Genomic DNA, 55023 nt, shown 5'->3' with positions numbered 1-55023 from the left:
TTATGGTAGTGCGGGTCTTCGCTGGCCTTGTCGATCACGACCGAGACGTGGGCCGAGCGGATTTCGTGGCACAGGGTGGTGACCAGGTCCAGTTCGCCGCCGACCTTGAGGCCGAACTCCAGGTCATCCAGGACTGCGCAGGCGTGCCACGAGGTATCGGTGACCCGGGCCACCGCGGCAAAGCGCAAGCCGGTCATTTCACGAATCACCTGCAACATCGCCGGCACTGCGCTGATCCGGCCGATGGTGGCGATGTCGGCTGCTGTCTGCCCCATTTCATTCTCTGCACAAAAGGCGCGACACCTTATGCGCCGCCGAACCTGGGTGTGATTCTAGCGAGCTGACGCGGGTGGGTGGCAATTTCCTTGGGCCCCCGGCGGATTTGTTTCTGGCGCCGGTTTGCCAGCGGCGCGCCACAAAAAAGCCGCGCGTCCCTGAGGGCGCGCGGCCTTTATGTCGGTTGCCTTATTGGTCTTGCTTGTTGCTCAGGACCTTGCCGCTCTTGGCGTCCAGGTCGATTTCCCATTTCACGCCTTTGGCATCGCGCAGTTCCACCTGGTACACGTAGCCGGCTGCGGCGGAGTGTTCCAGTTCGGTGTCGGTGATATTGGCGGCGGTGGTGCCGGGGTGTTGGGCCAGGGCGGTCTGGTTGAGTTTTTCCAGGTCCATGATGGTGCCAGCCTTGAGCAGCCCCGGAATCAGGTCAGGGCGAACGTCAGCCTGGGCCAGGCCAGCGGTCAGGGTCAGGGCGGTAGCGGCGAACAGGGCAGTCAACGTTTTCATCTGTGTATTCCTTGAAGTGAACTGTTTAAGTGGCCTCAGGTTAGCCGCTCGAACTTAATTCACCCTTAATTTGGCGCAACCTTTGCGCCGTTTGTTCAATTCCGTGACGGCGCCGGCTTGCATGCTGCGGGCTCGATCACGGGAGAACCTTATGAAAGGCTTGATGGGCAGTATCTATGCACCGTTGTTCTGGTTTGGCTTTATCGGGGCCGGGGTGTGGCTGGTGGGAGAGGGCGGGGTTGCACCGGGTTGGCTGGCGCTGTTGTTTGTCGGTGCGCTGGGGGGGTCGTTCATAGCCGAGTGGTGGCTGCCTTATGAGCCCTGCTGGAACCGCCCGCGTCAGGACCGCCTGCGCGATGTGCTGCATGCGTTGGTCAATGAAAGCCTGAACGCCCTGGGCCTGCTGCTGGTGCCGGGGCTGGTGGCGCTGCTCGGCCATGACGGCCTGTGGCCTCAGGCCTGGCCGTTGTGGGCCCAGGTGCTGCTGGCCATTGTGGTGGCCGATTGCGGAATCACCCTGGCCCATTACGCCAGCCATCGCCTGCCGCTGCTCTGGCGCCTGCATGCGGTGCATCACAGCGTGCAGCGCTTGTATGGCTTCAATGGCTTGATGAAGCACCCGTTGCACCAGTTGGTAGAAGCAACGGCCGGGCTGTTGCCGTTGCTGGTGCTGGGCCTGCCGTTGCAGGTGGCGCAGTTGCTGGCTTTTGCCATCGCCATCCAGCTGTTGTTGCAGCACTCCAATGTCGACATGCGCCTGGGGCCATTGCGCTGGGTGTTCGCCTGGGCACCGATGCACCGCCTGCACCATATGAAGTACGGCCGCGCCGGGGATGTGAATTTCGGTTTGTTCTTCAACCTGTGGGACTGGCTGCTGGGCACGGCGTTTTATAGCCATGAATACCCGATTCGCGACGGCGACCTGGGCATCGGCAGCCGCCCGGATTTTCCGGTGGATTACTGGCCGCAGTTGCTCGACTCCTTCCAGGCGCCGACCCTGAGTCGCGAGCCGCAGGTGCCGCCGCCGTTGCGCCGTTGAGTCATTCCAGCAGGCGCAGCTCAATGCCTTGCAGGGCCTGGCGTGCGGTCACGCCGAACAGCGCCTTGAGGGTCCGCGAGAAGTGCGCCGAGTCGGCAAAACCGGCGCCATGGGCGGCGTCGGTCACCGACTTGCCAGCCAGTACCAGAGCCATGGCCAGGCGCAGCCGGCGCCACAGCACCAGGCGCCGTACCGGCAACCCGACCTGGCTGGCAAACAGCCGCTCCAGCTGACTCAGGGAAAGATGGGCATGGGCCGCCAGGGACGCCGCCGGCACCTTGCCGACCAGGGCCGCGTCAAGCGCCGCCAGCGCCCGTTCGATGCGCGGATCCTGGATCGCCTGGCGCGGGCACTGGCGCAAGGCCTGGTCCAGTCCGGGCAGCGACAGTTCGGCATTGCGCACGGCGTCTTGCAGCGCCTGGGCATCGATCAGCAAGGGTTCGGCATAGACCGTGAACACCACGCCCGGTGCCTCGATGATCGCGTGGCTGCGCATCGCCGGAACAAACAGCTGGCGCCCGGTGTGCAGGGCGTCGTCAAGGCTGATGGTGAGTGGCTGTTCCACGGCCAGGAGCAACTGATGAGCGTAATGGGCGTGGGGCGTGGTACGCCCCAGCTCACCGTGGATCAAGCCATAGTCGCGGCCGAGCCACAGTTGTCCGGTCCACTCGGCTGCCGGCAGCCGCCGCCCGCTGCCCATGCTCAGTAACCGTTGGCTTCGAGCAGTTGCGCGACGCTGGCGCCCGCCGGGCGCTTGACGTACTTGAGCAACTCGCTCGTGCGGTTGGTGAAGATGCCATCGACGCCGGCATCCAGCACCTGCTTGAAGTCCACCGGTTCATCGACGGTGTAGGCGTGCACCAGCAGGCCCTGGTCATGGGTGTACTGGTTCATCCAGGGCTGTACCAGGTCGGAGTAACTCTGGTCGCCCAGGTCACTGAGCTGGGTCGAGGGGCCGGTGCCGATGGCGCCCTGGGCCTTGGCGTAGTCGACCCAGCGCTTGAATTCAGCCTCGTCCTTGGGGTGCTGTTTGGCGTAGAAGGCAGCCTTGGTTTTTTCGCCGCTCTCGGCAAAGGTCTGCCGGGATTGCGCTTCGATGCTGCCGGCACCGACCCACAGCAACAGGATCTTCGGCACCCGTGGCATCTCTTTTTGCAGCAGCTCCAGGCTGTGTTTATCGAAGGTCTGCAACACCACCTTGCCTTTGCCCTGGCCGACCGCCAGTTCGCTTTTGGCCAGTTTCGAACCGGCCGGGCTCAGCCAGCCGCGGTCCTGGAGTTTTTCCCGGAGGTCGCGTTCGATGCCGGGAAACTGCCTGGGCTCCTTGGTCTCGATGTACAGCCCGGGTTTGTGTTGCGGATTGCCCTGGGCGATGTCGATGATTTCATCCAGGGTCAGGATCTTCAGCCCGACGTAGGCGGGGCGCGCTCGGTCCGGGTAGGCCTGGTTGAACCAGCTGCCGGCATCCAGGGTTTTCAGTTCGGCCATGGTGAACTGGTTGGCCGGGCTGTCCTTGCGTTCGGGGAATTTGCTGGCGACGTCGGTGGTGCGTTGCAGGTTGTTGTCATGCAGGGCAAACAGCACGCCGTCCTGGCTGCGCTGCAGGTCCATCTCCAGGTAGTCGGCGCCCAGGTCGCGGGCCAGCCGGTAAGACGCCGCCGTGGACTCCGGCGCATCGAACGAAGCCCCCCGGTGGGCGATCACCGCCGGGTAAGGAATGCCATTGCTGGCGGCCAGTGCGGCGGGCTCCCGCTCGCTGGCAGCCTGGGTCTGGCCGAAGCCAAGCAGCAGGCTCAATAACAGGGCGCTGTGGGTGAAGGTGACCGGCATGCTCGAAATCCTTTCGTGAGGGCATTGGCAGAGGCCTCTCTTTTAACAACTGCGGCGCGCCAGTGCTATCGCGGCAGCGACATAAAAGCGCCCCCTGCGACTAATGCCAGTCAGTTAAGGACGATCGCTGTACTCGCCACAGGTTATTTTGTGCTCGCTCTATCGCTTAACTGATCGGCATTACCCCCCTGCGACTTTTTTCCCACACGTTTGTGCAGCGCTTTGCAGTACTCTTGGGCCCTGCAGTTTCCCCGTCAGAGGGAAACCTTGAACATTCTTTTTCTTGCCCGGCGTGTAAACCATCGACCACGAGTCCTGCGGGACCCTCAGTGAGGTTTACCATGCGCATCACTTCCGAGCTTATCTGTCAGGCTGCCGACCAGCTCAAGGGATTTGTCGGCTTCAATCGCAAGACCGGCCGCTACATCGTGCGTTTCAGCGAAGACTCCTTCGGCATGGACGTTGCGGACGACGCCATCATCCCCACCTGTGAATTCGTCTGGGCCCTGGGCAGCGGCCCGGCCATGACCCTCAGCCGCGAGCTGATCCAGCTGCTGCTGGACCAGAACATCGATGACCGGATCAACATCACCGAACCCCTGCGGGTGTACATGCGCCGCGACGACATGCCGGAGATTTCAGCGGTGCGCAGCCTGGTCAAGCACGCCCACGGCTGAGCCGGACCTGCCTCAGCGTTCGAACCCATAAGCGCGCTCGACCTTGCACACCCGGGTGTCGAACGACGCGTACCAGTCGCGGCGCCCGCGCTCGCGGGTGGCGCTGTGTTCGGCATGTTGTTTCCAGGCCAGGATCGCCGCCTCGCTGGCCCAGTACGACACGGTGATGCCAAAGCCATCCTCGCCGCGGGCCGATTCCACGCCGAGAAACCCGGGCTGCTGTTGCGCCAATTCGAGCATGCGTGTGGCAGCGGTCTCGTAGTCGGCGTCGAACTCGCGGCGCTGGGAGCTGAAAATCACCGCGTAGTAGGGCGGGGCGGGTGTTTGTCCGATCATTGGCGCGGCCCCCGGCAGGCGTTGAGCAGTGCACTGACCAGAGGCGCAACGCTGCCGGCCAGGGCGGCGCGTTCCGGCTGGAACAGGGTGCCGATAAAGAACGGATGGCCTGCAAGCTCCACCGCCCGCAGATCGCCCGCCGCGTCATGGCCCACCGCATGCAGGTCCTGGCTCAGCAGCAGGGGGGCCAATTGCGGATTGAGTCCGTAGCGGCAGTGATACCCCTCCTCGATCTTCAGGGTTGAGTAGACCTGGGCGATCTGGCTGCCTTCCTGCAAATAAACGGTGCCGCGGACCTCGACCAGGGCACAGCTCAACGGCGAGAGCACGGCGCGCTCGGCCTGTGGCGCAATCTCGCCGTGCTCGGCATCGCTCCAGCCCAGGGCATGACGTGCGTACTCCAGCAAGGCATGTTGAAAGCCGGCACAGGTGCCGAGGAAGGGGCGTTGTTGTTCGCGGGCAAAGCGAATCGCCCGCATCGCACCCTCGTAGCTGCGATAGGGGCTGCCCGGTACGCACCAGAAACCATCGAAACGCTCCAGCGGCGTGCCTGCATCTATCTGTTCAGTGGCCAGCCACTGCGCCTCGACCTTCAGGTCAAGGCTGGCGGCGGACAGTTCCAGGGCCTTGGGGATGGCTTGGTGGGCGGTAATCTGCGGGTCGTAGTCGCCGATCAGGGCAATGCGGACGGGGGGCTGGGGCGTGGTGACGGGCATGCTCGAACTCCGGTGGGGCCAAGGCTTGTTGATTGCTGGACGCCACTATAGATTGGCGTCCACGCAATCGATATTGGCGTTTACCCAAGTGTTCAATGCAGCCACGCACTATCAACTGGACTACCCCGATCTCGCCCTGATCCTTGCCCTGGTCCGGGGTGGCTCGCTGGCCCGCGCCTCGGCGCTGCTCAAGGTCGATGTGTCGACCGTGTTTCGCGCCGTACGCCGCTTGGAGGCGGCCCTGGGTCAGCAGCTGTTCGACAAGAGCCGCGCCGGCTATCTGCCCACCAGCCTGGCCCAGGCCCTGGCGCAGCAAGCCGAGCGCGCCGAGCAGGCACTGGAAGCGGCGCGGGTCGGTGTCGAGCAGGGCGGTGAAGTCATCAGCGGCACGGTACGCCTGACCTGTACCGACTCGGTATTGCAGGGGTTGCTACTACCGGCCCTGGCGCGCTTCATGCCGGCCTACCCGGCGCTCGCGGTCGAGCTGTGCACCTCCAATGATTTCGCCAACCTCAGCCGTCGCGATGCCGACATCGCCTTGCGCCTGACCCGCACGCCGCCCGAGCACCTGGTGGGGCGGCGACTGGGGGCGGTGTCTTATCGGGTCTGCGCCAGCGACGCCTATCTGAAAACGCTGGCAAGTGTGGATCTGGAGCGGCTGACCTGGATCGCTCCGGACGATTTTCTCCCTGATCACCCGACGGTGGCCTGGCGCCGGCAACAGTGGCCCGGGGTGCGGCCTGCCTATCGCTGCAACAGCATGTTGTCGGTCAGCGAACTGGCTCGTGCCGGGCTGGGGGTTGCGGTGTTGCCGGACTTCCTGTTGGGCGAGGGCTCCGGTTTGCAGCCCTTGAGCGAGGCCTTGAGCGGCTGCGATACCGCCTTGTGGCTGCTGACCCGGCCGGATTGCCGCGCATTGCGCTCGGTGGTGACCTTGTTTGATGAGCTGGCGCGGGGCGTGCGCCTGCCTTGACGCCTCAGGCCTGTGGCGGTTCCTTGCGCACAAAGTGCTGGTGCATTTCCGTGGTCAGGCTTTCGATGCGTTCGGTCAACTGCTTGGTCATCTGCGTCAACTGAGTGTTCTGCTCCAGTAGCTCAAGCAACTGTGCGGTGTTTTGCGCGGCCTGGGCCTGGCGGTCGGCGTTGGCCACCGCGATGGCCTCGCGGTGCTGGGCATCGGCGTCGGCCTGGGCCTTATCGCGTGCCGCCTGGCGGGTTTGCGCCAGCAGGATCAGCGGCGCGGCATAGGCAGACTGCAGGCTGAACGCGAGGTTAAGCAGGATAAACGGGTAGACGTCGAAGGTGGTCACGCCGGCCAGGTTGAGGCCGATCCACACCAGTACGATCAGGGTCTGGGCCCCGAGAAAGGTCGGGGTGCCGAAAAAACGCGCAAAGGCCTCGGCCTTCAGGGCAAAGGTATCGTTGCCGAAGGTACTGGTGAGATGAGCGTGAGGACGGTGAAAGCGCAGGTGGTCGAGGGGGGCGGCAGGGCTGGCGGCTTCAGGTTTTTTCGGGCTCATGGGGTTCTCTGCAATGCACTGGGACGTTGGGCGACTATAGCCCTGTCAGGCATTGCCCGATGCCTTGGATGGCATCGGGCCGGAGCGAATTAGAGCGCCTTGCGCTCGCTGGCGAACATGCTCACCGCTTGCACTGCTTCGCTGGTGCCATCACGAATCTGCAGGATCACCGTGCCTGCCTGGTCGGCCAGGCCGACGCCCTTGGAGGCTCGGTCCCGGGTGCCTTGCATGCTTTTGATGGCTTGCTGGGTCTCGTTCTGGATCACGTCGATCATCGCGGAAATTTCCGCGGTCGAGCCACTGGTGCGGGCGGCCAATTGCCGGACCTCATCAGCCACCACGGCAAATCCTCGGCCTTGTTCCCCGGCGCGTGCCGCTTCGATGGCCGCGTTGAGCGCCAGCAGGTTGGTCTGGTCGGCAATCGCGCGGATGGTGTTGACGATGGCGGTGATCTGCTCGGAGCGCTCGCCGAGTTGGGCGATCAGGCTGGACGAGCCCTCGATGTTCTCGGCGATATGGCGCATTTCACTGGCGGCCTGCTGGATCACCTCGGTGCCTTGTTCGGCGACTTTCCGGGTGGCGACCGAGATGTGGTAGGCCTGGGTGGCACTTTGCGCGTCCCGTTCGTGCTGCTGCACCATGGAAGTGACGTCGGAGGCGAATTTCACCACTTTGCACAGGCGCCCGCTGGCGTCATACACCGGGTTGTAGTTGGCCTCCAGCCACAGGGTCTGTCCGCGCTTGTCGACACGTTCGAACTGACCGCTGAACAACTCGCCCAGATTGAGCCGGCGCCAGAAGTCCTGGTAGGCGCTGCTGTTGACCAGTTCTGCCGGGCAGAAAATCCGGTGGTGCTTGCCCTTGAGCTCGGCCAGGTTGTAGCCGAGGCGATTGAGGAAGTTCTGGTTGGCGCTGAGGATGTTGCCCGAGAGATCGAATTCGATCACCGCCATCGCCCGGTCGATGGCGTCCAGTTTGCCCTTGGCGTCGGTTTCCTGCTGGATCCTGGTCGTCACGTCGAGGGCGTATTTGACCACCTTCACCACTGTGCCCGAAGCGTCGCGGATCGGGTTGTAGCTGGCCTCCAGCCAGACCGAACGGCCTTTGCTGTCGAGACGTTCGAAGGTCCCGGACTCGAACTGGCCATTTTTCAGGCGGCTCCAGAGCTCGCGGTACTGATTGCTGCGGGTAAATGCCTCGGTACAGAACAGGCGATGGGGCTGGCCGATCACCTGTTGCTCGCGGTAGCCCATGGTCTGGAGAAAGTTGTCATTGGCGCGCAGCACATTGCCGTCAATGTCAAATTCCACCACCGCCATCGAGCGCTCGATGGCGTCGAGCATGCTGGCTTGTTGGGCGACGGTTTGCTGCAGGTTCTGGATGGTCTGGTTATGGCGTTTGAATAGCATGGTCGCGGGTGCTCAGTGGGAAAAACGGGGAAGTCGGTCCCTGTTCAAGTTCGCCTGCATACCGAAGCCTCGGGTGCCTCGGCATTGTCTGCTGATATCAGCGTTCCATGACTGACATAAAGCAAGGATGGATGTGATGCACGGCCGCGGTTTTTCCTCGGGTTTTCGCCATTTGTATAAGACGACGCACCTGCCAGGCAATTTAGGAGCACCAGGTGACAGTACGCGATCCATGGCGGCGACAGTTTGGGGTCTACGCGATGACATCATTATGCTGGCTAGCGCCAGGAGAAATCCAAATAAACTTGTACAAATAAATGCAAAACAGCCTTTTTGTACAAGTTTTTTGACGGGCGGCAGGGCTCAGGCCAGTTTGGCCACGGGGTAATCCTGGGTGGGTTCGGCGCTGGCGATTTTGTTGCGGCCGGTGTTTTTGGCTCGGTACAGCGCCTTGTCGGCCTCGTTGAGCCAGGTGGCGGCATCGTCGAACCGGGGATGGAACGCTGCCAGGCCAATGCTCAGGCTGACCCGCAATTGCGGCACTTCGCTGTGGCGGTAGTTGCTGAACACCTCACGCAGCCGTTCCATCACTTCAGCGGCCTGATGCAGTGAGCGGCTCGGCAGAATCACGCAGAACTCATCGCCGCCGTAGCGCCCGGCCAGATCGTTCTCTCTCAGATTGCGCCGCAGATCACTGCTCAACTGGCGCAGCACGGCGTCGCCGACGATGTGGCCATAACTGTCATTGATGCTCTTGAAGTGATCGACATCAATCAGGGCAATCGTTGCCTGAGCCTGCTGTTGTCGACATTTGTGGAACTTGATGTGCAGCAGGTCTTTCCAGGAGCCGTGATTGAGCAGGCCGGTAAGGCTGTCGATCCGGCTCAGGGCGCTCAAGGCGCGCTTGTGCTCGGACAACTTGATTGCCAATCGGTAGCACACCATGCCCACGGCCAGGGGGTAGAGGGTCAGCATCGGCAGGCAGGCGTAGATTTGCGCAGTACTGGCGTGGTTGACGAACCCCGGGCCGAACAGCATCCAGGAAATCAGTACTCCACCCAGTTGGGCCAGCGCACCGCGGATTAGCAGGCGCTTGCCGCCCGCTGCAACATTGTTCATCGCCATCATCGCGAGAATGGTCACCGTCGGTAGAGGGTTGAACTGCATGGTGGCGGCCCAGAAGCCGCCCAGTACCGAGTCGTACAGCAGATTGCGGCGCTCGGCCTGGTAGGGAAAGCTCGAACGGGTCGACAGCTGGTAGGCGATGTGCGGCCAGACGAAGCCATTGAAGATCAGCAGCACCCAGACCCAGTTGGGCATCGGCAGTGGGTAGAGCGCGGCGTATACGCTAAGGCAGCCGATCCCCAGGCCGACAATTCTTGGCATATAGATTCTTTTGGCAAATGACAGCCCTTTGCCGCGTTGGTTTTCCATTTTTCCCTGCACCGAATTGCTCTGAATCACTCGAGTGTTTATCCGATCGAACCGTTTATCGGATAAGCGCGGTGAATATTGTCATTTATTCCACGCAGAATAATCAGTGTCCTTCGAAGCCATTTCATTGCGGAACCCCCCTATCTGGGCGGTGTTCAAGCAGCGGGGCGGCGAATCCGTGGGGCTATATGGCAGAAGGTGCCGCTCGGGCTCAGAGCTGGTAGCACGCCAGGAACATATCCAATGCCGACTCGATGACCGCTACCTGCTCCGTGGGCGGCAGGGCAGGCTGGCCTTGGGAGACTTGAGGCCAGAAAGCAAAGGCCTTGAGCAACCCGTGGATCTGGTGGGCGGCGAACTCCGGGGCCAGGGGTTTGAGTCGGCCATCATCGAGCGCCGCACGGATCCACTTGGTCAGTCCTTCCTCACGCTCCCCCAGGCGCGCGACCATGTTTTGCGCACGCTCGGGGGAGTGGATGGTGGCGGCTATCGCCACGCGCGCCAGATCGAGGAAGTTGTCGTCGGCGAGCATGTGCATCTTGGCCTGCAGCAGCTCCTGGAGTTGCTCGCGCAGAGGCCGATCCTGGCGGTAGACGGTGTCTGATTCGGCGCAGATGCTGGTCCACAGCTTATGCAGGATTTCGGCAAACAACTCTTCCTTGCTCGGGAAGTGGTTGTACACCGTGCGCTTGGAAACACCGGCCGTCGCGGCGATCTTGTCCATGCTGGTGATTTCGAAACCGCTGGCGCGGAATTCGCTGATCGCCGCCTGGATGATGGCTTCGCGTTTTCGGTCGGTGAGGCGCGTTGGAGCTGTCATAAGTGAGGTTCAAGGCTGATGGGGGAAATTGCACCGGGCAGTTTACTTCTTCTGCGTGTTGTTGCAATCTAGAAACTACACTGTGCAGTGTAGTTGTTGTCTGGAGAAAGCGCAGAACAATGATTGTCGGCTGACGCGTGCGTGCATTGGCCATTTCATCCCGCAGAGCATCATCGGAACCACGCCGCGTTCCTTGGAGTCACTTGGTCATGGCCACTCTTTCTTCCCGCGCCAACGGCGCTAATCGCCTTGAAACCTCGCGCCAGGAACAAGGCGCCTATCGCAATCACGCTCCGGTACAGCGTGAAGGCTTGCGCAAGACGTTGCGGATTTTCTGGAACATGCTTTTTCATAAACCGCGTAATACCCGTCCGGCCGGAGCTATCCCGGTACAACCATTGAGCCGCGAGCAGTTGCTGGCTGCGCCCAATCACAGTGTGTTTCGCCTGGGCCATTCGACCGTTCTGTTAAAACTGCGTGACAAGTTCTGGATCACCGATCCGGTATTTGCCGAGCGCGCATCGCCGGTGCAATGGGCCGGGCCGAAACGTTTTCATCAGCCGCCCATCAGCCTTGAAGAGTTGCCGGCGCTCGAGGCGGTGATTCTGTCCCATGACCATTACGATCATCTGGATCATCAGACCGTACTCAAGCTGGCGGATAAAACTCGCTGCTTCCTGACGCCACTGGGAGTGGGCGACACCCTGATCAAATGGGGAGTGCCCGCCGACAAGGTGCGCCAGCTGGATTGGTGGCAGGGCACCGAAGTGGCCGGCATCCGCTTTGTCGCTACGCCTTCGCAGCACTTTTCCGGACGCGGGCTGTTCGACGGCAACAGCACGCTATGGGCTTCGTGGGTGATGCTCGACGGCGCCACACGGATCTTTTTCAGTGGCGATACCGGTTACTTCGATGGTTTCAAGCGCATCGGCCAGCAGTACGGCCCCTTTGACTTGACCCTGATGGAAACCGGCGCCTACAACGTCGACTGGCCCCATGTGCACATGCAACCGGAGCAGACGTTGCAAGCCCATATCGACCTCAAGGGCCGTTGGCTGCTGCCCATTCATAACGGCACGTTCGATTTGTCGATGCACGCCTGGTATGAGCCTTTCGACCGCATCCTGGAGTTGGCCTGGGAGCGCAGCATCGCCATCACCACGCCGCAAATGGGCCAGGTCTTCAACCTGGAGCAGCCCCAGCGCGGTACGCCCTGGTGGCTGGACGTGGAAAGTACCGCGGCCCCGGTGCCCCTCAACAGCCTGTAACGCCCGTCAATCAGCACTTGCCGCAGGGGCATGCGGCAAGTGCTGTCGCATGTTGCCGCGGGCCCGCTGAATGCGTGGCTGGATCACTCAATCATGGCGTAGTCAGACCGTTCCTTGGGGTTGGGGGTGGCGCCGCGGATATTCATGCCACGGCCGGGCGAGAAACCGGGGAAGAACACCAGGCCCTCGGCCTCGAGGCAAAACGCCAGGGCCAGGCGGGTTACGTCGCGCAATTCGAAGCCGGCTTCGAAGCGCTGGATAGCCTGTACCGAGACGCCGGATGCTTGAGCCAATTGCTCCATGTCCCAGTCCAGCAAGTCGCGGGCCTGGGTGCAGTGTTCCGGGGTGAATTGATAGAGCGCGATACGTTCCAGGGTGATTTTCATCGCGAGGGAAGCCATGGTTTTCTCCGGGAGGATGACAGGTGGTTCGCTAAAGTACTGTTTATTTGTACAGTTGTTTGGCGCCCGAATCAAACTCATTTTCAGCCTGGGGCCCGGCGGTTCGTGACAAGGCTTTTCCCGGGGCTCTAAAGCGGGTGGTTCAGATAGGTCGAGGGGGCTTGCCCCAGTACGCGGCGGAACATGGTCGAGAATGCCGCCGGGCTGTCGTAGCCGAAATCCATCGCGATCCGCGTCACCGGCTCCCCGGCGGCCAGGCGTGCCAGGGCCAGGACCACGCAGGCGCGCTGTCGCCATTGGCCGAAGTTCATGTCGGTCTGTTGGCGAAACAGGCGATTGAAGGTCCGCAGGCTGATGTGCAATTGCTCGGCCCAGCGTTCCGGCGACTGATGGGCATTGGGGCGCTGCAGGAACGAGCGGCACAACTCCAGCAGGCGAGCGTCGGCCGGCAGGGGGATATGCAGCGGCAGGCGGGTAGTGCGCGCCAGCTCATGCAGCAGCAGGCTGACCAGTACCCCATCACGGCCGTCTTGCTGGTACTCCAGTGGCATCTCGACCGCCTCCAGCAGCAGTTGGCGCATCAAGGGCGAGACACTGATCACCTGGCACTCGCTGCCCAGCAACGGTGCGCGTGCCGGTTCGATGTACAGGCTGCGGGTGCTCACCCCGAGCATCAGCACCTCATGTTCGACCTGCGGCGCGATCCACACCGCGCGCTGCGGCGGCACCACCCAGTTGCCGTGGCGGGTGCTGACCTGCATCACCCCGGTGGCGCCATACAGCAATTGGGCACGGCGATGACTGTGGCGCGCCAGCAGATAGCCGTCGGGGTAGTCGGTGCCGATCGCCACCACCGGGCGCGGCGTGTGATCCAGTTGGTTGATCGAAATATTGCGCATCCAGGCACCGTCCGGCAGTTGGCGTAAACGCGAATAGTATTGGCTGGCTTACGCAAGCAAGCCAAGGGTCTGCGCTCTATCGTTCGCGTTCTTTCTGTTGATGGACGGTGTTCGATGCTTTATTTACTCCTCGCACTCTTTGGCTGCCTGAGCGGCGTCACCGCGGTTCTGTTCGGGTTTGGCGGCGGCTTTGTGGTGGTGCCCTTGCTCTATCGCCTGCTGCTGGCCAGTCATGGCAGCGACAGCGCGATCAGCCAGTCGGCGATGCAGGTGGCGGTGGCCACATCGACCTGCGTAATGATCGTCAACGCGCTGCTCGCCACCTTCAAACACCGGCGCGCCGGCAACCTGCTCCGCGAGTATGTGTGGCCCCTGGGTGGCTATATCGGGCTTGGCGCGGTGTTCGGTGCGCTGGCCGCGAGCTGGGTGGATGGCGAGGTGATTCGCTACGCCTTTATCGCCTACCTGGGTTTGACCATCGCCGACTGCGTGCTGCGTCGCGGCTTTCTACAACCCTCAGCCAACGCCACGCCGCGCCTCCTGGGGCCGGCGCGGACGGCCGGCAGCGGCCTGGGGATCGGTGTCATTGCAACCTTTCTCGGCGTGGGCGGCAGCGTCATGACCGTGCCCCTGTTGCGCCGTTGCGGGCTGAGCATGACCCAGGCCACCTCCATGGCCAACCCGCTGAGTGTGCCGGTGGCCCTAGCCGGCACCCTGACTTACCTGGTGCTGGCCGGGTTCAGCGATTTCGACCTGGGCCCCTGGTTTATCGGCTATGTCGACCTGCTGGCCTTCACGGTGCTGACCCTTGGCTCGTTGCTGGGTATTCGCCTGGCGTCGCCGTGGATCGGGCGGATTGCCGATCGCCTGCATGCGCGGGTGTATATCGGCCTCTTGCTGCTGGTGCTGTTGAGCATGTGCTGGCATTGAATTCGCCTTCCCGACGCTTGAATCTTTAACGCGCCAGCAGTCGATTCTGCCGGCCAACCTCGCCATACTTCAGCGCCGTTATCAGGCAGGCAGGTCTCGTTCCTGTCACCCCCTGTTCAAGGAAGGCTGAATGTACAAAGGACGCTTCGGTTGGCGCGCACTCTGGGTCGCCATGGCGCTGCTGGCATTGTTGGTGGTGATTGGGTTGTGGCCATCTCGGCAGGCGCGGCCGGTGGACGGGTTGTATACCGGGACCCTGGACAGCACCCCGATTGTGCTGCAACTGGACCTGAGGAACCCGGCCAAGGTCAGTGGTCGTTACTTTGCAAAAAACGCCCCGCATGATCAGCGCTTTGCCGGCACGCTCGAAGCCGACCAGTTGCTGCTCGAGGAGCACGCCGAGGATCGCTATACGCCCTCTGCCCGGATGCGCCTTAAAAAAATCCCCGATGGTCGCTGGCAGGGCCGGTGGATAAGCGCTGAAGGGCGGCAGACCTTGCTGACCCTCGATCCCGCTCGGGTTGACCCGCCACAGGCCGAGGCACAGCCGGTGTTCACCGAGACCTACCAGGCATCGCCCTACGATTTTCTGCGTTTGCAATGGCTGCAGCTAACGGCCGGTGAGCCGGTGGAGTACATGGGTTACAGCCTGCAATGGTGGACCGAGCCGACCTCGAAAATAAAAATGTTCGAAGTGCTTTCAGGCTATACGCCCGAGGAGCGCGAGCGGATCAACCAGCACCTGCGCCAGCGCCTGTGGTCTGAAGTGGCGGCGCATTTCACCTGCCTGGCCAAGGTCGGCGCTGATGACAGTTATCACCAGGCCAGTACTTCGGTCACGTTGCTGACCCCGGAGATCGTCAGCGCCAGCTTTTACATAGCCCGGCGTTGTGGCGACGAAACCCCCGACGAGGGCGAGCAGCCGGTCAACCTCGACGCCCATAGCGCTCAGCCGCTGTTTCTGGAAGACGTGTTGTGGGTGGGCCAGGGCCCGGCGATGAATGTGGGTGACCGGCGGCGCCAAGCTGACGGGCACTTGCCTGAAACGCAGGCCAAGGCCTTCGACGATTACCGTAGCCAGGTGTTTGCGCCCTGGCTGGTGGCACAGTTGCAGAGCCTGTATCCGCAACCCATGCTGGCCCCGGAAGAGGCCGATCGAGTCTGTGATTTCAATAACCCCAGCCACTGGCGGAACCCGGCCTGGTACTTCACGCCCCAGGGCCTATACCTGTCGCCGGTCTACCCGGAAAAACTGCAATGGTGTGGTGGTGTGGTCTGGTCGGTGCTGCCGTACCCGGTGTTGCAGCAGTATCCGGGCAAGGCCGGGCTGAAGCTGCCGGAGCCAAGCCTGTATGCCCGGCCCTGATCCCATCGAACCGTGGCCTGCGGCCTCTTTATTCAAGGATCATCCAATGTTCAAGGGACTGTTGCGCCAGCTGTCACTGGCCGCCGTGTTGTGTTTTGGGCTGTGCAGTTCGCTGTGGGCGGACGAAGGCCCCCGGGTCTACCGCGGCACCCTGGGCAAGATGCCGATTGTCCTGATGCTTGATAGCTCCAATGACAACGAGGTGAATGGCCGTTACTTCTACCAGAAGTACCACCTGGACCTGGTGCTCAATGGTCACCGCGACGGGCAACTCATCAGCCTGGTCGAAGGCGATGACTGGGGCGGGGATGGCAAGGCGTTGCCACACCTGCGCTTGCGCGAGACTGCCAGCGGCTTGCGGGGGCAGTGGCAAAGCCCCGAGGGCAAGCAACTCGAGGTCGAGTTGAGCCTGGCCCAACTGCCGCCTCTGCCCAGTGATGCGCTGCCGTACCTGGCCATGCTCTACACCGGTGCGCCTTATGAATACCTGCGGCTGCAGGGCCTGACCCTGCAACCGGGCAAGAAACAGGTGTTCATGGGCTACACCCTGCAGTGGTGGCGCGAACCGCAGTCCAACGTCAGCCTGTTCGAAGTGGTCGAAGGTTACCCAACTGAGCAGCGCACACGGATGAATCAGCAACTGATGACGCGCCTGTGGCGCGACGTGGAGCAATACCACGAGTGCCGGCTCAATGGCGGCGAGGCAGCGGTTTATGAGCAGCAAGCTCGCCCCAAACTGCTGAGCCCGGCGTTGCTCAGTGTCAGTATTTCCAGGAGCTGGGATTGCGGCGGGCCGCACCCGGACGAAATCGAGGCCGGCTTCAATCTGCAGGTGGACACCGCCCGGGAACTGACCCTGGAGGACCTGTTGTGGCTCGGCGAGGGCCGGGCATTTCGCTACGTGCGAGATGAGAATGGCTGGGGCGAGGAGGAGTCCGATGTCGACTCCAGCGGTTTTGCCGAGTATCGCCGGCAGCGTCTTGCCCCCTGGCTGATCAGCCAGCTCCAGGCCCTTCACCCCCAGGGCCTGACCCCTCCAGCCAGCGATCAGGAGGGTTGCGACTACAGCAATGTGCAGCGCTGGGTGTACGTCAATTGGTACCTGGGAGTAGAGGGATTGCATGTGCTTCCGGCTTTTTCCCACAGCGAGGGCGAGTGCCGGGCTCCGGTGTGGAGCGTATTGCCCTACAGCCTTGTCAGGCAGCATCCCGGTCGCCTGGCGTTGCCATTACCCTGAATCGCTTATTTCATCTGCCGGGCGCCTGCTCGTTTTTCAAGGACCGTTCAATGTTCAAAGGACTGCTGCTGCGGACCTGCCGCTTCACGCTCTACTCGATGTTGCTGACGGCCCCGGTCTGGGCCAGCGAGGGCAAGCAGGTATTCACCGGCACCCTCGGCCAGGCACCGATTGTCGTCGAGCTGTTCGAGGACATGGCGGGGGATGTTCAGGGGCGCTACTTCTACCGCAAGTACCACAAGGACCTGCGCCTTGAAGGCAAGCGCGAGGGCGACGCCTTGGTGCTGGAGGAAAGTCGCTGGGGCAGCAGCAGCGCCCACCCCGGTTTGCGCCTGGAACCTTCGGCCAAGGGCTGGCAAGGCGAATGGAAAGGCGCCGATGGCAAGAGCCTCAAGATCGAATTAAGCCCGGCGCGGATCCCGCCACTGCCGGCCGAACCGATTCCGTACCTGGCCTTGATGCACGACATGGCGCCCTATGATTACCTGCGTTTGCTGGAGCTCAAGCTCAAGCCCGGTAAAAAGCAGAACTTCATGGGCTACAGCCTGCAATGGTGGAGCGAGCCCGAATCCGGCGCGACCCTGTTTGAAGTGGTTGCCGGTTACCCGCAGCCGGCGCTCAAGGCCATCAACCTGCAGCTGTCGAGCAGCTTGTGGCAGGCGGTGGTGGCCTATCACGGCTGTCTGCTGGCCGGCGGTGACGAGGGTTCTTTCGAGCAGACGGCCAAGCCGATGCTGCTGACGTCCTCGGTGATCAGCGTCAGTGTCAGCCATGAGTTCATGTGTGGCGGCGCCAGCCCCAATCAGGATCAGTTTCCGATCAACCTGGATGCCAGCACGGGCCGACCCCTGACCCTGGAGGACGTGATGTGGATCGCCGAGGGCGAGCCGATTCACTACGAGGAATTCATGCCAGGGCGCGACCATTACCCGGCCGAAATCACTGACGCCTACTACGACTATCGCAACACCCTCTTCGGTCGCTGGCTGGTGGGTTACTTCCAGGAGCTGTACCCGCGACAGATGAAAGGCGCCGGCGAGCAGGGCGGCTGCGACTACGACAATGAGCAGCGCTGGAAATTTGCCAACTGGTACTTCACCGCCAAGGGCCTGTATTTCAACCCTGACTTCGTCCAGGCGGCCTCGGCCTGCCGTTGGCCGAGCTGGAGTTACCTGCCGTACTCCATCGTCAAAAAGACCCCGGGCGGGGTCCCGTTGCACCTGCCTGACTAAGAGCCTGTGGCTGACTGCGCCTTGAGCCCCGGCGCTTCACGAATGATGAAGTGCTCAAGGCTCTCGATATTGGCGCTGAACACCTCGAACGTCTGATCGGGGCTCTTTTTGCTCGGCACCTGCTTCAGCTCCGGCGTCACCCCGTAAAAGAAGCAATACAACTCCCGCTTGCTGTCGATGGCGTGCTTGATCTCCTCGAGGAAAGCGTTGCGCTTGCGGTAGTTGTCGATCAGTTTCTTGCTCAGGTAAACATTGACCGAATAGGGCTTTTTCTTGGCGTCGGGGTCTTTCTTGAGCCAGACCTTTTGCTCGAAATCGATGCGAAAGCTCAGGTTGTAGTCCTTGATCTCCTTGATCCTGCCCCAGTAGATCAAGCCCCTGTTGTCTTGCAGGTACTCGATCTTCTTGAAAAACGTGGCATAGGACGCGCTGTGCTCGCCGATCTTCAGCGGCATGCGCTTGAGCAACTCCTTGTCGTCGATATTCGACACAAAGCATTCCACCGGATGGGCGAAGACGCTGGTTTTATCCGGCGCAGTGTCTCGAGCGGTGTAGGGCGTATCGCTGCGGGAGGCGGGCGCGGGAATGTCCTGAGGGGCGTGGACTGCGTCGGTCCTGGCGGCAGGCTTGCGCTGGTATTCGCGGCGGGCCAGCAACAGCTCGGACGGGAAGTGCTCTTCACGCGCGTCCTCGTTCTCGCTGCTGTCCAGTTCGCCAGCCAGCGTCCTGCTGCCATAAGGGCAGCCCTCTATATGCAGGGTGCCCGGCAGGTTCTTGAAGTGCGGGGTGCGGATGTAATTGATGTTCTTTGCGTTGAAGGTACCCAAGCCGTTGCCGGCCTCGAACGCACTGCGGCAGGCATCGTTGGGGCACTGGAACTGCTCTTTCGCCGAGTCGAAGGCCAGAGTCTCGTCGAAATTCAGATCGCGCACGTCATAGATCGACAACTTGTCGTCGAGGCTGATGCAGTAGGCGAGGTCGAATTTCATGGGGCCGGATCCTTGAGCGAAGAGGGCCTTTTATAGCGGTAGCACCGGTTGGCTGCACGCATTCTTTGCATGCCGTGCCCGATCAACCGGATCGGCTGCCTTGCTGGCGAACAAGCAGGGCGAGTAGGCTCTGTCCACCCCGGATCATCACGCATCCGCCGTTGTACCCACCTTTACAAGGACGTTGCTTATGACGCGCTGCCCACGCTGGTTGCTCTATGTGATGCTCGGCTTTACTTCCCTGACCGCGCATGCGGCTCAAGCCGACGATGCACTGCCTTTCACCGTCGAGGCTGCCGAGGGCTATGAGCAGGAGATGGCGCTGATCAAAAAGGCCGACGAAGGCGATGTCGCCGCAGCCTTTAACCTGGGTTACACCTATTACACCCAACAGAATTATCCCGGTGCCATACGCTGGTACGGCAGGGCTGCGGAGCTGGGCAACGACCGCGCGGCCTTCGAGATCGCGATCATTTACCGCGACGGCCTGCTCGGCGAGCCCGACCAGAAGAAAATGATCAAGTACCTGACGCTTGCGACCAAACACGGCCTGGACCTGGCGCTCATGGAACTCGCCGCCAGCCATTTGCAGGGAACCGGCGTCAAGCAGGACGTGAAAACCGCCATGTACTTCTACGAACAGGCAGCCCAAAAAGGCAATGCCGAAGCCCAGTTCGCCTTAAGCAAGCTGTATTGGAGCGCTGACCGAGGCGTCGAGGACGCCTTCGCCTCGGCCGATGGGCAACTCGATGAATGGGACGCGCGTTACAGCAGCGACGATCGCAAAGCCGGGTATTGGCTGTGCCAGTCCGCCCAACAAAACTATGCCCCCGCGCAGTACGCGCTGAGCTACGCCTACGGCTTTGGGCAAGGGGATATCCCCCTGGATCAGAAACAGCGAAAACTCTGGCTGCACAAAGCCGCTGTCAATGGCTCGGAACAGGCACAACAGGAGATCGCCAACACCAGCGTCGCCTGGTACACCGCCGCCGAGCGCTGGGCCAAGGAGTTGTTCGAGACCACGCCTGAGCCGACATGCCCGAATGATGCTGGGGTGTTGAAGGGCTGAGGTGCTTAAGGCTTCGGGCTGTAATCGCCCAGCGACCGACCCGACCGCCCATAAAAAAGCCCTGACCAGGTCAGGGCTTTTTGGTGTTTACCGATTCAAATGATGATCGGAAAACTCAGGCGAGCTTGTGGAATCAATCCCAGCTCAACGCCCCACCGGTCTGATACTCGATAACCCGAGTCTCGAAGAAGTTTTTCTCTTTCTTCAAGTCCATGATTTCGCTCATCCATGGGAACGGGTTGGTGGTGCCTGGGTATTCTTCTTTGAGGCCGATCTGCGACAGGCGACGGTTGGCGATGAACTTGAGGTAGTCCTCCATCATCGCTGCGTTCATGCCCAGTACGCCGCGCGGCATGGTGTCGCGAGCGTATTCGATTTCCAGCTGGGTGCCTTGCAGGATCATTTGCGAGGCTTCTTCCTTCATCTCGGCGTCCCACAGGTGCGGGTTTTCGATTTTGATCTGGTTGATCACGTCGATGCCGAAGTTCAGGTGCATGGATTCGTCGCGCAGGATGTACTGGAACTGCTCGGCGACGCCGGTCATTTTGTTGCGACGGCCCATGGACAGGATCTGGGTGAAGCCGCAGTAGAAGAAGATGCCTTCCAGAACGCAGTAGTAGGCGATCAGGTTGCGCAGCAGCTCTTTGTCGGTGTCGACGGTGCCGGTTTCGAACTTCGGATCGGAGATCGAACGGGTGTACTTGAGGCCCCAGGCGGCTTTTTTAGCGACCGATGGGATCTCGTGGTACATGTTGAAGATTTCGCCTTCGTCCATGGCCAGCGATTCGATGCAGTACTGGTAGGCGTGGGTGTGGATCGCCTCTTCGAACGCCTGGCGCAGGATGTACTGGCGGCATTCCGGGTTGGTGATCAGGCGGTACACCGCCAGGACCAGGTTGTTGGCAACCAGGGAGTCGGCGGTGGAGAAGAAGCCCAGGTTGCGCATCACGATGCGGCGTTCGTCGTCGGTCAGGCCTTCCGGGTCTTTCCAGAGGGCGATGTCGGCGGTCATGTTGACTTCTTGCGGCATCCAGTGGTTTGCGCAGCCATCCAGGTACTTCTGCCAGGCCCAGTCATATTTGAATGGCACCAGCTGGTTGAGGTCGGCGCGGCAGTTGATCATGCGCTTTTCGTCGACGGCCACACGGGCAGAAGCCCCTTCGAGCTCGGCCAGGCCTTCGGCGACGTCGAGCTTGTCGAGGGCGGCCTTGGCGCGAATGATCGCGGCGGAGTCGTTGGCGGTTACTGCGCGAGCTTCGAGAGCAGCGGCACCGCCGGCGCTGTCGAGGCGGTCCATGTTGGCTTCAGAAGCGTGGCCGGCGTTGGCGCCTTTAGCGGCAACTTCGCCTTCTTCTTTGTCGAATTCGTCCCAGCTCAGCATGACGTGTCGTCTCCTGCATGAGGGCCAGATGCCCGTGTGAAAACAAAAGGGTTGGCTTTTCACACGGCCTCACTTGGCCGCATTTGATCTATAGAAAGTCGTTTGTTGCAGCAGCTGAACGCAGGCAATAACGGAATATGTGTACGGAGGTCTGGAACGGCCGTCGGGTGGAGCTGAGGTTGTCGGCTCGTGCGCGGGTCCAGCCGGTGACTGCAATCCGGTAAGGGAATGTTGCGGCCCCGTTTTGAGGACGCATTATAGGGATTTTTTCAGGCCTGTGGGGCGACCAAGTAGCGCAGGTTGGCTCACAAAGGGAAGGCACTGAGGGCGAAGCGAGGGTTTACAGGGCTTTGGCCGTGGAAGGGGGGCTGAAGATTTTTTTTTGACGGTGAAAATAGAGGCCGAAAAAGGCCGGAAAATTGGGTTTTTTACTAGATGTAGTGGTTTGAGGTGGTTTTGGTCGGCTTCAAACACTACTAAGCCCGACCGGAGTCGGGCTGTGAAGTCGCCTGCCGGGATCAGCCAAGGTTGGCCGAACCGGTGCGATCGTAGCCGTCAGCGGCGAAGGTGGCGGAGCCAGTACGGTCGTAGCCATCTTCGGCAACAGTGGCCGAGCCGGTGCGGTCATAACCGTCCTCGGCAAAGGTGGCGGAGCCGGTGCGGTCATAACCGTCTTCGGCAAAGGTGGCCGAACCAGTGCGGTCATAACCGTCCTCAACAAAGGTGGCGGAACCTGTGCGGTCATAACCATCGGCGGCAATGGCCGAGCCGGTACGGTCATAGCCGTCAGCGGCAAATGTGTTGGCGGCCAGTACAGAGAGGGTCAGGGCGAGGATCAGTTTGGTTTTCATGTCGGTAGCTCCGGGTGTTGTTCGTTTTGTGCGGTGGGTGTGAAGCTCATACTAATCGGATTAAATTGATTAAAAAGCGCAAAAAATGCCGTTTAATAATCGATTATATCGATTTGTTTGTGATGGCTTCTCCACGCATGGCCGGCCAGGGCTGCAAGGCGCTAAACGAAATTTCAGGGAATCGGTCGAGTGCGAGTGCCGTGTTCGCGTCTCGATTAGGCGATGCTCTGCAACAGTCCCGTGAGCCGGTGTGTGGCGGGCATCTTTGCCGCAAGAGTGATTTCTTGCGGCCGGCAGTTATAAAGTCTTTTGAAACTAACTTGGCTCTCAGCCGTTAGAGCAGCCGCTGCCCATGACGCGATATTGCAGAATATGTCTTTGGCCGTTGGAGTCTTCGTACTCCATTCGCGCCGGTACAACTTCACACACACTGGGAACTTCGCTCATGGAGATAACTTTGGCGATGTCCAGGTCGGATGAGTAAGAGTATTCCTCTACCGGTGTTTGCTGGCTGGCAACATCAGTCGGGATCTCGTCAGCCATCGCAGTGACGCAAAGACTGCTGAGGGCCAGAACTAATAAAGCTTTCATTTCAAATTTACCTTTCTAAGGTCGTGTGGGGTCACGCAACCTTTTTGGGGTTGCGTGTGGAACTTGAGTAAGTGTTTTGGATTAACTGCCTTCGTGGGGGCTGCAACTTGGTTAATCACTTTGCCTTGTTGGCGAGATCGATTTTAGGCGTCTGGGCGGCCGGCATATAGCCGTGCTTTTGATAAACACTATTGACGGATTTTGTAACAATCCCCGGATTTTCGGGCCGTTGGCCCACATTCGGGGTCTTTTCAATATCACCCGGAATTGGCTACAGCCTGCGTGCTAGAGCGGCTGATGAGGTAAATAGGACGTTTTGTAGGGGCTTGTTACTACCATCGTCGAATGGTTCTATAGGCCCGCCCCGGCTAAAACAGGGGCATACAACAACAACTATGTCACCGAGGTAAGAAAGATGAGTGCGGCTTCTCTGTATCCCGTTCGTCCCGAGGTTGCGGCCAATACGCTGACTGACGAGGCGACCTACAAGGCCATGTACCAGCAGTCGGTCGTCAACCCCGACGGCTTCTGGCGCGAGCAGGCCAAGCGCCTCGACTGGATCAAGCCTTTCACCACGGTGAAGCAGACCTCCTTCGACGATCACCATGTCGACATCAAGTGGTTTGCCGACGGCACCCTCAACGTTTCCTACAACTGCCTGGACCGGCACCTGGCTGAGCGCGGCGATCAGATCGCGATCATCTGGGAGGGCGATGACCCTGCCGAAAGCCGCAACATCACCTATCGCGAGCTGCACGAAGAAGTCTGCAAATTCGCCAACGCCCTGCGTGGCCAGGACGTACACCGCGGCGACGTGGTGACTATCTATATGCCGATGATCCCCGAAGCCGTGGTCGCGATGTTGGCCTGTACCCGCATCGGCGCCATCCACTCGGTGGTATTCGGCGGCTTCTCGCCTGAAGCCCTGGCCGGTCGCATCATCGACTGCCGCTCGAAAGTGGTGATCACCGCCGACGAAGGCATTCGCGCCGGCAAGAAGATCCCGCTCAAGGCCAATGTCGACGACGCCCTGACCAACCCGGAAACCAGCAGCATCCAGAAGGTCATCGTGTGCAAGCGCACCGGTGGCAGCATTAAGTGGAACCAGCATCGCGACATCTGGTACGAAGACCTGATGAAGGTTGCCGGCACCGTCTGCGCACCCAAGGAAATGGGCGCTGAAGAAGCCCTGTTCATCCTTTATACCTCCGGCTCCACCGGCAAGCCCAAGGGCGTGCAGCACACCACCGGCGGCTACCTGTTGTATGCGGCCCTGACTCACGAGCGCGTATTCGACTACCGGCCGGGGGAAATCTACTGGTGCACCGCCGACGTCGGCTGGGTCACCGGCCACACTTATATTGTCTACGGCCCGCTGGCCAATGGCGCGACCACCCTGTTGTTCGAAGGTGTGCCGAACTACCCGGACATCACTCGGGTGGCGAAGATCGTCGACAAGCACAAGGTCAACATCCTCTACACCGCGCCGACTGCGATCCGCGCCATGATGGCCTCCGGCACCGCCGCCTGTGAGGGCGCCGATGGCAGCAGCCTGCGTCTGCTGGGTTCGGTGGGCGAGCCGATCAACCCGGAAGCCTGGGACTGGTACTACAAGAACGTCGGTCAATCCCGTTGCCCGATCGTCGATACCTGGTGGCAGACCGAAACCGGCGCGACCCTGATGAGCCCGTTGCCGGGCGCCCATGCGCTGAAGCCGGGTTCTGCCGCGCGGCCGTTCTTTGGTGTGGTGCCGGCCCTGGTCGACAACCTGGGCAACATCATCGAGGGCGCTGCCGAAGGCAACCTGGTGATTCTCGATTCGTGGCCAGGCCAGGCGCGCACGCTCTATGGCGACCACGACCGGTTCGTCGATACTTACTTCAAGACCTTCCGTGGCATGTACTTCACTGGTGACGGTGCACGTCGTGACGAGGATGGTTACTGGTGGATCACCGGGCGTGTGGACGACGTACTCAACGTTTCCGGGCACCGCATGGGCACCGCCGAGATCGAGAGCGCCATGGTCGCCCACCCTAAAGTCGCGGAAGCGGCGGTGGTCGGGGTGCCACACGACATCAAGGGTCAGGGCATTTATGTCTACGTCACCCTCAATGGTGGCGAAGAGCCGAGCGAAGCGCTGCGCCTTGAGCTGAAGAACTGGGTGCGCAAGGAGATCGGTCCGATTGCCTCGCCGGACGTGATTCAGTGGGCGCCAGGCCTGCCGAAGACCCGCTCCGGGAAGATCATGCGGCGTATCCTGCGCAAAATCGCAACTGCCGAGTACGACGGCCTGGGGGATATCTCGACCCTGGCTGACCCGGGAGTGGTGCAGCATCTGATCGAAACCCACAAGACGATGAACGTCGCGTAACACGCGCTGCCTGTCATCGAGCCCCGCCCGGCCTTGCGCCTGGCGGGGCTTTTTTTGCTTGGCGTCGGTGCTTGTAAAGACGTCGACTGGCCCTGAGGGGCTGAGGTGCCGGGTCCGGCCAGCGCAGCCTGGCGGCAGCGGCTATGGGGCGGTTGCGGGCATTGGGGCAGCGGCTACAGAGATGATAAATATCGGTTTTGTCCATCGGACGTATCTGAATGTTACCGGGATCGCCCAAGGTGTAACCCCGCGCCCAATAGCGGGGCAATGGGAAACGCCAGGCCCCATTTTCGGGCTGGTTTTATCCAGGTAAAAAATAAGTCATTACGCTGAGCTTGCCGGAATAGAAGGCTTTGCCAATAATAGGCCCGCAATTTGCAGCATGTATCGGTTCCATTTCTTTTGCTCTTGCATAAACCTGAAGAGCTGTCAATGCGCCTGACCGGCTTTCTCGATGCTTGTGTAATTTGTTGTCGCATTGAAGAAATATCGGCTTCCGGCCTGTCGTTAGAATGCCGATCACTCGCTCGTCGTCGCCTGTGCTGGATTTTCGCCGGGCTGCCCAGGACGCTGCGCCGCTAATCAGGTTCCACCCATTCGCATATTGGGCTGTCGCTCACTCTGCCGTTTTCGCCCTTTACCGATGGAGTCCTAAGATGAAGAAACTCGTGCTTCTTGGCGCCCTGGCACTGTCCGTGCTCTCCCTGCCGACATTCGCTGATGAAAAGCCCCTGAAAATTGGTATTGAAGCGGCTTACCCTCCGTTTGCCTCCAAGGCGCCGGACGGCAGCATCGTCGGTTTCGACTACGACATCGGCAACGCCCTCTGTGAAGAGATGAAGGTCAAGTGTGTATGGGTCGAGCAAGAGTTCGACGGCCTGATCCCGGCCCTCAAGGTTCGCAAGATCGACGCCATCCTGTCGTCGATGTCGATCACTGATGATCGCAAGAAGTCCGTGGACTTCACCGGCAAGTACTACAACACCCCGGCACGTCTGGTCATGAAGGCTGGCACTCAGATCAGCGATGGCCTGACCGAGCTCAAAGGCAAGAACATTGGCGTGCAACGTGGTTCGATCCACGAACGCTTTGCCCGTGAAGTGCTGGCGCCACTGGGTGCCGAGATCAAGCCTTACGGTTCGCAGAACGAAATCTACCTGGATGTGGCCGCCGGTCGTCTCGATGGCACCGTGGCCGACGCCACCCTGTTGAACGACGGTTTCCTGAAAACCGATTCCGGCAAGGGCTTCGCCTTCGTGGGTCCGGCCTTCACCGACGTCAAATACTTCGGCGACGGCGTAGGGATTGCAGTGCGCAAGGGTGATGCGCTCAAAGACAAGATCACCACTGCCATCGCCGCCATTCGTGCGAGCGGCAAGTACAAGCAAATCCAGGACAAGTACTTCGACTTCGATATTTACGGCCAGTAATACGTCGAAGCAGTCAGTCCGAGATGGCGCAAGCAGCAGAATCTCTGAAGTTTGCGCCATTTTTTCATCCCAATTTTCGAGGACCTGAATCATGTTGAAAGGCTACGGGGCTGTCATCCTCGATGGCGCTTGGCTGACGCTTCAGCTCGCCTTGTCGTCCATGGCCCTGGCCATTGTTCTGGGTCTGATCGGGGTCGCGCTGCGCCTGTCACCGGTGCGCTGGCTGGCCTGGCTGGGCGATCTGTATTCGACGGTGATCCGTGGGATTCCCGACTTGGTGCTGATCCTGCTGATTTTCTACGGCGGCCAGGACCTGCTCAACCGCGTCGCACCGCTGCTGGGTTTTGACGACTACATCGACCTCAACCCGCTGGCAGCCGGTATTGGCACCCTGGGTTTCATCTTCGGTGCCTATCTGTCGGAAACCTTCCGCGGCGCCTTTATGGCCATCCCCAAGGGGCAGGCTGAAGCCGGCATGGCCTACGGCATGAGCAGTTTTCAGGTGTTCTTCCGGGTACTGGTGCCGCAGATGATTCGCCTGGCGATTCCCGGCTTCACCAATAACTGGCTGGTCCTGACCAAGGCCACTGCGCTGATTTCGGTGGTGGGCCTGCAAGACATGATGTTCAAGGCCAAGCAGGCGGCAGACGCCACTCGCGAGCCTTTCACCTTCTTCCTTGCAGTGGCGGCGATGTACCTGGTGATCACCAGCGTCTCGTTGCTGGCACTGCGTTACCTTGAGAAGCGCTACTCGGTAGGCGTAAGGGCGGCTGATCTATGATCTTCGACTACAACGTCATTTGGGAGGCGATGCCGCTGTACCTGGGCGGCCTGCTGACCACCTTGAAACTCCTGGCCCTGTCGCTGTTTTTCGGCCTGCTGGCGGCCTTGCCCCTGGGGCTGATGCGGGTCTCCAAGCAGCCGGTCATCAACATGACCGCCTGGCTCTACACCTACGTGATCCGCGGCACGCCGATGCTGGTGCAGCTGTTTCTGATCTACTACGGCCTGGCGCAGTTCGAGGCAGTGCGTGAGAGTTTTCTCTGGCCGTGGCTGTCGAGTGCGACCTTCTGTGCCTGCCTGGCCTTTGCCGTGAACACCAGCGCCTACACCGCTGAAATCATCGCCGGCAGCCTGCGGGCCACGCCCAATGGCGAGATTGAAGCCGCCAAGGCCATGGGCATGTCGCGCTACAAGATGTATCGCCGCATCCTGCTGCCGTCGGCCCTGCGCCGGGCGCTGCCGCAGTACAGCAACGAAGTGATCATGATGCTGCAGACCACCAGTCTGGCCTCCATCGTGACCCTGATCGACATCACCGGCGCCGCCCGGACCGTCAACGCCCAGTACTACCTGCCGTTCGAAGCCTACATCACCGCTGGCGTGTTCTACCTGTGCCTGACCTTCATCCTGGTGCGCCTGTTCAAGTTGGCCGAGCGCCGCTGGCTGGGCTACCTGGCGCCGCGGAAGCACTGATATGGAACGCATCGATCATTCATTGCCCTGGAGCCATTTGGGCTGCGAGCGCCAGGTCTCGGTGTTTCGCTTTGGCCATGGCGAGCGCAAGGCCTATATCCAGGCCAGCCTGCACGCCGATGAGTTGCCCGGCATGCGCACCGCCTGGGAGCTGAAAAAACGCCTGACCGAGCTGGAAGCCCAGGGTGCGCTCAATGGCGTGATCGAGCTGGTGCCGGTGGCCAATCCGATCGGCCTCGGGCAGTTGCTGCAAGGCAATCACCAGGGGCGTTTCGAGGCCGGCAGCGGCAAGAACTTCAACCGTGATTTCGTTGAGCTGAGTGCGCCGGTTGCGGCGTTGCTGGAAGGGCGCCTGGGGGATGATCCCCACGCCAATATCCGCCTGATTCGCCAGGCCATGAGCGACGCCCTGGCGGCCTTGCCGGCCCCGACCAGTCAGCTGCAAGGCTTGCAACGGGTGTTGCTGAGCCATGCCTGCGGTGCCGACGTGGTCCTCGACCTGCATTGCGATGCCGAGGCAGTGCTGCACATGTACGCTTTGCCGCAGCACTGGCCGCAGTGGCGTTCCCTGGCTGCGCACTTGAATGTACGGGTCGGCCTGCTGGCCGAGGAGTCGGGCGGCAACTCGTTTGACGAGGCCTGTTCGCTGCCCTGGCTGCAACTTTCCCGGTTGTTTCCCGAAGCGCAGATTCCATTGGCGTGCCTGGCGACCACCGTCGAGCTGGGTGGACAGGCCGACACCGGCCGCCCGCAAGCCGAGGCTCATGCCGAAGGGATCCTGGCGTTTCTGGCCGAGCAGGGTTTGATCGCTGGCGAGTGGCCCAAGGCCGCCCAGGAAGCCTGCGAAGCCATGCCCTTTGAAGGCACCGAGCTATTGTTTGCGCCCCATGCGGGCGTGGTGAGCTTTCTGCGCCCGGTTGGCAGCTGGGTGGAGAAGGGCGAGCCTATCTTTGAAGTGATTGACCCCTTATCCGATCGGGTCAGCATCCTGTGTGCTGGCACCAGCGGCGTGTTGTTTGCCGTGGAACGGCTACGTTATGCCCAATCCGGTTTCTGGCTGGCCAAGGTGGCGGGGCGCGAAGCGCTGCGGCACGGGCGCTTGCTCAACGACTGACTGACAGCTTTTTGTGAGAACCGACAGCATGTACAAACTTGAAGTCCAAGACCTGCATAAACGCTATGGCAGTCACGAAGTGCTCAAGGGCGTGTCCCTGAAAGCCGCCGCCGGCGATGTCATCAGCATCATCGGCTCCAGTGGCTCCGGCAAAAGTACCTTTTTGCGCTGTATCAACCTGCTTGAGCAGCCCCATGCGGGCAAGATCCTGCTGAACAACGAAGAGCTCAAGCTGGTGGCGAATAAGGACGGCGCGCTCAAGGCTGCCGACCCGAAACAACTGCAGCGCATGCGCTCGCGGCTGTCGATGGTGTTTCAGCATTTCAACCTGTGGTCGCACATGACCGCGTTGGAAAACATCATGGAAGCGCCGGTCCATGTACTCGGCATGTCCAAGGCCGAGGCGCGGGAAAAGGCCGAGCTGTACCTGGCCAAGGTCGGCGTGGCGCACCGCAAGGACGCCTACCCGGGCCATATGTCCGGTGGTGAGCAGCAGCGGGTGGCGATTGCCCGGGCCCTGGCCATGGAGCCGGAAGTCATGCTGTTTGACGAACCGACCTCGGCGCTCGATCCGGAATTGGTGGGCGATGTGCTGAAAGTCATGCAGGCCCTGGCCCAGGAAGGTCGGACCATGGTCGTGGTCACCCACGAAATGGGCTTTGCTCGCGAAGTGTCGAACCAGTTGGTGTTCCTGCACCAAGGGGTGGTGGAAGAGAGCGGCAACCCGCGTGAAGTGCTGGTCAATCCGCAGTCCGAGCGGTTGCAGCAGTTCCTGTCGGGCAGCTTGAAGTAACAGCTGATTTAGCGCTGCCGTTGTGCACCTTTTTAGGGCATGCTGCGCCTCGCGCAGACTGGTCTATGTTGGTGCTGCCGCCCTCGGTTTTTTAACACTGTTTTCGTTTCGGATCGCACGCCATGACTGCCCATCGAATTGGTTTCCTGATTTGGCCCAGCACTAAAGCCTTGACGCTGGCGCTGGCTGAGGAGGCCTTGCGTGTTGCTCAGCGCGTGCATCCGGATGTTGTCTACGAGCTTTCGTTCCTGCAGGCCGAGGCTCCGGCTGAAGGCGCCTGGCAACTGCCGGGTGAGCCTTGGGCGGGCAAGCTTGAAGGCTGCCAAAAGCTGTTTTTGCTGGCCGATGAGCCGCCGGCCTCCATAGCGCCGGCCCTGAGCAGCGCGCTCAAGCAACTGGTGCGAGCCGGTTGTGTGATCGGTGGCTTGTCGGCCGGGGTCTACCCGCTGGCGCAGTTGGGTTTGCTCGATGGTTATAGGGCGGCGGTGCACTGGCGTTGGCAGGATGATTTCGCCGAGCGTTTCCCCAAGGTGATTGCCACCAGTCATCTGTTTGACTGGGATCGCGATCGCCTGACCGCCTGTGGTGGTATGTCGGTGCTGGATCTGCTGCTGGCGGTGCTGGCCCGTGATCACGGCGCCGAGCTGGCGGGTGCGGTGTCGGAAGAGTTGGTGGTGGAGCGGATTCGCGAAGGCGGCGAGCGCCAGCGTATTCCGTTGCAAAACCGCCTGGGCTCCAGCCATCCGAAGCTGACCCAGGCTGTGCTGCTGATGGAAGCCAACATCGAAGAGCCGCTGACCACCGATGAAATTGCCCAGCACGTTTGCGTGTCGCGTCGGCAGTTGGAGCGGATCTTCAAGCAGTACCTCAATCGTGTGCCCAGCCAGTATTACCTGGAGCTGCGCCTGAACAAGGCGCGCCAGATGTTGATGCAGACCAGCAAGTCGATCATTCAGATCGGCCTGTCCTGCGGCTTCTCCTCGGGGCCGCATTTCTCCAGCGCCTACCGCAACTTCTTCGGCGCCACCCCTCGCGAAGATCGCAATCAGCGGCGCAGCAGCAGCCCGTTCGAGTTGTCATCGGTGCCGTCCGAGCGCGGTTGATCCGATCCGGCGGGTTTGGTTGCCCTGGCGTTCAACGCATTTCAGCAAAGATTGCCCGGCGTCTGCTTCAGCCAGCGCAGCCTACGGCAGCGGCTACAACTCAAACATGTGCCGCTGCCGCCAGGCTGCGCTGGCTCTGAAACCCGGCGCATTTCTCCACGGATTACACGACGCCTGCCCTGCCCAGCGCCCAAGTGTGGCTCAAGCCTATGGCAGCGACGACAGATCATTGGCCGACGCAATTGCGGGCAGGGCTGCCGCTAAGGGCTGTCGGCAGTTTAAACTGCGCCTTTGCGACGCTATTTGTCGCATTGCCGTAAACCCGTCTAAATCCGGGTTTGGCGCTATAAGAAGTTGTCGCTTGGCGGCAAGGCCGGGCTGAAAACTGTCCTTACAATCCCCCCATCGCTCGCCAGTTTCAGGCAGGCGTTCCTCTTCAGGAGACTCCGATGTCCGTTGAGCAAGCTCCGGTGCAACGCGCCGATTTCGACCAGGTCATGGTTCCCAACTATGCGCCTGCGGCTTTCATTCCAGTGCGTGGCGCCGGGTCCCGAGTCTGGGATCAGTCAGGTCGAGAGCTGATCGACTTCGCCGGCGGCATCGCGGTCAACGTCCTGGGTCACGCCCATCCGGCGCTGGTCGGTGCGCTGACCGAACAAGCCAACAAGCTGTGGCACGTGTCCAACGTCTTCACCAACGAGCCGGCCCTGCGCCTGGCGCACAAGTTGATCGACGCCACGTTCGCCGAGCGCGTGTTCTTCTGCAACTCCGGCGCCGAAGCCAACGAGGCCGCTTTCAAGCTGGCCCGTCGCGTAGCCTTCGATCGTTTCGGCACTGAGAAGTACGAAATCATCGCCGCGCTCAACAGCTTCCACGGCCGTACCCTGTTCACCGTCAACGTCGGTGGCCAGTCGAAGTACTCCGACGGTTTCGGTCCTAAAATCACCGGCATCACCCACGTTCCTTATAACGACCTGGCAGCGTTGAAAGCCGCCGTTTCGGACAAGACCTGCGCCGTGGTGCTGGAGCCGATCCAGGGCGAGGGTGGTGTACTGCCGGCCGAGCTGGCTTACCTGCAAGGTGCCCGCGAACTGTGCAACGAGCACAACGCGCTGCTGGTGTTCGATGAAGTGCAAACCGGTATGGGCCGCAGCGGCAAGCTGTTCGCCTACCAGCACTACGGTGTGACGCCGGACATCCTGACCAGCGCCAAGAGCCTGGGCGGTGGTTTCCCGATCGCCGCCATGCTGACCACTGAAGCGCTGGCCAAGCACCTGGTGGTCGGTACTCACGGCACCACCTACGGCGGCAACCCGCTGGCGTGTGCTGTCGCGGAAGCGGTGATCGACGTGATCAACACTCCTGAAGTGCTGAGCGGTGTCAACGCCAAGCATGACAAGTTCAAGACCCGCCTGGAGCAGATCGGCGAGAAATACGGCCTGTTCACTCAGGTGCGCGGCCTGGGCCTGCTGCTCGGTTGCGTGCTGAGCGATGCCTGGAAAGGCAAAGCCAAAGACATCTTCAACGCCGCTGAAAAAGAAGGCCTGATGATTCTGCAAGCCGGCCCGGACGTGGTGCGTTTCGCCCCGAGCCTGGTGGTTGAAGACGCTGATATCGACGCCGGCCTGGACCGCTTCGAACGCGCCGTCGCCACGTTGACCCAAGCCTGATTCAGGCCGCAGTACTCCTCGGCGTTTATCCTCGCGGATAGGCGTCGAGCCACATTTCTGTGCCGGGCTATCCCGGCATTTTTTTCCCTGAGTCGGCCTGTTTGCCGACCTGTTTCGAGTAAGGAGTGACACCATGCTGGTGATGCGCCCCGCGCAAATGGCTGATCTGGGCGAGGTACAGCGTCTGGCTGCGGACAGCCCGATTGGTGTCACTTCCTTGCCGGATGATGTCGAACGCCTGAGCGACAAGATTGCTGCCTCCGAAGCCTCGTTCGCTGCCGAAGTCAGCTTCAACGGTGAAGAGAGCTACTTCTTTGTCCTTGAAGACACCGACAGCGGCAAGCTGGTGGGCTGCTCGGCCATCGTCGCCTCGGCCGGCTACTCCGAGCCGTTCTACAGCTTTCGCAATGAAACCTTCGTTCACGCCTCTCGCGAGCTGAAGATTCACAACAAGATTCACGTCCTGTCCCAGTGCCATGACCTGACCGGCAACAGCCTGTTGACCAGCTTCTACGTGGTGCCGGAATTGGTGGGTTCGTCGTGGTCGGAGCTCAACTCCCGCGGCCGCCTGCTGTTTGTGGCCAGCCACCCGGAGCGCTTTGCCGATTCAGTGGTGACCGAGATCGTCGGCTACAGCGACGAGCATGGCGACTCGCCATTTTGGGACGCCATCGGACGTAACTTCTTCGACCTCAACTACGCTGCCGCCGAGCGCCTGTGCGGGCTGAAAAGCCGCACCTTCCTCGCCGAACTGATGCCGCACTACCCGATCTACGTGCCGCTGCTGCCGGACGCCGCCCAAGAGGCGATGGGCCAGGTGCACCCGCGGGCGCAGATCACGTTCGACATCCTGATGCGCGAAGGCTTCGAGACCGATCATTACATCGACATCTTCGACGGCGGCCCGACCCTGCACGGACGGGTTTCGGGAATTCGCTCGATCGCCCAGAGCCGCGTGGTGCCGGTGAAAATCGGCGAGGTGAGCAAGGGCGGCGGACGCCAGTATCTGGTGGCCAACGCCCAGTTGCAGGATTACCGCGCGGTGTTGCTGGAGCTCGACTATGCCCCAGGCAAACCGGTGACCCTGGACTTGCAAGCGGCCGAAGCACTGGGTGTCGGCGAAGGTGCCAGCGTGCGCCTGGTAGCGGTTTGACGCCTGCTTTTGCCCAGAGAAAATTGCCCAGAAGGCAGCGAGTTTCACGGGTGGCGTTAGCGGCCCGTTTGAGGAGATAGCATGATCGTTCGTCCCGTACGCAGCAGCGATTTACCCGCGCTGATCGACCTGGCGCGCAGTACCGGCACCGGCCTGACCACTTTGCCGGCCAACGAAGAGCGCCTGACCCACCGCGTCGGCTGGGCCGAGAAAACCTTTCGCGGCGAGGCCGAGCGCGGCGATGCCGACTACCTGTTCGTGCTCGAAGACGACAACGGCCGGGTGGTGGGCATCTCTGCGATCGCCGGTGCGGTCGGCCTGCGTGAGCCCTGGTACAACTTCCGGGTCGGCCTGACGGTCAGCGCCTCCCAGGAGCTCAATATCTACCGCGAGATTCCGACGCTGTTCCTGGCCAACGACCTGACCGGCAACTCCGAGCTGTGCTCGCTGTTCCTGCACGCCGATTACCGCACCGGCCTCAACGGCCGCATGCTGGCCAAGGCGCGGATGCTGTTTATCGCCGAGTTCCCGCAACTGTTCGGCAACAAGATCATTGCCGAAATGCGCGGCATGTCCGACCCCGCCGGGCGCTCGCCATTCTGGGAAAGCCTGGGCCGGCACTTCTTCAAGATGGAATTCAGCCAGGCCGACTACCTGACCGGGGTGGGCAACAAGGCGTTTATCGCCGAACTGATGCCCAAGTTCCCGCTCTACACCTGCTTCCTGTCCGAAGACGCGCGCAGCGTGATCGGCAAGGTGCACACCGACACCGAGCCGGCCCTGGCCATGCTCAAGAGTGAAGGCTTCAGCTATCAGGGCTACGTCGACATCTTCGACGCCGGTCCGGCGGTGGAATGCGAAACCAGCAAGATCCGCGCGGTGCGCGACAGCCAGGCGCTGGTGCTGGCGATCGGCACTCCAGGCGATGACGCCACGCCGTTCCTGATCCACAACCGCAAGCGCGAGGATTGCCGCATCACGGCCGCTCCGGCGCGCTTTGCCGCCGGCACCCTGGTGGTCGATCCCCTGACCGCCAAACGCCTGCAACTCAACGCCGGCGACCAGGTCCGCGCGGTTCCGTTGTCTGCTTCCCGGGAGTCCAAGTAATGAATGCGCAATACATCGCTGGTGAGTGGCTGGCAGGGCAGGGCGAAGCCTTTCAATCCCTGAACCCGGTAACGCAGCAGGTGCTGTGGACCGGCAACGGCGCCACCGCCGAACAGGTTGAATCCGCTGTCCAGGCCGCGCGCCAGGCATTTCCGGCCTGGGCCAAGCGCTCACTGGACGAGCGTATCGCAGTACTGGAAGCCTTTGCCGCCAGCCTGAAGAACCACGCCGACGATCTGGCCCGCTGCATTGGCGAGGAGACCGGCAAGCCGCTGTGGGAGTCGGCCACCGAAGTCACCAGCATGGTCAACAAGATTGCCATCTCGGTGCAGAGCTACCGTGAGCGTACCGGCGAGAAGAGCGGCCCCCTGGGCGACGCCACCGCCGTGCTGCGCCACAAGCCACACGGCGTGGTGGCGGTGTTCGGGCCTTACAACTTCCCGGGCCACTTGCCCAATGGCCATATCGTTCCGGCCTTGCTGGCGGGCAACAGCGTGCTGTTCAAACCCAGCGAGCTGACGCCCAAAGTCGCCGAGCTGACGGTCAAGTGCTGGATCGAAGCCGGCTTGCCGGCCGGTGTGTTGAACCTGCTGCAGGGCGCGCGGGAAACCGGCATCGCCCTGGCTGCCAACCCGGGTATCGACGGGCTGTTCTTCACCGGCTCCAGCCGTACCGGCAATCACCTGCACCAGCAGTTCGCCGGGCGCCCGGACAAGATCCTGGCGCTGGAGATGGGCGGCAACAACCCGCTGGTGGTGGATCAGGTCGCGGACCTGGACGCGGCGGTGTACACCATCATCCAGTCTGCATTCATTTCCGCAGGCCAGCGCTGCACCTGCGCCCGCCGCCTGCTGGTGCCGCAGGGTGCCTGGGGCGACCAGTTGCTGGAACGCCTGGTGGCCGTCAGCGCGACCATCGAGGTCGGTGCATTCGACCAGCAGCCTGCGCCGTTCATGGGCTCGGTGATTTCCCTGGGGGCTGCCCGCGCCTTGCTCGACGCCCAGGAACAACTGCTGGCCAATGGCGCGGTGGCGCTGCTGGCCATGACTCAGCCCCAGGCCCAGGCCGCACTGCTGACCCCGGGCATTCTCGACGTGACGGCCGTGGCCGAGCGACCGGACGAGGAGCTGTTCGGGCCGTTGCTGCAAGTGATTCGCTACGCGGATTTTGCCGGCGCGATTGCTGAAGCCAACAACACCCAATACGGCCTGGCTGCGGGCCTGCTCTCGGATTCCGAGGCGCGCTACCAGCAGTTCTGGCTGGAAAGCCGGGCCGGCATCGTCAACTGGAACAAACAGCTGACCGGCGCCGCCAGCAGCGCACCTTTCGGTGGCGTGGGCGCATCGGGCAACCATCGGGCCAGCGCCTACTACGCGGCAGATTACTGCGCGTACCCGGTGGCCTCGCTGGAAACCCCGAGCCTGGTGCTGCCGAGCGCATTGACCCCGGGTGTGCGCTTGTCCTGAATGTGTGGGAGCTGTTGTGGCTGGGGAGCACGCTCTCTGGCCACAGGTTGATCCGCTTTTAACGCCTATAAAAATATCGATGTTCGTGGAGCCTCGCTGATGAAATCCTATGAAGTCAATTTTGACGGTCTAGTGGGGCCGACCCATAACTACGGTGGTCTTTCCTACGGCAACGTCGCCTCCCAGAGCAACAGCCAGCAGTCTTCCAACCCCAAGGAAGCCGCGCTGCAAGGCCTGGCGAAAATGAAAGCGCTGATGGAAATGGGCTTTCAGCAAGGCGTGCTGGCCCCGCAGGAGCGGCCGGATGTAGCGGCCCTGCGCAGCCTGGGTTTTGCCGGCAGCGACGCGCAAGTGATTCAGCAGGCCGCCAAGCAGGCCATGCCGCTGCTGGTTGCCAGTTGCTCGGCGTCGAGCATGTGGGTGGCCAACGCCGCCACCGTCAGCCCGAGCGCCGACACTGCCGATGGCCGCGTGCATTTCACCGCCGCCAACCTCAACTGCAAATACCACCGCAGCATCGAGCACCCGACCACCAGCCGCGTGCTGGGGGCAATGTTCGCCGACCAGAAGCACTTCGCACACCACGCGGCGTTGCCGGCAGTGGCGCAGTTTGGCGACGAAGGCGCGGCCAACCACACGCGCTTCTGCCGTGAGTACGGCCAGGCCGGGGTCGAGTTTTTTGTGTTCGGGCGCAGCGCCTTCGACACCCGCTACCCGGCACCGCAGAAATACCCGGCACGCCAGACTCTGGAAGCCTCGCAAGCCGTGGCTCGCCTGCACGGCCTGAGCGACGATGGCGTGGTCTACGCCCAGCAGAATCCGTCGGTGATCGACCAGGGTGTGTTCCACAACGACGTGATCGCGGTCGGGAACGGCGAGCTGCTGTTCCACCACGAAGATGCCTTCCTCGACACTGACACCATGCTCGCCGAGCTGCAGGGCAAGCTGGCCAAGTTCGGCGGCAACTTCCAGTCGATCTGCGTGCCGCGCTCCCAGGTCACGGTGGAGGACGCGGTGCGCTCCTACCTGTTCAACAGCCAGCTGCTGTCCCGTGCCGATGGCACGATGCTGCTGATCGTGCCCGAGGAATGCCGCGCCAACGAACGCGTCTGGCAGTACCTGCAAGGCCTGATGTCTTCGGCCGGGATGATTCGTGAAGTGAAGGTCTTCGACCTCAAGCAAAGCATGCAGAACGGCGGCGGCCCGGCGTGCCTGCGACTGCGGGTCGCGCTCAACGAAACTGAGCTGGCGGCGGTCAATCCAGGGGTTATCATGACCGCGCCGTTGTACGACACCTTGACCCAATGGGTCGGCAAGCACTACCGCGACCGCCTGGCCGAAAGCGATCTGGCGGATCCGCAATTGCTGCTTGAGTGCCGGACGGCACTGGATGAACTGACGCAAATCCTTAAACTGGGCGCGGTTTATCCATTCCAGATCAATTGAAAGCCCGCGCCCGTCTCTGTTGAGTCGGGCGCGCCGCTTTATCTCCAGATGAGAGCGTAATAAATGAGCGATACCCTGCAGCTGATCCTTGAAGACACCGACGGCACTCAACTGGAAACCTCCTGCACCCGTGTTGCGGTGATGTGGCAAGGCAAAGAGTTGTGGATCCAGCAGGACGGCCGTGGCCAATTGCTGATCGGCGTGGACGTTGAAGAAGGTGATGCCGAATACGCCAACCTGCTGCTGCGCCCGCTGGCTACCAACCTGGTCAGCCTGCAACTGGAAATGGAACCGGCCGACGCCGGTGACGAAGACGATCACGTGCACGGCCCGGATTGCGGCCACGCTCACTAAGGAACTCGTTCTATGCTCGCCCTCGGCAAACTGCTTGAACTGACCCTCGCCGGTCGCGAACCGGCGGAGAAGACTCAACTGACTGTCGAAGGCGTGCGGATGCGCTGGTTGAGCGAGGGCGCGCTGGAAGTGCGGCCGCCCGAAGCTCGCGACAATGGCATGGATCTGCTGCTGTCGGCCGGCATCCACGGTAACGAGACCGCGCCGATCGAGTTGCTCGATCGGTTGCTGCATGACATCGCCCGGGGTGACCTCAAGCCTCGCGCACGTATTCTGTTCCTGTTCGGCAACCCCGAGGCCATGCGCCGCGGCGAGCGTTATATCGAGCAGGACGTCAATCGGCTGTTCAACGGCCGTCATGAACAAAGCAGCGGCAACGAAGCCCTGCGTGCCTGCGAACTGGAGCGGCTGGCGGCGAGCTTTTTCAGCCTGCCCGAGCGCAGTCGCCTGCACTACGACCTGCACACCGCGATTCGCGGCTCGAAAATCGAGCAGTTCGCCCTCTATCCGTGGAAGGAAGGCCGCCAGCACTCGCGCGCCGAACTGGCCCGCTTGCGTGCCGCTGGCATGCAAGCGGTGCTGCTGCAGAACAAGCCGTCGATCGTGTTCAGCTCCTACACCTACGACAAGCTGGGTGCCGAGTCCTTCACACTGGAGCTGGGCAAGGCCCGGCCTTTCGGCCAGAACCAGGGCGTCAACGTCGAGCGCCTGGAAACCCGCCTCAAGCAGATCATTGAAGGTCGCGAGCCGCCGTTGGCCGAGCAGAGCCTGGACGGTTTGCAGCTGTTCAGCGTGGCCCGGGAAATCATCAAGCACAGCGACGCTTTCCACCTGCACCTGCCGGCGGACATCGAGAATTTTTCGGAACTGGAAGTGGGTTATCTGCTGGCCGAGGACATCGCCCAGACCCGTTGGGTGGTCGAAGAACCCGGTGCCCGGATCATCTTCCCCAACCCTAAGGTCAAGAACGGCTTGCGCGCCGGGATTCTGATCGTTCCCACTACAGACGCCGAGCTGGCCTGACCCTGTAGCTACTGCAGGCTCGGGGCGCGTTTGGGGTCTGCTTGCGTCATCTCGGTTTCAGCGACGGCCAGCGCAGCCTGCCGCAGGCTGCGCTGTCCTTAACTGACACCGTGGGGTGTCAGGACTATCTCTCTGCGGTGTTTCAGACCGCTACTGCACGTTGCTCATGACGGCGCAGGGCGCGGGTCTTGTGCAGGGTATCGGCGCAAGTCTTCGCCGCTTCCTGGCCTTTGTGCACGAAGTGGTCGAAGAAGAACTTCTGGTGCTCTTCGCCGGCATGGAAGTGATGCGGGGTCAGCACCACGGAGAATACCGGCACTTCGGTTTCCAGCTGCACTTGCATCAGGCCGCTGATCACCGACTGGGCGACGAACTCGTGACGGTAGATCCCGCCATCCACCACCAGGCCTGCGGCGACGATCCCGGCATAACGCCCGGATTTGGCCAGCAGCTTGGCGTGCAGGGGGATTTCAAAGGCGCCGCCGACTTCAAAGAAGTCGATGTCGCTTTCCTGGTAACCCTGGGCCAGCATTTCGGCGACGAAACCCTTACGGCTCTGATCGACGATTTCCTTGTGCCAGCAGGCCTGGATAAACGCGACGCGCTCGTTCGAGTGGCTTTTGCTTTTGCTATCGATTGCGGTGGGTTGCATGTTCTGACTCCTGTTTGTGTGAAAAACAGGGCGTTATGAATCGAATGGGATTTAAGGGTACGTGTCAGGCAGACCTGTGATTACTCACACGGCTGCTCCGGTTCGGCCCTTTGGCGCCAATCCCGTTCTCTCTTCATCCGGACTATGACCGTCGGCCCCGGGATCACACCGGGTCTGCTGACCTTGCCGCCACTCACCGTAAAAGCCGTGAGTGTCGCCAAGCGCTCGCGGGCTATGCGCATTGCGCGCAATTACCGCCGGTGGGGAGTTACACCCCGCCCTGAGAACGTTTGCCGCCGGATTATTCGGCGGCGGTGAGTTTTTAACACATATTTTTTGCTGCTGCATCGCTGCTTTTGGATGATAGGCATCGATTTTTTGCAGGGTTAGGCGGGTTTTTCGGCTGCGGCCCTTGATTAATCGTGGTGTCGACCGTAGAAAAACAGCTCGCCGCATACTTTACTGCCGGCATCGACTTACCCGTCCTATTGATGAGGCCCGCCCCATGAGTGTTATCGATCTTCGCAGCGACACGGTCACCCAGCCCAGCGCAGGCATGCTCGAGGCGATGGCCGGTGCCAGGACCGGGGATGATGTGTACGGCGAGGATCCGACGGTCAACCAGCTTGAGGCCGATCTGGCGCAGCGCCTGGGTTTTGCCGCCGCGCTGTTCGTACCCAGCGGCACCATGAGCAACCTGCTGGGGCTGATGGCCCATTGCGAGCGTGGCGACGAATACATCGTCGGCCAGCAGGCCCACACCTACAAATATGAAGGGGGCGGTGCGGCGGTGCTCGGCTCGATCCAGCCACAGCCCCTGGAATTCCAGGACGACGGCTCGCTGGACCTGGCCCAGGTGGCAGCCGCGATCAAGCCCGACGACTTCCACTTTGCCCGCAGCCGCCTGCTGGCCCTGGAAAACACCATGCAGGGCAAGGTGCTACCCCTGGCCTATCTGGCCCAGGCGCGGGCTTTCACTCGTGAACACGGCCTGGCCCTGCACCTGGACGGCGCCCGCGTGTACAACGCGGCGGTCAAACTGGGGGTCGATGCACGGGAGATCACTCGGCACTTCGACTCGGTGTCGGTGTGCCTGTCCAAAGGTCTGGGCGCACCGGTGGGTTCGGTGCTGTGCGGCTCGGAGCAACTGATTGCCAAGGCGCGCCGCCTGCGCAAGATGGTCGGAGGCGGCATGCGCCAGGCGGGGATTCTCGCGGCGGCCGGCCTCTATGCCCTGGAGCACCAGGTGCAGCGCCTGGCCGACGACCATGCCAACGCCCGCCTGCTGGCCGACGGCCTGCGCGAGGCCGGCTATAGCGTCGAGCCGGTGCAGACCAACATGGTGTACGCCCAGGTCGGTGACCGTGCCGAAGCCCTCAAGGCCTTTGCCGGCGAGCGCGGGATCAGGCTGGGCGCGGCGTCACGCTTGCGCATGGTCACGCATCTGGATGTCAGCCGGGCGCAAATCGAGCAAGTCGTCGATGCTTTTGCCGAGTTTTCCCGCAACTGACAGTGTTAGCCGTCCAATTGACTGTTTGTATCGTACAAACACGCTGTACCTGCTGATTAACGCCGATATAATGCGGCCCTTTGCCGTCGCTTCGTCTGTTGACGTTTCGCACAGGCCTTTGGCCGCAGCCTCCGTGGAAGAACCTAATGAAAAGCGCAGAAATCCGTGAAGCCTTCCTTCGCTTCTTCGAAGAGCAAGGCCACACCCGTGTAGCCTCCAGCTCTTTGATTCCGGGCAACGACCCAACCCTGCTGTTCACCAACGCGGGGATGAACCAGTTCAAGGACTGCTTTCTGGGCCAGGAAAAACGAGCCTACACTCGCGCCACCAGCAGCCAGAAGTGCGTGCGTGCCGGTGGCAAGAACAGCGACCTGGAAAACGTCGGTTATACCGCTCGTCACCACACTTTCTTCGAAATGCTGGGTAACTTCAGCTTCGGTGACTATTTCAAGCACGACGCGATTACTTATGCCTGGACCTTTCTGACCGGTGTCCTGAAGCTGCCGAAGGAAAAACTCTGGGTCACGGTCTACGCCTCGGACGACGAAGCGTATGACATCTGGACCCAGCAAATCGGTGTGCCAGCCGAGCGCATGATTCGCATCGGCGACAACAAAGGCGCGCCTTACGCGTCCGATAACTTCTGGACCATGGGCGATACCGGCCCGTGTGGCCCATGCACCGAGATTTTCTACGATCACGGCGACCACATCTGGGGCGGCCCACCCGGCTCGCCGGAAGAAGACGGCGACCGTTACATCGAGATCTGGAACAACGTGTTCATGCAGTTCAACCGCACCGCCGATGGCGTGTTGCATCCGTTGCCAGCCCCTTCGGTCGACACCGGCATGGGCCTGGAGCGGATCAGTGCGGTGATGCAGCACGTCAATTCCAACTATGACATCGACCTGTTCAAGAACCTGCTGAGCGCATCGGCCGAGGCCATCGGCTGCGAAAATGGCGATCAGTCGTCGCTGAAAGTCGTGTCCGACCACATCCGTTCGTGCGGCTTCCTGATTGCCGACGGCGTGCTGCCGTCCAACGAAGGTCGCGGCTACGTGCTGCGCCGGATCATTCGTCGCGCCTGCCGTCACGGCAACAAGCTGGGTGCAACCGGCAGCTTCTTCTACAAGATTGTCGCGGCACTGGTTGCCGAGATGGGCGAAGCCTTCCCTGAATTGAAGAAGCAGCAGAGCAACATCGAGCGCGTACTCAAGGCCGAGGAAGAGCAGTTCTCCAAGACCCTGGAGCACGGCCTGAAGATTCTCGAGCAGGATCTGCTGGAACTCAAAGGCACCGTGGTGCCGGGCGACGTGGTGTTCAAGCTGTATGACACCTACGGTTTCCCGATGGACCTGACCGCCGACATCGCCCGTGAGCGCAGCCTGACGGTTGACGAAGAGGGCTTTGAGCGCGAGATGGAAGCCCAGCGCGTACGTGCGCGTTCGGCCAGCTCGTTCGGCCTGGACTACAACACCCTGGTCAAGGTTGACGTGGCCACTGCGTTCACCGGCTACACCGCCACCAGCGGCGCGGCCAAGGTGGTTGCTCTCTATAAAGACGGCCAATCGGTCGACGTCCTGAGCGAAGGAGAAGAGGCGGTGGTGGTCCTGGACCAGACCCCGTTCTACGCCGAGTCGGGCGGCCAGGTCGGCGACTGCGGTTACCTGCAGGCTGGTGCGGCGCGTTTCGACGTGCGCGATACCACCAAGACCGGCGGTGCCTTCCTGCATCACGGCGTGCTGGCGTCGGGCAGCCTGACGGTCGGTGCTCCGGTGCAAGCCCAGGTCGATGCCCAGGTGCGTCACGCCACGGCCCTGAATCACTCCGCGACACACTTGCTGCATGCTGCGCTGCGCCAGGTGCTGGGCGAGCACGTGCAACAGAAAGGCTCGTTGGTCGATAGCCAGCGTCTGCGTTTCGACTTCAGCCACTTCGAGGCGATCAAACCCGAGCAGCTCAAGGCACTGGAGGACATCGTCAACACCGAGATTCGCAAGAACTCCGCGGTGGAAATCGAAGAAACCGACATCGAAACCGCCAAGAAAAAAGGCGCCATGGCCCTGTTTGGCGAGAAGTATGGCGACAACGTGCGCGTGCTGAGCATGGGCGGCGATTTCTCCGTCGAATTGTGCGGCGGTATTCACGCCAATCGTACCGGCGACATCGGCCTGCTCAAGATCATCAGCGAAGGTGGCGTGGCCTCTGGCGTGCGCCGTATCGAAGCGGTCACCGGCGCTGCGGCGCTGGCGTACCTGAACGCTGCGGAAGAACAACTCAAGGAAGCGGCCAACCTGGTCAAGGGCAGCCGCGACAATCTGATCGACAAGCTGTCGGCCGTGCTGGAGCGCAATCGCCTGCTGGAGAAACAACTCGAGCAGCTGCAAGCCAAGGCTGCCAGCGCCGCTGGCGACGATCTGTCGGCCAGCGCAGTGGACGTCAAGGGTGTGAAAGTACTGGCGGCGCGCCTGGACGGCCAGGACGGCAAGGCGCTGTTGGCGCTGGTCGATCAATTGAAAAACAAACTCGGTCGCGCAGTGATCCTGCTCGGCAGTGTCCATGAGGAAAAGGTCGTTCTGGTTGCGGGCGTAACCAAGGACCTGACTGGCCAACTCAAAGCCGGTGATTTAATGAAACAGGCCGCTGCGGCAGTGGGCGGGAAGGGCGGTGGTCGTCCGGACATGGCGCAAGGCGGTGGCGTTGACGCCGCAGCGCTGGATGGCGCGCTGGCCCTGACCGTACCCTTTGTCGAACAGGGTATTTAAGGCTCTGAGCCGGGCCCGCCGTCTAGTGGCGGGCCTTTTGCGCTTTGCAGTTTGATTGATTAATAGGCGCCCCTTTACGGGCTGAGGCGGCTTAGAAATGGCTTTGATCGTACAGAAATTTGGAGGCACCTCGGTCGGCTCTGTCGAAAGAATCGAGCAGGTCGCCGACAAGGTTAAGAAATTCCGCGAAGCCGGCGATGACCTGGTAGTTGTGCTGTCTGCGATGAGCGGCGAAACCAACCGCCTGATCGATCTGGCCAAGCAAATCAGTGGCGATGGCCAGCCGGTTCCACGTGAGCTGGATGTGATCGTTTCCACGGGTGAGCAGGTGACAATCGCCTTGCTGGCCATGGCGCTGATCAAGCGCGGCGTGCCGGCGGTCTCGTACACCGGTAACCAGGTACGGATCCTGACCGACAGCGCGCACAATAAAGCGCGCATCCTGCAGATTGACGACCAGAAGATTCGCGGCGACCTGAAGGCCGGCCGTGTGGTTGTGGTGGCAGGCTTCCAGGGCGTTGACGAGCACGGCAACATCACCACCCTGGGACGTGGCGGTTCCGACACTACCGGCGTGGCACTGGCAGCGGCCTTGAAGGCCGATGAATGCCAGATCTACACCGATGTCGATGGCGTCTACACCACCGATCCACGGGTAGTGCCGGTGGCGCAGCGACTGGACAAGATTACCTTTGAAGAGATGCTGGAAATGGCCAGCCTCGGTTCCAAGGTGTTGCAGATCCGTGCGGTTGAATTCGCCGGCAAGTACAACGTTCCGCTGCGCGTACTGCACAGCTTCAAGGAGGGTCCGGGCACCCTCATTACTATTGATGAAGAGGAATCCATGGAACAGCCGATCATTTCCGGCATCGCTTTCAATCGCGATGAAGCCAAGCTGACCATCCGTGGCGTGCCAGACACCCCCGGCGTGGCCTTCAAGATTCTCGGTCCGATCAGCGGCGCGAACATTGAAGTCGACATGATCGTGCAGAACGTCGCGCACGATAACACCACCGACTTCACCTTCACCGTGCACCGCAACGACTACCTGGCGGCGCAGACCGTGCTGGAAAACACCGCTCGCGAGATCGGTGCCCGCGAAGTGGTCGGCGACACCAAGATTGCCAAGGTGTCGATCGTCGGCGTCGGCATGCGCTCTCACGCAGGTGTGGCGAGCCGGATGTTCGAATCGCTGGCTAAAGAAAGCATCAACATCCAGATGATCTCGACTTCGGAAATCAAGGTGTCCGTAGTGATCGAAGAGAAGTACCTGGAACTGGCTGTGCGCGCTCTGCACACGGCTTTCGAACTGGACGCACCGGCCCGCCAGGGCGAGTGATGCGTTGCCCAAGGGGCGCGGCCTTGCCGCGCCCCTTGTCTTTTTTGGCCGGCGTGAGTGAAAACTGTTCTTTTGCTGGCGCTGGTCAATACTTAGGCGTGTAGGAATGCAGCCGTCCTGGTTGTAGGCCAACACCCTTTTTTTTGCAGACTGTTGTCCCTGAAATGAAATGCGTGAGGAGAAAGGTATGCTGATTCTGACTCGTCGGTGCGCAGAAAGCCTGATTATTGGTGATGGCGAAATCACTGTGACCGTGCTCGGCGTCAAAGGAAATCAAGTGCGTATTGGTGTCAACGCCCCGAAAGAGGTGGCTGTGCATCGTGAGGAAATTTACCTGCGGATCAAGAAAGAGAAGGACGAAGAACCAAGCCATTAATTTTTATCGTTTTTTATGTTTGCAAACGGGGATAAAGCTGGTTAATATACGCCCCGTGTTGCGGAGAGCTGGCCGAGTGGCCGAAGGCGCTCCCCTGCTAAGGGAGTACACCTCAAAAGGGTGTCGGGGGTTCGAATCCCCCGTTCTCCGCCATTATTTGCTTAGTACGTTGCAATCTGGATTTTTCGGTAAGTTGTTGAAATTACTAGAAAAAATCGCTTTACATAGAGATTGAACGGCCTATAATGCGCGGCAACAAATGCACTCGTAGCTCAGCTGGATAGAGTACTCGGCTACGAACCGAGCGGTCACAGGTTCGAATCCTGTCGAGTGCACCATTTAAGAGTTGTTTGCAGTGATGCAAGTAACTTTGCTCCAACCAGTTGTGATCTGGTCTAAAAACACAATCTGCACTCGTAGCTCAGCTGGATAGAGTACTCGGCTACGAACCGAGCGGTCACAGGTTCGAATCCTGTCGAGTGCACCAAACACCAAAAAGCCCGCATCTTGATGCGGGCTTTTTGCTTTCTGCGATTTATCTTTTTTCTTTCCTTCTCTTCTTCGGGCCTGACTTGAACGCTGCGGGTGTTCTGGCGTCTGAGTTGGCGTGTGGCCTGTATTTCTGCCCCTTGTTTGCTGCTGTCGGCGACTTTTTTCGCCGGTGGTGTGTTTTCTTTTTCCGGGCAGTCGTCGCAGCTTCATAGATTCGGGCAGCGCTTAGCTTTGTCTCGCAAGCGCTTGTTCTGACCATGATTTTTAACGTTTAAAGCCGCCAGGCGGTGTATGATTGCGCCCGTCAGCCCCGCCGGGGCTTGTGGAATACCTCCATGGACTTACCCAGTAGTAACTCAGTACCTCGCTTTTCCAATCATGAATTGACTGATTGATCCTTCCGGCGTGCCCCGCTGCTGGGAGTGGAGTTCGCCTATGACCGAAGTTGAAGTAAAGAAAACACAAGACAGCTTGCAGGACCGCCTCGCTCAAGTTGTTGAGCTGTTGCACCGCCAGCGAGTCGTCGAAGACCTGACTCATCGCCAGGAAGGTCATCACCAGGATCGGGTTGAAAACCTGGTTCACCGGCAGAACCTCGTCGAGTTGCAACGCAAGCTCGATGATCTGCACTCCGCCGACGTTGCCTACATCCTTGAAGCCTTGCCGCTGGAAGAGCGTCTGACCGTCTGGCAACTGGTCAAGGCCGAGCGCGACGGCGACATTCTTCTCGAAGTATCCGACTCCGTACGTGAAACCCTGATCGCCGACATGGACGATCATGAGCTCCTGGCTGCTGCCAAGGAGATGGACGCCGACGAACTTGCTGACCTGGCCCCCGAGCTGCCGCGAGACGTCGTCCATGAGCTGATGGAAGCCCTTGATGGCCAGCAGCGTGAGCGCGTTCGCTCCGCGCTGTCCTATGACGAGGAGCAGGTCGGCGCGCTGATGGACTTCGAGATGGTGACGATCCGCGAAGACGTCAGCCTGGAAGTGGTCTTGCGTTATCTGCGTCGTCTCAAGGAGTTGCCGGGGCACACCGATAAATTGTTCGTGGTCGATAACGGCGGGGTGCTCAAGGGCGTGCTGCCGATCAAGCGGCTGCTGGTCAATGATCCGGACAAACAGGTTGCTGAAGTGATGGCCAGCGATCCGGTGAGCTTTCACCCGGATGAGGACGCCTACGACGCGGCCCAGGCCTTTGAGCGTTACGACTTGATTTCGGCCCCGGTGGTCGACAAGAACGGCAAGCTGATCGGCCGTTTGACCATCGATGAAATGGTCGACTTGATTCGTGAGGAGAGCGAGACCGAAGTCCTGAACATGGCCGGTCTGCGGGAAGAGGAAGATATCTTCGCCTCGGTGTGGAAATCCCTGCGCAACCGTTGGGCGTGGCTGGCGGTCAACCTGATCACAGCCTTTGTCGCATCGCGGGTGATCGGGCTGTTTGAGGGGTCGATCGAAAAGCTGGTGGCGCTAGCGGCTCTGATGCCGATCGTGGCCGGTATCGGTGGTAACTCGGGCAACCAGACTATCACCATGATCGTGCGCGCCATGGCGCTCGACCAGGTCAGTACCGGTAATACCGCACGTTTGATGCGCAAGGAACTGGCCGTCGGCCTGATCAACGGTCTGGTCTGGGGTGGCGTTATCGGGGTTGTGGCATACCTGCTTTACGGCAGTTGGTCGCTGGGGGTGGTGATGACTGCCGCGATGACCCTTAACCTGTTGCTCGCTGCGCTGATGGGGGTACTGATCCCCATGACTCTGGCGCGCCTGGGTCGCGATCCGGCGATGGGTGCGAGCGTCATGATCACCGCAATGACCGACAGTGGTGGTTTCTTTATTTTCCTCGGGCTGGCAACCATCTTCCTGCTCTGAGTCCTGCGCACCTCCCGGTTCTGGCCGGGCGGTGCGTTTTCGTTGCGCCTCCCTTTTTCTTCTATCTCTCCGGCCGAGCGCTTCGTTGCGTCGGCAGCCAAATTTTGTGCAAAAAAAAGCCAGCGCGAGGCTGGCCTAGTGCTTACGGGATGAATCAGGAAGCGTCTGCAGCCATTTCGGCGTCGTGGGCAATCAGCGAAACAAGAGCGTTCTGCTGGCGGTGGGAGAGTTGACGGAAACGTTGAAGCAGTTCGCGTTCATGTAAAGACAGCTCGGGGCTGTCCAGACGCATGCTCAACTCTTCACCCAAAGCGCCTTCCTGAATAAGACTCTGTTCCAGGCGCGCGATGATTTCGGAGTTCATGCTGCGGTGATGATTGCGAGCCACCTCGGCAATGCGTTCACGCATCCCGTCGGGTAGACGTACGACGAACTTGTCAGCCGTACGGCTGGAATAAATTGCCTGTTTCAATGGGCGCATATATTTAACCGGTTAGTTCAGGGGAGCGGTTCTCGGAATTGGCCGCAGGATGTCTTTAGGACAAGCCTTAAAGCCAAATGTTCAACCTGAATTGTTTAAGAGGCCCGAATCATGCCTCAAAATTGCCAGATCATTGGCGCCAATTCTGTGACAAATATTGAACCGGATAAAGGCGTTATGCCAGCACCAATTATCAGAAATGCGGACTGGTTTGAAAAGATCGCTCTGGCCCGGTCACTCCATCTATCCTGCCGCTCGTCAGAAGCTGTTTAAGCCTTCTTAAACGTGCATGCTAGGGGTATCGGTTGCTGCTGCCCCTACCTTGTACAGGATAGTGGCAAATGGCCGATTTACTAGCGATATATGGCAGAGTGATATTGAATGCCGGGCAAACTGATTTACCTGTTGGGGCCGTCGGGCGCAGGCAAGGACAGCCTGATCGCTGCAGCCCGCGAGGCGTTGCATGAAATCGGCTGTGAGGTCGCGCAGCGTGTCATTACCCGTTCGGCTGAGTCGGTGGGAGAGCAAGCCCTTGAGGTTTCTGCGCAGGAGTTTGAAAAGGCGGTGCAGCGCGGGGAGTTTGCCTTGTGCTGGCGGGCCAATGGCCTTGGCTATGGTATTCCTGTGCAGATCGACGCGTGGCTGGCCGCTGGTCGACATGTATTGGTCAATGGTTCCAGGGGGCATCTGCAGCAGGCGCGTGAGCGGTACCCAGAGCTGATTCCGATTTTATTGACGGTCACCAACGAAGTGCTGCGCCGCCGCTTGATTCGCCGCGGGCGTGAGAGCGGGGAGGAGATCGAGCGCCGGATGCAGCGCAACGCTGTGTTTGCCGATGAGGGCTGGGGCGACGATCAGAACATCGTGCATCTGGACAACTCGGGCGAATTGTCCGTGACCGTCATGCATTTGTTGCGGTTGCTGCAGCAGCAGGGGATCAGCGCAGTACAGGATCAAACTTGATCCTGCGCCCTATAACCAGGGCCAGCACAAATAAACCGCCGAAGGTGCCACAGGCAATCAGCGGCAGGCTGCTGAAGCTGCTCTCAGGCAGTAATAGGCTTAGCGCGCCGCTGAGGATGGCCAGGATAAGAAGGCTCTTGGCAAACGTGGACATAAAGTGCTCCTGGAGTAACGGGCTTAAAATACCCAGCTCTGGGTACGTGGCCCAACGGGCGCGGCGGCTTTTTGCTCGGTTGCAACCTGAGTGGCAATAGCTGTCTGCGCCTGGCTGTTCATCACGGCCAGTTGTGGTGTTTGCTGCTGGATGTAGTGAGCGCTGGAGTAGGCGACAGGTTCAGCGTTGTTATCGGGTTGAAAGTGAAACGCCAGCAACACGGCAATGGCGATCGCATTCAAAAGGAAAAGGGCGCTGTTCATGTGCGTTGTCTCCGCGGTTCTTTATAGAGGTTATAAAGCAGTGCGCGTGCCAACCGCATTATCTTAAAAAATACTTTAAAATCAATTACTTATAATGTTTTCGCAAGGTCGGTTAATTGCATTTTGCAATGATGGCCTTTTGCGGTAATGCAAATTGCACGACGCCTGCCAGCGGCCTGGGCTCCAGGGCCTAGATCATGCAAAAAGCCCTACGGATTGCATGACAAAGTCAGGCTTGGCCGTTAACATGCACGCCGTTCCCCGCACCGCCCACTTTCGGGCGGTCGACGATATGTCTCAGTAGCTCAATTGGATAGAGCATCCCCCTCCTAAGGGGAAGGCTGGCAGTTCGAACCTGCCCTGGGACACCATATAATTCAAGGCCTCCAGCGACTCCATGCTTTTTCGCTTTTACCTCATGGGTGCAGAGCGGGTGCATAAGGAATATTCGAGGTTGTAAAAAGCCCCACACAGGATCAGCTGTTGGGGTTTTTTTATGTCGATTGCTAGATGCTCACCAGGTCGCTCAGTTTGAAGCTAAGACTGTCCTAATTACGGGGTCGCTTTGCTTAATGCTGAGGCGCCTGGTCGTGAAAAATGCAGGGGCTGAGTAGAGGCTATTGCTCAGATTTCACGTAGTGACGCGCTCTCTCTCCCTACACTCAAACCGGAACGACTCCGGTATTCGCCGTTGTAGCTTTTCTCCCTGCGAAGCAGGCCCACCATCGCGAAGCGATGTGTAGTGGGTTACACATTGCCGCCTTCAGTTTGTTCAAACTGGGGGTTGCAATGGGTGATGCTCCAAGCGCTTAACTGACTGATAAGGCAGTTAAAGGCGACGGAGAAGCGCTATGGCTTACGCAATTATCAGGGCGAAGAAACTCAAGAGCATGGGGGCGGTGTCGAGGTCGGCACAGCACACGTTCAGGATGCAGCCCACCCCGAATGCAGATCCCGCACTCATCGGACGAAACCGAACGGTGGGGGCCAAAGGATCGGATCAGATACTCGCTGCCCTGGTGCGCACTCTGCCGACGAAAAGGCGCAAGGATGCGGTGCTCGTGATTGAGTACCTGGTCACCGCGTCCCCTGAAGCTTTCAAGCGTCACGGCGGGCGTTTGGATGATATGGGGGACGGTTATTTTGCCGATGCGTTGAAGTGGCTGAAGACGCGCCACGGTGCAGAGAATGTCCTCAGCGCGACCGTTCACCTGGATGAATCAACGCCGCATATGGTCGTTTACGTTGTGCCGATGACGGCAGACATGCGGCTGTCGTGCCGTGACTTCCTCGGCGGGCCTGAGAAACTCAGAGCGATGCAAACCAGTTTCCATGCCGAGGTTGGGGCGCTGCGTCGCCTGGAGCGCGGCGTGGAGGGTTCCAAGGCGAAACATGAGGCGGTGTCGGCGTTCTACTCGACCATGGCAGCAGCAGGCGAAGCGCCGGTGCTGAAACCTCGCGACTATGTGGCGGCGGCTATCGGGGTGAAGACTGAAGCCTGGCAGCGAGCCGAAGCTGTGGCCAGCGCCAATGCCCAGGGCGCAGCTCGTCACGCGCGTTCAAAACAGGCAGTGCTGTCGCGTGCGAGGGTCGTGAAAAAAGCAGCGGCCCAGGTGGAAGATCGCCAGCAAGAAATAGAACGGCGGGAGCAACAGCTGCGCAACAGAGAAGTGGATCTGGATCGGCGCTCCAGGGCCATTGATGGCCTGGTGAACCAGGTCAGTGAGGCGGAGCTGGCAGCGGTTGTGCTCGCTGCTGAAAAGTCCGCCCTGGAGCATCGTCTAAAAATGCTTGAAGGGAGTCAGGCCAATGACAAAGCCCAGGCGCGAAAGGCTCGCCACAATCAGGAACTCACGCTTGGCTGAGCGCACTGCCTAACCTCTAACGCAGAAAACGACAAACCCCGCACTGGGCGGGGTCGGTCGTTTGCAGGCTGGCTGACGTTGCCCCGAGAGAATTCAACAACGCCAGGCAGCGTGAGGCGAGTATATCTGGTCACATAAGACCTATAGCGAAAAAAACGGCAGCGAAAATAAAACTTCCTGAAAAAGCACTTATCCCCCTCCCGCCGACGGGCTTCGTGTGTGTTTTTTTTGCAAACACAGATGTAGTGCAAACCATCCTCCAGCCCAGGCGGGCCGTGGGGCTTCCCAGGCAATCGCCCTTTTCATTTTGTGCAAAGTTTTGCAAAGAAATGCAAAACCATTGCACAGGCAATGCTCCATTCCTGACGGTGTTTCAAGTCACCAAACCCAATGGCAATAGGGGGGCGGCGGAGTTTTCTCAAAGTGAACGGCTTGTTTTTTTTGGTTGCATTCGTGATGCGATGGGAGCGAATTGAAAGCGTGCAGGCTATATGGAACAGGGCTTTCAGCCCAGTTTGCGGGGTTTTGTCGATTGCATGTCTCTTCGTGCGAGCGCCTGCGGTGGTGCAATCGAAAACACAGCTTTCGCCCATTTGAGGGAGGGTCTGAAAACAGCTTTTTTGAGAGTCGCCGGAACTGGCAGGCCTTACGGGTGAGGCGGCAAAGTGAAGGGGAAGTTAGGCCGTTTACACGGCCTTAACTGGGCACCACTCAGCAGGATTTTCCTGCCAGGCAATGATTGCTGACTCACGCCATCCGACACGCCCTGGTGAGATGCGGACAGGTCTGGGGAACTGTCCGCTTTTCATCACTCGCCAGAGGGTGGTTCGAGAAAGGGAGGTGACATCGAGCACGTCCCTTTCCCGCATGAAACGATCCAGCTTGCTCACGTTGGGCTCCTACGATCTGAGCCTATGCGAGACTCCTAAACTGACTGGTCGTTGAATCTCAGGACGCGGCGATTGTGCGCTTAAGTTTCAGAAGGGCAGCAGTGTTATCTACGGCTGCTTCTTTCGGTACAGCAGGCGGCATCGCTGCCAGTGTTGGAGCCTGTGTTTCTTTCTCGGCCCCATCAAATAACTGTTCAAGTTTTTTCCCGAGAGCAATCCAGGTGAGTTCTTGAATTTTCATTTGTCGTTCGTGCTGGCTGTTACAGCGAGAGAGCACCACATCATGCTCGGCAAGACTTTTTAGCATTACGGCGTGGGATAATGTGAACAGCTCCAACAGAATTTCGAGAGTGCCACCCTGCTTTAGCGCCTGCTCTAACAGATCCTGTTGAAATAGTTTGTTGATCGAACCTGGAACGCCCACCAACTTTAAGCGCGCCTCGGCTACCTGAATAATTAAGCTGTTTGGAATACCGGCTCGCGCTTCGGCGGTGAACCGCAATTCCTGAGCGTCCTTCCTGAGCTGAGCACTGCGTTCAATTTCGTCATTGATTTTGCTCTGCTCGATGGTGCCTGACTTGCCCTGGGCATTCCAAGAGGCGTCCGTGCGGTTGGCCTGACCTTCAAGTTCGGCGGCTTTCTGCGTGAGTCGTTGGTTTTCTTGCATTACCTCGGTGTATCGATTTTGCAGAGCGATGTAAGCGTCTCTGTTGACCTCGAAGTTAGCCAGGCTCTGCTGTAGTTCGGGGCTCAATTTTTCTCGGTCAATGGTGGCGAGTTGCATTACGTTAATCCTTACTCAGTTAGATTATGTTGTTTGCGCCCTGGTGCGAGGCTTATCACACCAGTTCTACGTTCTCAGCCATGGCGAGTTTCCCAAACTGCTCAACTACATAGCCTTCGTTCCGGCTGTTGTAATCTTCGACGCGGTTACGCTTCGAATTTTCCAGCATGATTACGCGCCAGCTGGATTCTTGGAAGTAGATCGACAGATTGTCCCAGCTGGTGACCAGTACGGCGTTCACCGGGAAGTACGGCACGCTGAAACTCGGTACGCCGCCATAGGTGCTCACGACCTGCGCACTTTCTATACGCTCTTTCTCGGTGGGTGTGCCCGCCTGCTTGGCATATAACACGGCCTTGGCGTGAGCCAGCAGGTCAGATCCGATGATCGCGATCAGGTCGCCGGCTTCGCGTAAGTTTTCGTCAATCGCTCGCGTTACGTCATATACGAGGGCGTCCAGGTTGGCATAGTCGCCGCCTTCACCCAGGCGAATCTTGCCAGCCTCCAGACCCTGACTGAGCACCTGGCCTGGCACCTTCTCACGGGCCTGTTGCAGCCAGCCTTTGTTGACATCTTCGAGCATGGGGAAGGCTTCAATGTCGGTCTGTGCGGCGGCATGAGTGCCACGAAACCCAACCATCATGCGATCTAAGGCGATTTGCTTTTGCACCGCGTCGGAATAGCGCTTGTGGAAGTCCGGAAACTTGGCCCAGGCATCAAGTTTAGCGAATGGCAGACTAACATCCGATTCGGTAGGCGACAGTTCGTAAGTATTGTTTTCCAAGTTGGAAAAGTCTTTAACTTCGCGGTCTTTAGTTTTGATGTCAGTTCGGCTGGTTACAGGGCCGGTTACCCCGAACATGACTTTTTCGCCTTTGATCTCACTAACTGGAACAATGTTGATGCGTTCTAGAAAGTCGGATTTTGCCGTAATCTTTTCATTGAGTGATTGGGCTGCACTGGGTTCGACAGCAAAAGAACGAGCCCCTTCGGGCGCTTTGTAAACCTTGGCGTATGCCTGCTTTAAGATTGAGAACTTTGCGTTGCCGTTATTGTTGCTCATAGGGGGTTCCTGTTCGCAGGGTTGAAGTGCGGATCGGTTATTTGACTTGTTGGGTGTGGTGGCGAAGTTGCATGTAATGTGCCTTGCCTACGTGTTAATATTAACATAGTGCAGTATCTTTTTATGTGTTTAGGGTCTTGTTCAATGCGAATTTACTGTAGAGATTGTGGCAATAAAGCGCTCATCACTAGAGTCGAAGAGGAAACAGCGCAGTATGCAAAGCTTTATTGCATATGCCTTGAGCCTACTTGCGGGCATGGGTTC

Annotated in this window: 54 protein-coding genes, 4 tRNA genes and 1 riboswitch (2 of these 59 only partly in view); of the genes, 35 read left to right on the top strand and 23 right to left on the bottom strand. The window is 60.2% G+C overall.

Annotated features, from left to right (window positions below; translation table 11 throughout):
- Both AC19YX_RS25790 and AC19YX_RS25785 read right to left on the bottom strand, forming a co-directional pair.
- Positions 1-275 carry the start of a GAF domain-containing sensor histidine kinase gene (locus tag AC19YX_RS25790; protein ID WP_421548555.1) on the bottom strand. It extends 913 nt beyond the left edge of the window, so 275 of the gene's 1188 nt are visible here — the first part of the coding sequence; the start codon lies at positions 273-275; its stop codon lies beyond the left edge, outside the window.
- 190 nt (positions 276-465) lie between these two features.
- A complete protein-coding gene (locus tag AC19YX_RS25785) occupies positions 466-783 on the bottom strand; it encodes a PepSY domain-containing protein (protein WP_078470880.1) in 318 nt (105 codons plus the stop codon).
- 151 nt (positions 784-934) lie between these two features.
- Here AC19YX_RS25785 and AC19YX_RS25780 point away from each other — a divergent pair, with 151 nt between their 5' ends.
- Entirely contained in the window at positions 935-1822 is an 888-nt protein-coding gene (locus AC19YX_RS25780) for a sterol desaturase family protein (RefSeq protein WP_500607308.1), read from the top strand.
- 1 nt (position 1823) lies between these two features.
- On the opposite strand, the gene AC19YX_RS25775 is transcribed toward AC19YX_RS25780, so the two are convergent.
- Positions 1824-2522, bottom strand: coding sequence for a helix-turn-helix domain-containing protein (locus tag AC19YX_RS25775; RefSeq protein WP_500607307.1), 699 nt, complete (start codon positions 2520-2522; stop codon positions 1824-1826).
- 2 nt (positions 2523-2524) lie between these two features.
- The gene (locus tag AC19YX_RS25770; protein WP_500607306.1) at positions 2525-3652 is read right to left on the bottom strand and encodes a glycerophosphodiester phosphodiesterase; all 1128 of its coding nucleotides are present in this window, start codon (positions 3650-3652) and stop codon (positions 2525-2527) included.
- Positions 3653-3993: 341 nt separating this feature from the next.
- On the opposite strand from AC19YX_RS25770, the gene AC19YX_RS25765 reads away from it, so the two are divergent.
- Positions 3994-4329, top strand: coding sequence for a DUF2025 family protein (locus AC19YX_RS25765; RefSeq protein ID WP_078470876.1), 336 nt, complete (start codon positions 3994-3996; stop codon positions 4327-4329).
- Between the two features lie 12 nt (positions 4330-4341).
- Here AC19YX_RS25765 and AC19YX_RS25760 read toward each other — a convergent pair whose 3' ends face one another.
- The gene (locus AC19YX_RS25760) at positions 4342-4665 is read right to left on the bottom strand and encodes an antibiotic biosynthesis monooxygenase family protein (RefSeq protein WP_421548552.1); all 324 of its coding nucleotides are present in this window, start codon (positions 4663-4665) and stop codon (positions 4342-4344) included.
- Entirely contained in the window at positions 4662-5381 is a 720-nt protein-coding gene (locus AC19YX_RS25755) for a CTP synthase C-terminal region-related (seleno)protein (RefSeq protein WP_500607305.1), read from the bottom strand. The genes AC19YX_RS25760 and AC19YX_RS25755 overlap by 4 nt, the downstream gene beginning before the upstream one ends.
- A gap of 25 nt (positions 5382-5406) precedes the next feature.
- On the opposite strand from AC19YX_RS25755, the gene AC19YX_RS25750 reads away from it, so the two are divergent.
- The gene (locus AC19YX_RS25750) at positions 5407-6354 is read left to right on the top strand and encodes a LysR family transcriptional regulator (protein WP_078470943.1); all 948 of its coding nucleotides are present in this window, start codon (positions 5407-5409) and stop codon (positions 6352-6354) included.
- A 4-nt stretch (positions 6355-6358) separates the two neighbouring features.
- Here AC19YX_RS25750 and AC19YX_RS25745 read toward each other — a convergent pair whose 3' ends face one another.
- The 4 genes from AC19YX_RS25745 to AC19YX_RS25730 form a co-directional block, all read right to left on the bottom strand.
- Complete coding sequence (locus AC19YX_RS25745) at positions 6359-6901, bottom strand: DUF1003 domain-containing protein (protein WP_201132026.1); 543 nt, start codon at positions 6899-6901, stop codon at positions 6359-6361.
- 89 nt (positions 6902-6990) lie between these two features.
- Positions 6991-8310 carry a methyl-accepting chemotaxis protein gene (locus tag AC19YX_RS25740; RefSeq protein ID WP_500607304.1) on the bottom strand — a complete coding sequence of 440 codons (1320 nt, stop codon included), beginning with the start codon at positions 8308-8310 and terminating at the stop codon, positions 6991-6993.
- Between the two features lie 363 nt (positions 8311-8673).
- Positions 8674-9744 carry a diguanylate cyclase gene (locus AC19YX_RS25735; RefSeq protein WP_078470871.1) on the bottom strand — a complete coding sequence of 357 codons (1071 nt, stop codon included), beginning with the start codon at positions 9742-9744 and terminating at the stop codon, positions 8674-8676.
- Between the two features lie 211 nt (positions 9745-9955).
- Positions 9956-10564, bottom strand: coding sequence for a TetR/AcrR family transcriptional regulator (locus AC19YX_RS25730; RefSeq protein ID WP_078470870.1), 609 nt, complete (start codon positions 10562-10564; stop codon positions 9956-9958).
- 209 nt (positions 10565-10773) lie between these two features.
- On the opposite strand from AC19YX_RS25730, the gene AC19YX_RS25725 reads away from it, so the two are divergent.
- Entirely contained in the window at positions 10774-11832 is a 1059-nt protein-coding gene (locus AC19YX_RS25725; protein WP_500607303.1) for an MBL fold metallo-hydrolase, read from the top strand.
- Between the two features lie 83 nt (positions 11833-11915).
- Here AC19YX_RS25725 and AC19YX_RS25720 read toward each other — a convergent pair whose 3' ends face one another.
- A complete protein-coding gene (locus tag AC19YX_RS25720) occupies positions 11916-12233 on the bottom strand; it encodes a helix-turn-helix domain-containing protein (RefSeq protein ID WP_500607302.1) in 318 nt (105 codons plus the stop codon).
- 128 nt (positions 12234-12361) lie between these two features.
- Entirely contained in the window at positions 12362-13132 is a 771-nt protein-coding gene (locus tag AC19YX_RS25715) for an AraC family transcriptional regulator (RefSeq protein WP_201132022.1), read from the bottom strand.
- A 114-nt stretch (positions 13133-13246) separates the two neighbouring features.
- Here AC19YX_RS25715 and AC19YX_RS25710 point away from each other — a divergent pair, with 114 nt between their 5' ends.
- The 4 genes from AC19YX_RS25710 (at position 13247) to AC19YX_RS25695 (ending at position 17897) form a co-directional block, all read left to right on the top strand.
- Complete coding sequence (locus AC19YX_RS25710) at positions 13247-14062, top strand: sulfite exporter TauE/SafE family protein (RefSeq protein ID WP_421548546.1); 816 nt, start codon at positions 13247-13249, stop codon at positions 14060-14062.
- A gap of 130 nt (positions 14063-14192) precedes the next feature.
- Positions 14193-15428, top strand: coding sequence for a hypothetical protein (locus AC19YX_RS25705; RefSeq protein ID WP_500607301.1), 1236 nt, complete (start codon positions 14193-14195; stop codon positions 15426-15428).
- Positions 15429-15474: 46 nt separating this feature from the next.
- Positions 15475-16665, top strand: coding sequence for a hypothetical protein (locus AC19YX_RS25700; protein ID WP_500607300.1), 1191 nt, complete (start codon positions 15475-15477; stop codon positions 16663-16665).
- A 50-nt stretch (positions 16666-16715) separates the two neighbouring features.
- Positions 16716-17897, top strand: a complete 1182-nt coding sequence (locus AC19YX_RS25695; RefSeq protein ID WP_500607299.1) for a hypothetical protein — start codon at positions 16716-16718, stop codon at positions 17895-17897.
- Here AC19YX_RS25695 and AC19YX_RS25690 read toward each other — a convergent pair.
- Positions 17894-18886 (bottom strand): hypothetical protein, encoded by a 993-nt coding sequence (locus AC19YX_RS25690; RefSeq protein ID WP_421548542.1) that lies wholly within the window; start codon positions 18884-18886, stop codon positions 17894-17896. The genes AC19YX_RS25695 and AC19YX_RS25690 overlap by 4 nt on opposite strands.
- A 223-nt stretch (positions 18887-19109) precedes the next feature.
- Between AC19YX_RS25690 and AC19YX_RS25685 the strand changes: the two genes are divergently transcribed.
- Positions 19110-19955 (top strand): tetratricopeptide repeat protein, encoded by an 846-nt coding sequence (locus AC19YX_RS25685; protein WP_500607298.1) that lies wholly within the window; start codon positions 19110-19112, stop codon positions 19953-19955.
- Positions 19956-20088: 133 nt separating this feature from the next.
- On the opposite strand, the gene AC19YX_RS25680 is transcribed toward AC19YX_RS25685, so the two are convergent.
- The 3 genes from AC19YX_RS25680 to AC19YX_RS25670 form a co-directional block, all read right to left on the bottom strand.
- Positions 20089-21336 (bottom strand): ribonucleotide-diphosphate reductase subunit beta, encoded by a 1248-nt coding sequence (locus AC19YX_RS25680; protein WP_020295692.1) that lies wholly within the window; start codon positions 21334-21336, stop codon positions 20089-20091.
- 518 nt (positions 21337-21854) lie between these two features.
- Positions 21855-22187, bottom strand: coding sequence for a hypothetical protein (locus AC19YX_RS25675; protein ID WP_078470861.1), 333 nt, complete (start codon positions 22185-22187; stop codon positions 21855-21857).
- Positions 22188-22514: 327 nt separating this feature from the next.
- Positions 22515-22778: a DUF2790 domain-containing protein gene (locus AC19YX_RS25670; protein WP_020295690.1), complete on the bottom strand. Its 264-nt coding sequence runs from the start codon at positions 22776-22778 to the stop codon at positions 22515-22517.
- Between the two features lie 415 nt (positions 22779-23193).
- On the opposite strand from AC19YX_RS25670, the gene acs reads away from it, so the two are divergent.
- From acs to astE, 14 genes are all read left to right on the top strand, one after another.
- Positions 23194-25149: an acetate--CoA ligase gene (gene acs / locus AC19YX_RS25665; RefSeq protein ID WP_020295689.1), complete on the top strand. Its 1956-nt coding sequence runs from the start codon at positions 23194-23196 to the stop codon at positions 25147-25149.
- Between the two features lie 656 nt (positions 25150-25805).
- Positions 25806-26579: an ABC transporter substrate-binding protein gene (locus AC19YX_RS25660; RefSeq protein WP_078470860.1), complete on the top strand. Its 774-nt coding sequence runs from the start codon at positions 25806-25808 to the stop codon at positions 26577-26579.
- A 91-nt stretch (positions 26580-26670) separates the two neighbouring features.
- Entirely contained in the window at positions 26671-27360 is a 690-nt protein-coding gene (locus AC19YX_RS25655; RefSeq protein ID WP_020295687.1) for an ABC transporter permease, read from the top strand.
- On the top strand, positions 27357-28055 hold the full coding sequence (locus tag AC19YX_RS25650; RefSeq protein ID WP_078470859.1) for an ABC transporter permease: 699 nt from the start codon (positions 27357-27359) through the stop codon (positions 28053-28055). The genes AC19YX_RS25655 and AC19YX_RS25650 overlap by 4 nt, the downstream gene beginning before the upstream one ends.
- 1 nt (position 28056) lies before the next feature.
- A complete protein-coding gene (locus AC19YX_RS25645; RefSeq protein ID WP_500607297.1) occupies positions 28057-29169 on the top strand; it encodes a succinylglutamate desuccinylase/aspartoacylase family protein in 1113 nt (370 codons plus the stop codon).
- A 28-nt stretch (positions 29170-29197) separates the two neighbouring features.
- Positions 29198-29962: an ABC transporter ATP-binding protein gene (locus AC19YX_RS25640; protein ID WP_020295684.1), complete on the top strand. Its 765-nt coding sequence runs from the start codon at positions 29198-29200 to the stop codon at positions 29960-29962.
- Between the two features lie 122 nt (positions 29963-30084).
- On the top strand, positions 30085-31065 hold the full coding sequence (gene argR, locus AC19YX_RS25635; protein WP_078470857.1) for a transcriptional regulator ArgR: 981 nt from the start codon (positions 30085-30087) through the stop codon (positions 31063-31065).
- 449 nt (positions 31066-31514) lie between these two features.
- Positions 31515-32735, top strand: a complete 1221-nt coding sequence (locus tag AC19YX_RS25630; RefSeq protein WP_078470856.1) for an aspartate aminotransferase family protein — start codon at positions 31515-31517, stop codon at positions 32733-32735.
- A 133-nt stretch (positions 32736-32868) separates the two neighbouring features.
- Positions 32869-33888 carry an arginine/ornithine succinyltransferase subunit alpha gene (aruF, locus tag AC19YX_RS25625; protein ID WP_500607296.1) on the top strand — a complete coding sequence of 340 codons (1020 nt, stop codon included), beginning with the start codon at positions 32869-32871 and terminating at the stop codon, positions 33886-33888.
- Positions 33889-33969: 81 nt separating this feature from the next.
- Positions 33970-34995: an arginine N-succinyltransferase gene (gene astA / locus AC19YX_RS25620; RefSeq protein ID WP_020295680.1), complete on the top strand. Its 1026-nt coding sequence runs from the start codon at positions 33970-33972 to the stop codon at positions 34993-34995.
- Positions 34995-36461: a succinylglutamate-semialdehyde dehydrogenase gene (gene astD, locus AC19YX_RS25615; protein ID WP_500607295.1), complete on the top strand. Its 1467-nt coding sequence runs from the start codon at positions 34995-34997 to the stop codon at positions 36459-36461. The genes astA and astD overlap by 1 nt, the downstream gene beginning before the upstream one ends.
- A 99-nt stretch (positions 36462-36560) precedes the next feature.
- Entirely contained in the window at positions 36561-37907 is a 1347-nt protein-coding gene (astB, locus tag AC19YX_RS25610) for an N-succinylarginine dihydrolase (protein ID WP_500607294.1), read from the top strand.
- 63 nt (positions 37908-37970) lie between these two features.
- Entirely contained in the window at positions 37971-38261 is a 291-nt protein-coding gene (locus AC19YX_RS25605; RefSeq protein WP_020295677.1) for a hypothetical protein, read from the top strand.
- Positions 38262-38273: 12 nt separating this feature from the next.
- The gene (gene astE, locus AC19YX_RS25600) at positions 38274-39284 is read left to right on the top strand and encodes a succinylglutamate desuccinylase (RefSeq protein WP_078470852.1); all 1011 of its coding nucleotides are present in this window, start codon (positions 38274-38276) and stop codon (positions 39282-39284) included.
- Between the two features lie 142 nt (positions 39285-39426).
- Here astE and AC19YX_RS25595 read toward each other — a convergent pair whose 3' ends face one another.
- The gene (locus tag AC19YX_RS25595) at positions 39427-39936 is read right to left on the bottom strand and encodes a 6,7-dimethyl-8-ribityllumazine synthase (RefSeq protein WP_078470851.1); all 510 of its coding nucleotides are present in this window, start codon (positions 39934-39936) and stop codon (positions 39427-39429) included.
- Between the two features lie 120 nt (positions 39937-40056).
- A riboswitch (FMN riboswitch) is annotated at positions 40057-40228 on the bottom strand.
- A gap of 213 nt (positions 40229-40441) precedes the next feature.
- Between AC19YX_RS25595 and ltaE the strand changes: the two genes are divergently transcribed.
- The 8 genes from ltaE (at position 40442) to mgtE (ending at position 48296) form a co-directional block, all read left to right on the top strand.
- A complete protein-coding gene (gene ltaE / locus AC19YX_RS25590) occupies positions 40442-41446 on the top strand; it encodes a low-specificity L-threonine aldolase (RefSeq protein WP_078470850.1) in 1005 nt (334 codons plus the stop codon).
- A gap of 146 nt (positions 41447-41592) precedes the next feature.
- Positions 41593-44211 carry an alanine--tRNA ligase gene (gene alaS, locus AC19YX_RS25585; protein ID WP_500607293.1) on the top strand — a complete coding sequence of 873 codons (2619 nt, stop codon included), beginning with the start codon at positions 41593-41595 and terminating at the stop codon, positions 44209-44211.
- A gap of 97 nt (positions 44212-44308) precedes the next feature.
- Entirely contained in the window at positions 44309-45550 is a 1242-nt protein-coding gene (locus tag AC19YX_RS25580; RefSeq protein WP_020295672.1) for an aspartate kinase, read from the top strand.
- 187 nt (positions 45551-45737) lie between these two features.
- The gene (csrA, locus tag AC19YX_RS25575; RefSeq protein WP_002554426.1) at positions 45738-45926 is read left to right on the top strand and encodes a carbon storage regulator CsrA; all 189 of its coding nucleotides are present in this window, start codon (positions 45738-45740) and stop codon (positions 45924-45926) included.
- 62 nt (positions 45927-45988) lie between these two features.
- Positions 45989-46079 (top strand) — tRNA-Ser (locus tag AC19YX_RS25570).
- A 108-nt stretch (positions 46080-46187) separates the two neighbouring features.
- Positions 46188-46264 (top strand) — tRNA-Arg (locus AC19YX_RS25565).
- A gap of 72 nt (positions 46265-46336) precedes the next feature.
- Positions 46337-46413 (top strand) — tRNA-Arg (locus AC19YX_RS25560).
- Positions 46414-46853: 440 nt separating this feature from the next.
- Complete coding sequence (gene mgtE / locus AC19YX_RS25555; protein ID WP_078470848.1) at positions 46854-48296, top strand: magnesium transporter; 1443 nt, start codon at positions 46854-46856, stop codon at positions 48294-48296.
- A gap of 154 nt (positions 48297-48450) precedes the next feature.
- On the opposite strand, the gene AC19YX_RS25550 is transcribed toward mgtE, so the two are convergent.
- Entirely contained in the window at positions 48451-48777 is a 327-nt protein-coding gene (locus tag AC19YX_RS25550; protein WP_003178899.1) for an Arc family DNA-binding protein, read from the bottom strand.
- Between the two features lie 381 nt (positions 48778-49158).
- Between AC19YX_RS25550 and phnN the strand changes: the two genes are divergently transcribed.
- Complete coding sequence (gene phnN, locus AC19YX_RS25545) at positions 49159-49740, top strand: phosphonate metabolism protein/1,5-bisphosphokinase (PRPP-forming) PhnN (RefSeq protein WP_201132010.1); 582 nt, start codon at positions 49159-49161, stop codon at positions 49738-49740.
- Here phnN and AC19YX_RS25540 read toward each other — a convergent pair.
- A complete protein-coding gene (locus tag AC19YX_RS25540) occupies positions 49715-49894 on the bottom strand; it encodes a PA3371 family protein (RefSeq protein WP_201132009.1) in 180 nt (59 codons plus the stop codon). The two genes, phnN and AC19YX_RS25540, sit on opposite strands and share 26 nt — an antisense overlap.
- 23 nt (positions 49895-49917) lie before the next feature.
- Complete coding sequence (locus tag AC19YX_RS25535; protein WP_201132008.1) at positions 49918-50157, bottom strand: hypothetical protein; 240 nt, start codon at positions 50155-50157, stop codon at positions 49918-49920.
- Between the two features lie 294 nt (positions 50158-50451).
- Here AC19YX_RS25535 and AC19YX_RS25530 point away from each other — a divergent pair.
- A tRNA-Arg gene (locus AC19YX_RS25530) sits at positions 50452-50528 on the top strand.
- A 480-nt stretch (positions 50529-51008) separates the two neighbouring features.
- A complete protein-coding gene (gene mobV, locus AC19YX_RS25525; RefSeq protein WP_500607292.1) occupies positions 51009-52022 on the top strand; it encodes a MobV family relaxase in 1014 nt (337 codons plus the stop codon).
- Positions 52023-52708: 686 nt separating this feature from the next.
- On the opposite strand, the gene AC19YX_RS25520 is transcribed toward mobV, so the two are convergent.
- From AC19YX_RS25520 to AC19YX_RS25510, 3 genes are all read right to left on the bottom strand, one after another.
- Positions 52709-52891: a helix-turn-helix transcriptional regulator gene (locus tag AC19YX_RS25520; protein WP_081729400.1), complete on the bottom strand. Its 183-nt coding sequence runs from the start codon at positions 52889-52891 to the stop codon at positions 52709-52711.
- A 79-nt stretch (positions 52892-52970) separates the two neighbouring features.
- Positions 52971-53696 carry a hypothetical protein gene (locus tag AC19YX_RS25515; RefSeq protein WP_500607291.1) on the bottom strand — a complete coding sequence of 242 codons (726 nt, stop codon included), beginning with the start codon at positions 53694-53696 and terminating at the stop codon, positions 52971-52973.
- A 55-nt stretch (positions 53697-53751) separates the two neighbouring features.
- Positions 53752-54759, bottom strand: a complete 1008-nt coding sequence (locus AC19YX_RS25510; protein ID WP_030131791.1) for a phage major capsid protein, P2 family — start codon at positions 54757-54759, stop codon at positions 53752-53754.
- Positions 54760-54882: 123 nt separating this feature from the next.
- Here AC19YX_RS25510 and AC19YX_RS25505 point away from each other — a divergent pair, with 123 nt between their 5' ends.
- On the top strand, positions 54883-55023 hold the 5' portion of the coding sequence (locus AC19YX_RS25505; RefSeq protein ID WP_371916337.1) for an ogr/Delta-like zinc finger family protein. Its footprint extends 138 nt past the window's final position; the window shows 141 of its 279 coding nt (coding positions 1-141); it begins with the start codon at positions 54883-54885; the stop codon falls past the right edge of the window.

The organism is Pseudomonas sp. MF09150 (assembly GCF_059862355.1).
The sequence above is the reverse complement of the archived record's forward strand: the minus strand, read 5'-3'. Positions and strand labels throughout refer to the sequence as shown.

What these genes read in the sequence shown, in the direction of transcription:
- AC19YX_RS25785 (WP_078470880.1), bottom strand. Translation starts at nt 783, where the DNA reads ATGAAAACGTTGACTGCCCTGTTCGCCGCTACCGCCCTGACCCTGACC.
- AC19YX_RS25780 (WP_500607308.1), top strand. Translation starts at nt 935, where the DNA reads ATGAAAGGCTTGATGGGCAGTATCTATGCACCGTTGTTCTGGTTTGGC.
- AC19YX_RS25775 (WP_500607307.1), bottom strand. Translation starts at nt 2,522, where the DNA reads ATGGGCAGCGGGCGGCGGCTGCCGGCAGCCGAGTGGACCGGACAACTG.
- AC19YX_RS25770 (WP_500607306.1), bottom strand. Translation starts at nt 3,652, where the DNA reads ATGCCGGTCACCTTCACCCACAGCGCCCTGTTATTGAGCCTGCTGCTT.
- AC19YX_RS25765 (WP_078470876.1), top strand. Translation starts at nt 3,994, where the DNA reads ATGCGCATCACTTCCGAGCTTATCTGTCAGGCTGCCGACCAGCTCAAG.
- AC19YX_RS25760 (WP_421548552.1), bottom strand. Translation starts at nt 4,665, where the DNA reads ATGATCGGACAAACACCCGCCCCGCCCTACTACGCGGTGATTTTCAGC.
- AC19YX_RS25755 (WP_500607305.1), bottom strand. Translation starts at nt 5,381, where the DNA reads ATGCCCGTCACCACGCCCCAGCCCCCCGTCCGCATTGCCCTGATCGGC.
- AC19YX_RS25745 (WP_201132026.1), bottom strand. Translation starts at nt 6,901, where the DNA reads ATGAGCCCGAAAAAACCTGAAGCCGCCAGCCCTGCCGCCCCCCTCGAC.
- AC19YX_RS25740 (WP_500607304.1), bottom strand. Translation starts at nt 8,310, where the DNA reads ATGCTATTCAAACGCCATAACCAGACCATCCAGAACCTGCAGCAAACC.
- AC19YX_RS25735 (WP_078470871.1), bottom strand. Translation starts at nt 9,744, where the DNA reads ATGGAAAACCAACGCGGCAAAGGGCTGTCATTTGCCAAAAGAATCTAT.
- AC19YX_RS25730 (WP_078470870.1), bottom strand. Translation starts at nt 10,564, where the DNA reads ATGACAGCTCCAACGCGCCTCACCGACCGAAAACGCGAAGCCATCATC.
- AC19YX_RS25725 (WP_500607303.1), top strand. Translation starts at nt 10,774, where the DNA reads ATGGCCACTCTTTCTTCCCGCGCCAACGGCGCTAATCGCCTTGAAACC.
- AC19YX_RS25720 (WP_500607302.1), bottom strand. Translation starts at nt 12,233, where the DNA reads ATGGCTTCCCTCGCGATGAAAATCACCCTGGAACGTATCGCGCTCTAT.
- AC19YX_RS25715 (WP_201132022.1), bottom strand. Translation starts at nt 13,132, where the DNA reads ATGCGCAATATTTCGATCAACCAACTGGATCACACGCCGCGCCCGGTG.
- AC19YX_RS25710 (WP_421548546.1), top strand. Translation starts at nt 13,247, where the DNA reads ATGCTTTATTTACTCCTCGCACTCTTTGGCTGCCTGAGCGGCGTCACC.
- AC19YX_RS25705 (WP_500607301.1), top strand. Translation starts at nt 14,193, where the DNA reads ATGTACAAAGGACGCTTCGGTTGGCGCGCACTCTGGGTCGCCATGGCG.
- AC19YX_RS25700 (WP_500607300.1), top strand. Translation starts at nt 15,475, where the DNA reads ATGTTCAAGGGACTGTTGCGCCAGCTGTCACTGGCCGCCGTGTTGTGT.
- AC19YX_RS25695 (WP_500607299.1), top strand. Translation starts at nt 16,716, where the DNA reads ATGTTCAAAGGACTGCTGCTGCGGACCTGCCGCTTCACGCTCTACTCG.
- AC19YX_RS25690 (WP_421548542.1), bottom strand. Translation starts at nt 18,886, where the DNA reads ATGAAATTCGACCTCGCCTACTGCATCAGCCTCGACGACAAGTTGTCG.
- AC19YX_RS25685 (WP_500607298.1), top strand. Translation starts at nt 19,110, where the DNA reads ATGCTCGGCTTTACTTCCCTGACCGCGCATGCGGCTCAAGCCGACGAT.
- AC19YX_RS25680 (WP_020295692.1), bottom strand. Translation starts at nt 21,336, where the DNA reads ATGCTGAGCTGGGACGAATTCGACAAAGAAGAAGGCGAAGTTGCCGCT.
- AC19YX_RS25675 (WP_078470861.1), bottom strand. Translation starts at nt 22,187, where the DNA reads ATGAAAACCAAACTGATCCTCGCCCTGACCCTCTCTGTACTGGCCGCC.
- AC19YX_RS25670 (WP_020295690.1), bottom strand. Translation starts at nt 22,778, where the DNA reads ATGAAAGCTTTATTAGTTCTGGCCCTCAGCAGTCTTTGCGTCACTGCG.
- acs (WP_020295689.1), top strand. Translation starts at nt 23,194, where the DNA reads ATGAGTGCGGCTTCTCTGTATCCCGTTCGTCCCGAGGTTGCGGCCAAT.
- AC19YX_RS25660 (WP_078470860.1), top strand. Translation starts at nt 25,806, where the DNA reads ATGAAGAAACTCGTGCTTCTTGGCGCCCTGGCACTGTCCGTGCTCTCC.
- AC19YX_RS25655 (WP_020295687.1), top strand. Translation starts at nt 26,671, where the DNA reads ATGTTGAAAGGCTACGGGGCTGTCATCCTCGATGGCGCTTGGCTGACG.
- AC19YX_RS25650 (WP_078470859.1), top strand. Translation starts at nt 27,357, where the DNA reads ATGATCTTCGACTACAACGTCATTTGGGAGGCGATGCCGCTGTACCTG.
- AC19YX_RS25645 (WP_500607297.1), top strand. Translation starts at nt 28,057, where the DNA reads ATGGAACGCATCGATCATTCATTGCCCTGGAGCCATTTGGGCTGCGAG.
- AC19YX_RS25640 (WP_020295684.1), top strand. Translation starts at nt 29,198, where the DNA reads ATGTACAAACTTGAAGTCCAAGACCTGCATAAACGCTATGGCAGTCAC.
- argR (WP_078470857.1), top strand. Translation starts at nt 30,085, where the DNA reads ATGACTGCCCATCGAATTGGTTTCCTGATTTGGCCCAGCACTAAAGCC.
- AC19YX_RS25630 (WP_078470856.1), top strand. Translation starts at nt 31,515, where the DNA reads ATGTCCGTTGAGCAAGCTCCGGTGCAACGCGCCGATTTCGACCAGGTC.
- aruF (WP_500607296.1), top strand. Translation starts at nt 32,869, where the DNA reads ATGCTGGTGATGCGCCCCGCGCAAATGGCTGATCTGGGCGAGGTACAG.
- astA (WP_020295680.1), top strand. Translation starts at nt 33,970, where the DNA reads ATGATCGTTCGTCCCGTACGCAGCAGCGATTTACCCGCGCTGATCGAC.
- astD (WP_500607295.1), top strand. Translation starts at nt 34,995, where the DNA reads ATGAATGCGCAATACATCGCTGGTGAGTGGCTGGCAGGGCAGGGCGAA.
- astB (WP_500607294.1), top strand. Translation starts at nt 36,561, where the DNA reads ATGAAATCCTATGAAGTCAATTTTGACGGTCTAGTGGGGCCGACCCAT.
- AC19YX_RS25605 (WP_020295677.1), top strand. Translation starts at nt 37,971, where the DNA reads ATGAGCGATACCCTGCAGCTGATCCTTGAAGACACCGACGGCACTCAA.
- astE (WP_078470852.1), top strand. Translation starts at nt 38,274, where the DNA reads ATGCTCGCCCTCGGCAAACTGCTTGAACTGACCCTCGCCGGTCGCGAA.
- AC19YX_RS25595 (WP_078470851.1), bottom strand. Translation starts at nt 39,936, where the DNA reads ATGCAACCCACCGCAATCGATAGCAAAAGCAAAAGCCACTCGAACGAG.
- ltaE (WP_078470850.1), top strand. Translation starts at nt 40,442, where the DNA reads ATGAGTGTTATCGATCTTCGCAGCGACACGGTCACCCAGCCCAGCGCA.
- alaS (WP_500607293.1), top strand. Translation starts at nt 41,593, where the DNA reads ATGAAAAGCGCAGAAATCCGTGAAGCCTTCCTTCGCTTCTTCGAAGAG.
- AC19YX_RS25580 (WP_020295672.1), top strand. Translation starts at nt 44,309, where the DNA reads ATGGCTTTGATCGTACAGAAATTTGGAGGCACCTCGGTCGGCTCTGTC.
- csrA (WP_002554426.1), top strand. Translation starts at nt 45,738, where the DNA reads ATGCTGATTCTGACTCGTCGGTGCGCAGAAAGCCTGATTATTGGTGAT.
- mgtE (WP_078470848.1), top strand. Translation starts at nt 46,854, where the DNA reads ATGACCGAAGTTGAAGTAAAGAAAACACAAGACAGCTTGCAGGACCGC.
- AC19YX_RS25550 (WP_003178899.1), bottom strand. Translation starts at nt 48,777, where the DNA reads ATGCGCCCATTGAAACAGGCAATTTATTCCAGCCGTACGGCTGACAAG.
- phnN (WP_201132010.1), top strand. Translation starts at nt 49,159, where the DNA reads ATGCCGGGCAAACTGATTTACCTGTTGGGGCCGTCGGGCGCAGGCAAG.
- AC19YX_RS25540 (WP_201132009.1), bottom strand. Translation starts at nt 49,894, where the DNA reads ATGTCCACGTTTGCCAAGAGCCTTCTTATCCTGGCCATCCTCAGCGGC.
- AC19YX_RS25535 (WP_201132008.1), bottom strand. Translation starts at nt 50,157, where the DNA reads ATGAACAGCGCCCTTTTCCTTTTGAATGCGATCGCCATTGCCGTGTTG.
- mobV (WP_500607292.1), top strand. Translation starts at nt 51,009, where the DNA reads ATGGCTTACGCAATTATCAGGGCGAAGAAACTCAAGAGCATGGGGGCG.
- AC19YX_RS25520 (WP_081729400.1), bottom strand. Translation starts at nt 52,891, where the DNA reads ATGCGGGAAAGGGACGTGCTCGATGTCACCTCCCTTTCTCGAACCACC.
- AC19YX_RS25515 (WP_500607291.1), bottom strand. Translation starts at nt 53,696, where the DNA reads ATGCAACTCGCCACCATTGACCGAGAAAAATTGAGCCCCGAACTACAG.
- AC19YX_RS25510 (WP_030131791.1), bottom strand. Translation starts at nt 54,759, where the DNA reads ATGAGCAACAATAACGGCAACGCAAAGTTCTCAATCTTAAAGCAGGCA.